At 70.0% G+C, this 56416-nt stretch carries 54 protein-coding genes and 1 pseudogene (1 of these 55 only partly in view); 35 read left to right on the top strand and 20 right to left on the bottom strand.

Annotated elements, in window-relative coordinates:
- Positions 1-617: the 5' portion of a DUF3105 domain-containing protein gene (locus TFC3_RS27290; protein ID WP_067507864.1), read on the bottom strand. It extends 181 nt beyond the left edge of the window; the window shows 617 of its 798 coding nt (coding positions 1-617); it begins with the start codon at positions 615-617; its stop codon lies beyond the left edge, outside the window.
- Positions 618-713: 96 nt separating this feature from the next.
- Between TFC3_RS27290 and argS the strand changes: the two genes are divergently transcribed.
- The 5 genes from argS (at position 714) to thrC (ending at position 6566) form a co-directional block, all read left to right on the top strand.
- Positions 714-2378, top strand: coding sequence for an arginine--tRNA ligase (argS, locus tag TFC3_RS27285; RefSeq protein ID WP_067507862.1), 1665 nt, complete (start codon positions 714-716; stop codon positions 2376-2378).
- Between the two features lie 3 nt (positions 2379-2381).
- Complete coding sequence (gene lysA / locus TFC3_RS27280; protein ID WP_067507860.1) at positions 2382-3767, top strand: diaminopimelate decarboxylase; 1386 nt, start codon at positions 2382-2384, stop codon at positions 3765-3767.
- A complete protein-coding gene (locus tag TFC3_RS27275) occupies positions 3764-5077 on the top strand; it encodes a homoserine dehydrogenase (protein WP_067507858.1) in 1314 nt (437 codons plus the stop codon). Before lysA ends, TFC3_RS27275 begins: the two co-directional genes overlap by 4 nt.
- A gap of 2 nt (positions 5078-5079) precedes the next feature.
- Positions 5080-5448 carry a VOC family protein gene (locus tag TFC3_RS27270; protein WP_067507857.1) on the top strand — a complete coding sequence of 123 codons (369 nt, stop codon included), beginning with the start codon at positions 5080-5082 and terminating at the stop codon, positions 5446-5448.
- Positions 5449-5516: 68 nt separating this feature from the next.
- Complete coding sequence (gene thrC / locus TFC3_RS27265; protein ID WP_067507855.1) at positions 5517-6566, top strand: threonine synthase; 1050 nt, start codon at positions 5517-5519, stop codon at positions 6564-6566.
- On the opposite strand, the gene TFC3_RS27260 is transcribed toward thrC, so the two are convergent.
- Entirely contained in the window at positions 6545-7039 is a 495-nt protein-coding gene (locus TFC3_RS27260) for a MarR family winged helix-turn-helix transcriptional regulator (RefSeq protein ID WP_067507852.1), read from the bottom strand. The genes thrC and TFC3_RS27260 overlap by 22 nt on opposite strands.
- A gap of 133 nt (positions 7040-7172) precedes the next feature.
- Here TFC3_RS27260 and TFC3_RS27255 point away from each other — a divergent pair, with 133 nt between their 5' ends.
- Together TFC3_RS27255 and TFC3_RS37395 are read left to right on the top strand one after the other, a co-directional pair.
- Positions 7173-10403 (top strand): efflux RND transporter permease subunit, encoded by a 3231-nt coding sequence (locus TFC3_RS27255; protein WP_067507850.1) that lies wholly within the window; start codon positions 7173-7175, stop codon positions 10401-10403.
- A 159-nt stretch (positions 10404-10562) separates the two neighbouring features.
- Positions 10563-10715: pseudogene (locus tag TFC3_RS37395) on the top strand (MFS transporter); the annotation flags it as partial.
- A 22-nt stretch (positions 10716-10737) separates the two neighbouring features.
- On the opposite strand, the gene TFC3_RS27245 reads toward TFC3_RS37395, so the two are convergent.
- Positions 10738-11085 carry a hypothetical protein gene (locus tag TFC3_RS27245; RefSeq protein WP_067507846.1) on the bottom strand — a complete coding sequence of 116 codons (348 nt, stop codon included), beginning with the start codon at positions 11083-11085 and terminating at the stop codon, positions 10738-10740.
- Positions 11086-11118: 33 nt separating this feature from the next.
- On the opposite strand from TFC3_RS27245, the gene thrB reads away from it, so the two are divergent.
- Together thrB and rho are read left to right on the top strand one after the other, a co-directional pair.
- On the top strand, positions 11119-12054 hold the full coding sequence (gene thrB / locus TFC3_RS27240; protein ID WP_067507844.1) for a homoserine kinase: 936 nt from the start codon (positions 11119-11121) through the stop codon (positions 12052-12054).
- A gap of 326 nt (positions 12055-12380) precedes the next feature.
- Positions 12381-14537 (top strand): transcription termination factor Rho, encoded by a 2157-nt coding sequence (rho, locus tag TFC3_RS27235; RefSeq protein WP_067507842.1) that lies wholly within the window; start codon positions 12381-12383, stop codon positions 14535-14537.
- A gap of 47 nt (positions 14538-14584) precedes the next feature.
- Here rho and TFC3_RS27230 read toward each other — a convergent pair whose 3' ends face one another.
- The 3 genes from TFC3_RS27230 to TFC3_RS27220 are packed head-to-tail and all read right to left on the bottom strand — an operon-like array spanning position 14585 to position 17164.
- Complete coding sequence (locus TFC3_RS27230) at positions 14585-15217, bottom strand: RNA ligase family protein (protein ID WP_067507840.1); 633 nt, start codon at positions 15215-15217, stop codon at positions 14585-14587.
- Between the two features lies 1 nt (position 15218).
- Positions 15219-16115, bottom strand: coding sequence for an AAA family ATPase (locus TFC3_RS27225; protein ID WP_067507838.1), 897 nt, complete (start codon positions 16113-16115; stop codon positions 15219-15221).
- Positions 16112-17164 (bottom strand): RNA ligase, encoded by a 1053-nt coding sequence (locus tag TFC3_RS27220; protein WP_067507836.1) that lies wholly within the window; start codon positions 17162-17164, stop codon positions 16112-16114. Before TFC3_RS27220 ends, TFC3_RS27225 begins: the two co-directional genes overlap by 4 nt.
- 196 nt (positions 17165-17360) lie before the next feature.
- On the opposite strand from TFC3_RS27220, the gene rpmE reads away from it, so the two are divergent.
- Both rpmE and prfA read left to right on the top strand, forming a co-directional pair.
- Positions 17361-17588, top strand: a complete 228-nt coding sequence (gene rpmE / locus TFC3_RS27215) for a 50S ribosomal protein L31 (protein WP_015625147.1) — start codon at positions 17361-17363, stop codon at positions 17586-17588.
- Positions 17589-17651: 63 nt separating this feature from the next.
- Complete coding sequence (gene prfA, locus TFC3_RS27210) at positions 17652-18743, top strand: peptide chain release factor 1 (RefSeq protein WP_067507834.1); 1092 nt, start codon at positions 17652-17654, stop codon at positions 18741-18743.
- On the opposite strand, the gene TFC3_RS27205 is transcribed toward prfA, so the two are convergent.
- Genes TFC3_RS27205 through TFC3_RS27190 form a run of 4 tightly spaced genes read right to left on the bottom strand, consistent with a single transcriptional unit; the run spans position 18727 to position 24260 of the window.
- A complete protein-coding gene (locus TFC3_RS27205; protein ID WP_067507832.1) occupies positions 18727-20094 on the bottom strand; it encodes a PQQ-binding-like beta-propeller repeat protein in 1368 nt (455 codons plus the stop codon). The two genes, prfA and TFC3_RS27205, sit on opposite strands and share 17 nt — an antisense overlap.
- A 10-nt stretch (positions 20095-20104) precedes the next feature.
- Entirely contained in the window at positions 20105-21436 is a 1332-nt protein-coding gene (locus tag TFC3_RS27200) for a PQQ-binding-like beta-propeller repeat protein (protein WP_067507830.1), read from the bottom strand.
- 29 nt (positions 21437-21465) lie between these two features.
- Positions 21466-22737 (bottom strand): PQQ-binding-like beta-propeller repeat protein, encoded by a 1272-nt coding sequence (locus TFC3_RS27195; protein ID WP_067507828.1) that lies wholly within the window; start codon positions 22735-22737, stop codon positions 21466-21468.
- A gap of 17 nt (positions 22738-22754) precedes the next feature.
- Positions 22755-24260 (bottom strand): diguanylate cyclase domain-containing protein, encoded by a 1506-nt coding sequence (locus TFC3_RS27190; protein WP_067507826.1) that lies wholly within the window; start codon positions 24258-24260, stop codon positions 22755-22757.
- Between the two features lie 98 nt (positions 24261-24358).
- On the opposite strand from TFC3_RS27190, the gene prmC reads away from it, so the two are divergent.
- Genes prmC through TFC3_RS39630 form a run of 4 tightly spaced genes read left to right on the top strand, consistent with a single transcriptional unit; the run spans position 24359 to position 27439 of the window.
- Positions 24359-25249, top strand: a complete 891-nt coding sequence (gene prmC / locus TFC3_RS27185) for a peptide chain release factor N(5)-glutamine methyltransferase (RefSeq protein WP_067507824.1) — start codon at positions 24359-24361, stop codon at positions 25247-25249.
- Positions 25249-25893, top strand: a complete 645-nt coding sequence (locus TFC3_RS27180; RefSeq protein ID WP_067509711.1) for an L-threonylcarbamoyladenylate synthase — start codon at positions 25249-25251, stop codon at positions 25891-25893. Before prmC ends, TFC3_RS27180 begins: the two co-directional genes overlap by 1 nt.
- The gene (locus TFC3_RS39635) at positions 25893-26519 is read left to right on the top strand and encodes a phosphotyrosine protein phosphatase (RefSeq protein ID WP_236718590.1); all 627 of its coding nucleotides are present in this window, start codon (positions 25893-25895) and stop codon (positions 26517-26519) included. Before TFC3_RS27180 ends, TFC3_RS39635 begins: the two co-directional genes overlap by 1 nt.
- On the top strand, positions 26516-27439 hold the full coding sequence (locus tag TFC3_RS39630; RefSeq protein WP_067507820.1) for an L-threonylcarbamoyladenylate synthase: 924 nt from the start codon (positions 26516-26518) through the stop codon (positions 27437-27439). Before TFC3_RS39635 ends, TFC3_RS39630 begins: the two co-directional genes overlap by 4 nt.
- Here TFC3_RS39630 and TFC3_RS27165 read toward each other — a convergent pair.
- Entirely contained in the window at positions 27363-28877 is a 1515-nt protein-coding gene (locus tag TFC3_RS27165) for an SDR family oxidoreductase (protein WP_067507818.1), read from the bottom strand. The genes TFC3_RS39630 and TFC3_RS27165 overlap by 77 nt on opposite strands.
- 77 nt (positions 28878-28954) lie before the next feature.
- On the opposite strand from TFC3_RS27165, the gene glyA reads away from it, so the two are divergent.
- The 14 genes from glyA to TFC3_RS27095 all read left to right on the top strand — a co-directional run bounded on the left by glyA (position 28955) and on the right by TFC3_RS27095 (position 40791).
- Entirely contained in the window at positions 28955-30250 is a 1296-nt protein-coding gene (gene glyA / locus TFC3_RS27160; protein WP_067507816.1) for a serine hydroxymethyltransferase, read from the top strand.
- Between the two features lie 10 nt (positions 30251-30260).
- The gene (locus tag TFC3_RS27155) at positions 30261-30650 is read left to right on the top strand and encodes a hypothetical protein (protein ID WP_067507814.1); all 390 of its coding nucleotides are present in this window, start codon (positions 30261-30263) and stop codon (positions 30648-30650) included.
- Between the two features lie 242 nt (positions 30651-30892).
- Positions 30893-31111: an AtpZ/AtpI family protein gene (locus TFC3_RS27150; protein ID WP_067507812.1), complete on the top strand. Its 219-nt coding sequence runs from the start codon at positions 30893-30895 to the stop codon at positions 31109-31111.
- 18 nt (positions 31112-31129) lie between these two features.
- Complete coding sequence (gene atpB / locus TFC3_RS27145) at positions 31130-31930, top strand: F0F1 ATP synthase subunit A (RefSeq protein WP_067507810.1); 801 nt, start codon at positions 31130-31132, stop codon at positions 31928-31930.
- A gap of 85 nt (positions 31931-32015) precedes the next feature.
- Positions 32016-32240: an ATP synthase F0 subunit C gene (gene atpE / locus TFC3_RS27140; RefSeq protein ID WP_067507808.1), complete on the top strand. Its 225-nt coding sequence runs from the start codon at positions 32016-32018 to the stop codon at positions 32238-32240.
- A gap of 54 nt (positions 32241-32294) precedes the next feature.
- Complete coding sequence (locus TFC3_RS27135) at positions 32295-32834, top strand: F0F1 ATP synthase subunit B (RefSeq protein WP_067507806.1); 540 nt, start codon at positions 32295-32297, stop codon at positions 32832-32834.
- On the top strand, positions 32831-33652 hold the full coding sequence (locus tag TFC3_RS27130; RefSeq protein WP_067507804.1) for a F0F1 ATP synthase subunit delta: 822 nt from the start codon (positions 32831-32833) through the stop codon (positions 33650-33652). The genes TFC3_RS27135 and TFC3_RS27130 overlap by 4 nt, the downstream gene beginning before the upstream one ends.
- A gap of 80 nt (positions 33653-33732) precedes the next feature.
- A complete protein-coding gene (gene atpA, locus TFC3_RS27125; RefSeq protein WP_067507801.1) occupies positions 33733-35385 on the top strand; it encodes a F0F1 ATP synthase subunit alpha in 1653 nt (550 codons plus the stop codon).
- Positions 35386-35390: 5 nt separating this feature from the next.
- Positions 35391-36320: a F0F1 ATP synthase subunit gamma gene (locus tag TFC3_RS27120; protein WP_067507799.1), complete on the top strand. Its 930-nt coding sequence runs from the start codon at positions 35391-35393 to the stop codon at positions 36318-36320.
- Positions 36320-37762 carry a F0F1 ATP synthase subunit beta gene (atpD, locus tag TFC3_RS27115; protein WP_067507797.1) on the top strand — a complete coding sequence of 481 codons (1443 nt, stop codon included), beginning with the start codon at positions 36320-36322 and terminating at the stop codon, positions 37760-37762. The genes TFC3_RS27120 and atpD overlap by 1 nt, the downstream gene beginning before the upstream one ends.
- A gap of 230 nt (positions 37763-37992) precedes the next feature.
- The gene (locus TFC3_RS27110; protein WP_067507795.1) at positions 37993-39126 is read left to right on the top strand and encodes an LCP family protein; all 1134 of its coding nucleotides are present in this window, start codon (positions 37993-37995) and stop codon (positions 39124-39126) included.
- A 111-nt stretch (positions 39127-39237) separates the two neighbouring features.
- Positions 39238-39522, top strand: coding sequence for a F0F1 ATP synthase subunit epsilon (locus TFC3_RS27105; protein ID WP_067507793.1), 285 nt, complete (start codon positions 39238-39240; stop codon positions 39520-39522).
- 9 nt (positions 39523-39531) lie between these two features.
- Positions 39532-39999 (top strand): DUF2550 domain-containing protein, encoded by a 468-nt coding sequence (locus TFC3_RS27100; RefSeq protein WP_067507791.1) that lies wholly within the window; start codon positions 39532-39534, stop codon positions 39997-39999.
- Positions 40000-40005: 6 nt separating this feature from the next.
- Positions 40006-40791: a PhzF family phenazine biosynthesis protein gene (locus TFC3_RS27095; protein WP_067507789.1), complete on the top strand. Its 786-nt coding sequence runs from the start codon at positions 40006-40008 to the stop codon at positions 40789-40791.
- Here TFC3_RS27095 and TFC3_RS27090 read toward each other — a convergent pair.
- Positions 40788-41366 carry a cob(I)yrinic acid a,c-diamide adenosyltransferase gene (locus tag TFC3_RS27090; RefSeq protein WP_067507787.1) on the bottom strand — a complete coding sequence of 193 codons (579 nt, stop codon included), beginning with the start codon at positions 41364-41366 and terminating at the stop codon, positions 40788-40790. The genes TFC3_RS27095 and TFC3_RS27090 overlap by 4 nt on opposite strands.
- 41 nt (positions 41367-41407) lie before the next feature.
- Between TFC3_RS27090 and murA the strand changes: the two genes are divergently transcribed.
- Complete coding sequence (gene murA, locus TFC3_RS27085) at positions 41408-42694, top strand: UDP-N-acetylglucosamine 1-carboxyvinyltransferase (protein WP_082772540.1); 1287 nt, start codon at positions 41408-41410, stop codon at positions 42692-42694.
- Between the two features lie 21 nt (positions 42695-42715).
- Here murA and TFC3_RS27080 read toward each other — a convergent pair whose 3' ends face one another.
- On the bottom strand, positions 42716-43066 hold the full coding sequence (locus tag TFC3_RS27080; protein WP_067507781.1) for a hypothetical protein: 351 nt from the start codon (positions 43064-43066) through the stop codon (positions 42716-42718).
- 128 nt (positions 43067-43194) lie between these two features.
- Here TFC3_RS27080 and TFC3_RS27075 point away from each other — a divergent pair, with 128 nt between their 5' ends.
- Complete coding sequence (locus TFC3_RS27075) at positions 43195-44049, top strand: 3-hydroxyacyl-CoA dehydrogenase family protein (RefSeq protein ID WP_067507778.1); 855 nt, start codon at positions 43195-43197, stop codon at positions 44047-44049.
- Between the two features lie 3 nt (positions 44050-44052).
- Here the strand turns inward: TFC3_RS27075 and TFC3_RS27070 are convergent, their stop codons facing one another.
- The 4 genes from TFC3_RS27070 to TFC3_RS27055 are packed head-to-tail and all read right to left on the bottom strand — an operon-like array spanning position 44053 to position 49473.
- The gene (locus TFC3_RS27070; protein WP_067507775.1) at positions 44053-44790 is read right to left on the bottom strand and encodes a hypothetical protein; all 738 of its coding nucleotides are present in this window, start codon (positions 44788-44790) and stop codon (positions 44053-44055) included.
- Positions 44777-47419 (bottom strand): FtsK/SpoIIIE domain-containing protein, encoded by a 2643-nt coding sequence (locus TFC3_RS27065; RefSeq protein WP_067507772.1) that lies wholly within the window; start codon positions 47417-47419, stop codon positions 44777-44779. The genes TFC3_RS27070 and TFC3_RS27065 overlap by 14 nt, the downstream gene beginning before the upstream one ends.
- A gap of 51 nt (positions 47420-47470) precedes the next feature.
- Positions 47471-48838, bottom strand: coding sequence for a hypothetical protein (locus TFC3_RS27060; RefSeq protein WP_067507769.1), 1368 nt, complete (start codon positions 48836-48838; stop codon positions 47471-47473).
- 8 nt (positions 48839-48846) lie between these two features.
- Complete coding sequence (locus TFC3_RS27055) at positions 48847-49473, bottom strand: DUF4126 domain-containing protein (protein ID WP_067507766.1); 627 nt, start codon at positions 49471-49473, stop codon at positions 48847-48849.
- Positions 49474-49543: 70 nt separating this feature from the next.
- Between TFC3_RS27055 and nucS the strand changes: the two genes are divergently transcribed.
- Positions 49544-50203, top strand: coding sequence for an endonuclease NucS (gene nucS / locus TFC3_RS27050; RefSeq protein ID WP_067507762.1), 660 nt, complete (start codon positions 49544-49546; stop codon positions 50201-50203).
- Here nucS and TFC3_RS27045 read toward each other — a convergent pair.
- Positions 50200-50997: an alpha/beta hydrolase gene (locus TFC3_RS27045; protein ID WP_067507758.1), complete on the bottom strand. Its 798-nt coding sequence runs from the start codon at positions 50995-50997 to the stop codon at positions 50200-50202. The two genes, nucS and TFC3_RS27045, sit on opposite strands and share 4 nt — an antisense overlap.
- Positions 50998-51006: 9 nt before the next feature.
- Positions 51007-51345, bottom strand: a complete 339-nt coding sequence (locus TFC3_RS27040) for a hypothetical protein (RefSeq protein ID WP_067509709.1) — start codon at positions 51343-51345, stop codon at positions 51007-51009.
- 47 nt (positions 51346-51392) lie between these two features.
- Here TFC3_RS27040 and TFC3_RS27035 point away from each other — a divergent pair, with 47 nt between their 5' ends.
- The 3 genes from TFC3_RS27035 to TFC3_RS27025 are packed head-to-tail and all read left to right on the top strand — an operon-like array spanning position 51393 to position 55007.
- Positions 51393-52880 carry an aldehyde dehydrogenase family protein gene (locus tag TFC3_RS27035; RefSeq protein WP_067507755.1) on the top strand — a complete coding sequence of 496 codons (1488 nt, stop codon included), beginning with the start codon at positions 51393-51395 and terminating at the stop codon, positions 52878-52880.
- Positions 52881-52890: 10 nt separating this feature from the next.
- Positions 52891-53535 carry an ABC transporter ATP-binding protein gene (locus TFC3_RS27030; RefSeq protein ID WP_153040502.1) on the top strand — a complete coding sequence of 215 codons (645 nt, stop codon included), beginning with the start codon at positions 52891-52893 and terminating at the stop codon, positions 53533-53535.
- Positions 53532-55007 (top strand): DUF6297 family protein, encoded by a 1476-nt coding sequence (locus TFC3_RS27025; RefSeq protein WP_067507749.1) that lies wholly within the window; start codon positions 53532-53534, stop codon positions 55005-55007. The genes TFC3_RS27030 and TFC3_RS27025 overlap by 4 nt, the downstream gene beginning before the upstream one ends.
- Position 55008: 1 nt before the next feature.
- Here the strand turns inward: TFC3_RS27025 and TFC3_RS27020 are convergent, their stop codons facing one another.
- Positions 55009-56232: an AI-2E family transporter gene (locus tag TFC3_RS27020; protein ID WP_369819720.1), complete on the bottom strand. Its 1224-nt coding sequence runs from the start codon at positions 56230-56232 to the stop codon at positions 55009-55011.
- Between the last annotated feature and the right edge of the window lie 184 nt (positions 56233-56416).

Below are 56416 nucleotides of genomic sequence, written 5' to 3'. Positions count from 1 at the left end.
ACGTTCTTGTCGAGCCCGGCGATGGGGCTCATCAGCATGTACTCCTGGCCCTGCACCTTGCTGGTCAGCTTGGCCACCTGGTCAGCGGCGAGCCCCTGCTTGTACGTCACCCACACGGCACCGTGCTCGAGGCTGTGCACGGCGTGCTCGTTGGCGATCGGCTCGGTGTACACGTCGCCCATGCAGTTCTGCCACGTCGGGTTGTGGTCGCCACCGACGGGCGGGTTGGTCACGTAGGTGAGCGCGCCGTCCTTGTGGTTGCGGGAGTCGATCGCCGCGTCCTTCTTCGCGCGGTAGTCGGTCACGCCGTCGATCGCGGTGACCTTGTCCTGCCACGAGGCGCTGCCCTTGACCGAGGCGTAGACGCCGTAGCCGATGATGCCGACGGCGATCAGCACCACCACGCCGGCCACCGCGATCGGGCCCCAGTTGCGCCCGCCGCTGACCTTGACCGGGGTGACCTTCTTGCCTTTGCCACCCTTGCCGCCGCCGGGGCGCGCACCCGCGGGACGGGCACCTCCAGCCTTCTTGGCGGCGGGCGGCTTGCCCTGGCCGGACGTCTTGTCGACCTTGACGGTGGACGGAACCCGTTCGGGCCCCGGGGTGCTCATGCTCATCGTGCCTCGTCAATTCACAGGGATGGTCGGGCCGGGCCCGCGCGCAGGCCCCGGTACGCCGCCGGGCGCCAAAGTCTACCCGGATAGCATGGCTCGGTGACTCCCGCTGACCTCGCTGCCACCGTTCTCACAGCTGCCCGTGCCGTTTTCGTCACCCGCGGCCTCGACGTCACTCTTCTTCCCGGGTCGACGACGGTGGAGCGACCCCGTAACCCCGAGCACGGCGACTACGCCTCGACGATGGCCATGCAACTGGGCAGGAAGGCCGGGGTGCCCCCGCGCGAGCTGGCCGGGGCGCTCGCCGAGGAGCTGAGCAGCCGGCCGGGCATCAAGTCGGTGGAGATCGCCGGTCCCGGCTTCCTCAACATCCGGCTCGACGCGGCCGCCGCCGGCGTGCTCGCGCGTGAGGTCATTCTCGCCGGTCAGCATTACGGACATACCGACCGGCTGGCCGGGCAGCGGATCAACCTGGAGTTCGTCTCGGCCAACCCCACCGGTCCCGTGCACATCGGCGGGGTGCGCTGGGCGGCGGTCGGTGACGCGCTGTCGCGGCTGCTGCGAGCGGCCGGCGCCGACGTGGGCACCGAGTATTACTTCAACGACGCCGGCTCGCAGATCGACCGGTTCGCGCGCTCGCTGCAGGCCGCGGCCCAGGGCGAACCGGCCCCGGAGGACGGCTACGGCGGCGCGTACATCGCCGAGATCGCCCAGGCCGTGCAGGCCGAGGCACCCGAGGTGCTGCAGCTCGACGACGCCGCGGCGCTGGAGACCTTCCGCCGCGTCGGTGTCGAGCTGATGTTCGCCGAGATCAAACAGTCGCTTGCCGACTTCGGCGTGCAGTTCGACACCTACTTCAACGAGAAGGACCTGCACGAGCGCGGCGAGCTGCAGGAGGCGCTCGACCGGCTGCGCGAGCAGGGCCACATCTACGAGGCCGACGGCGCCACCTGGCTGCGCACCAGCGAGTTCGGCGACGACAAGGACCGGGTGCTGCGCAAGAGCGACGGCGACTGGACGTACTTCGCCGCGGACTGTGCCTACTACCTCGACAAGCGCAAGCGTGGCTTCGACAAGGTCGTCATCATGCTGGGCGCCGACCACCACGGCTACATCGGCCGGATGAAGGCCATGGCTGCCTGCTTCGGTGACGACCCGGCCGTCTCCCTCGAGATCCTGATCGGCCAGCTCGTCAACCTGGTCCGCGACGGCGAGCCGGTGCGGATGAGCAAGCGCGCGGGCACGGTGGTCACGCTGGAGGACTTCGTCGACGCGCTGGGCGTGGACGCCACCCGGTACGCCCTGGCCCGCTACTCCTCCGACTCGCCGATCGACCTCGACGTGGACCTGTGGACCCGGGCGAAGAGCGACAACCCGGTCTACTACGTGCAGTACGTGGCGGCGCGCACGGCCAACGTGGCGCGGCAGGCGGCGGCGGTCGGGCTGACCCGCGGCGAGCCGGACGGTTTCCACCCCGAGCTGCTGGTCCACGAGAAGGAAAACGACCTGCTCAAGGCGCTCGGGCAGTACCCGGCGGTGGTGGCCAGTGCCGCCGAGCTGCGCGAGCCGCACCGGGTGGCCCGCTACCTGGAGGACCTGGCCGGTGACTACCACCGGTTCTACGACAAGTGCCGGGTCACGCCGATGGGCGACGAGGAGATCACCGACCTGCACCGGGCCCGCCTGTGGCTGAACGACGCCACCCGAACGGTGATTGCAAACGGTTTGGCACTGCTGGGCGTCTCCGCGCCCGAGAGGATGTAGGTCATGCGGGCACATGAGGCCGGTGCGCTGCACGGCGACATCGGCAACCGGGGACCGGCGTGGCTGCGTACCCCCGAGGACGTCAACGCCTTGGTGCCGCAGCTGTGGCCGCGCACTGTCCGGCGTACCGCAAACGGCTCTTTGGAAATCGGCGGCGTGAGCGTCGCCGCCCTGGCCGAGGAACACGGCACGCCGGCGTATTTCCTCGACGAGGATGACCTGCGGGCGCGCTGCCGGGACTTCTCGTCCGCCTTCGCCGGCGCCGACGTGTACTACGCGGGCAAGTCCTTCCTGTGCAAGGCAGTGGTCCGGGTGGTTGCCGAGGAGGGGCTCTTCCTCGACGTCTGCTCCGGCGGTGAGCTCGCAGTCGCGCTGGCCGCGGATTTCCCGGCCGAGCGCCTGGCGCTGCACGGCAACAACAAGTCGGTCTCCGAGCTGCGCCGCGCGCTGGAAGCGGGAGTGGGCCGGATCATTCTGGACTCGTTCCAGGAGATCGACCGGTTGACCGAGCTGGCCCGGGAGCTGGACAAGCGGCCGGTGGTGCTGGTGCGGGTGACCGTGGGTGTCGAGGCGCACACCCATGAGTTCATCGCGACCGCGCACGAGGACCAGAAGTTCGGGTTCTCGCTGGCCGGCGGGGCCGCGTTCGAGGCCGCCACCAAGGTGCTCGACGAGGGCGTGCTGGAGCTGCGCGGGCTGCACTCGCACATCGGCTCGCAGATCTTCGACACCGCCGGGTTCGAGGTGGCCGCGCGCCGGGTGCTCGAACTGCAGGCGCAGATCCGCGACGCGCGCGGGGTCGAACTGCCCGAGCTTGACCTGGGCGGGGGCTTCGGCATCGCCTACACCACGCAGGACGACCCGTCGCCGGCCGCCGATCTGGCCAAGCGGATCAACAAGATCATCGACGCGGAGTGCGAGAACGAGAAGCTGAGCCGGCCCAGGCTGTCGATCGAGCCGGGCCGGGCCATCGTGGGACCGGCCGTCTTCACCCTGTACGAGGTGGGCACGGTCAAGGACGTCGATGGAATCCGTACGTACGTCAGCGTCGACGGCGGCATGAGCGACAACATCCGTACCGCGTTGTACGACGCCTCCTACTCCGCGACAGTGGCCAATCGCACGTCGCAAGCACCGCCGATGCTCGCCCGCGTCGTGGGAAAGCATTGTGAGTCCGGGGACATCGTCGTGAAGGATGAATTCCTGCCCGCCGACGTGCAGCCCGGAGATCTTGTTGCCGTGCCCGGCACGGGTGCCTACTGCCGGAGCATGGCCAGCAACTACAACCATGTGCCCCGGCCTCCCGTGGTGGCCGTGCGCGACGGTGTCTCCCGGGTGATCGTGCGCCGGGAAACCGAAGATGATCTGCTCGCATTGGATGTGGGATGAGTTCTGGTAAGCCTGCGGTTCGCCTGGCCCTGCTCGGTTGCGGCACCGTCGGAAGCGAGGTCGTGCGGCTGCTGCACGAGCAAGCCGACGACCTGACCGCCCGGATCGGGGCGCCGCTGGAGCTCGCCGGCATCGCGGTGCGCCGGCCCGGACGCGAGCGTGGCGATCTGCCGGTCGACCCGGCGTTGTTCACCACTGACGCGCTGAGCCTGGTCAAACGCGACGACGTGGACGTGGTCATCGAGGTGGTGGGCGGCATCGAGCCGGCCCGCACCTGGCTGAGCGAGTCGCTTCGAGCCGGTCGCAGCGTGGTCACCGCAAACAAGGCGCTGCTCGCCGAGGACGGTGCGACGCTGCACGACGCGGCTGCCGAGGGTGGCGCCGACCTGTACTACGAGGCCGCGGTGGCCGGGGCGATCCCGCTGCTGCGCCCGTTGCGCGAGTCGTTGCACGGCGACCGGGTCACCCGGGTCACCGGCATCGTGAACGGCACCACCAACTTCATCCTGTCGTCGATGGACGCTTCCGGGGCCGGTTTCGGTGAGGCCCTGGAAGAGGCGACCGAACTGGGGTACGCCGAAGCCGACCCGACCGCCGACGTCGAGGGCTTCGACGCCGCAGCCAAGGCCGCCATCCTGGCCTCGCTGGCCTTCCACACCCGGGTCACCGCCGCCGACGTGTTCCGTGAGGGCATGACCGCGGTGACCGCCGCCGACGTGGCCAGCGCCAAGGCCATGGGCTGCACGATCAAGCTGCTCTGCCTGGCCGAGCGTGGCCCGGATTCGCGCGGCACCGAGTCGGTCAGCGTGCGGGTGCACCCGGCGATGATCCCGCTCTCGCACCCGCTGGCCAGCGTCGGCGACGCCTACAACGCGGTGTTCGTCGAGGCCGAGGCGGCCGGCCCGCTGATGTTCTACGGCCGCGGCGCCGGGGGCACGCCCACGGCCAGCGCGGTGCTCGGCGACATCGTGGCGGCCGCGCGCAACCGGCTGTCCGGCACCCGCGCGCCCAGCGAGAGCGCGTACGCCCACCTGCCGATCCGCCCGATCGGCGAGGCGGTCACCCGCTACCACATCAGCCTCGACGTGGCCGACCGTCAGGGGGTGCTGGCCACGGTGGCCGGGGTGTTCGCCAAGCACGAGGTGTCCATCGCCACGGTTCGCCAGTCCGGTCGCGACGAGGATGCCACCCTGGTCATCGTCACGCACGGCGCGCCGGACGCGAACTTGCGGGCCACAGTGGAGGACCTGCGTACCCTGCCCATCGTGCGCTCGATCGCGAGCGTGCTGCGCGTTGAGGGAGGGGCCTGAGCATGCTCGACCACGTGGGATTCCAGTGCGCGGATCTCGAGACCAGCGCGAGCTTCTACGACCGGGTGCTCGAACCGCTGGGCCTGCGCCGGCTGGCCGACTTCGCTGTCGCCATGGGCTACGGCTCGGAGCACGCGGACTTCTGGATCGGCAAACTCGACTCGGGCACCGGCTTCCGCGAGTCGCACATCGCCTTCCAGGCACCCGACCGGGCCGCGGTGGACGCCTTCTTCCGTGCGGCCGTCGAGGCGGGCGCCGAGGTGCTGCACGAGCCGGCCGTGCACCCGGAATATCACCCGGCGTACTACGGCGCCTTTGTGCGCGACCCGGACGGCAACAACGTCGAAGCGGTGTCTCACCGTCCCGAATAATGGAAGTCCGGTCTCGCTATTCGGCGGGCTGAGGCATCCTTGAGCCAGTCTGCGGAGAGGAAAAGACCATGTGGCGGGGATTGATCGAGGCATACCGTGACCGGCTCCCGGTCTCGGCGGCCACCCCGGTGGTCACGTTGCACGAGGGCAACACGCCGCTCGTGCCGGCGCCGGTGCTCTCGCAGCGCACCGGGGCCGAGGTCTACCTCAAGGTCGAGGGGGCCAACCCGACCGGCTCCTTCAAGGACCGCGGCATGACCATGGCTGTGTCCAAGGCGGTCGAAGAGGGTGCCAAGGCGATCATCTGCGCCTCCACCGGCAACACCAGCGCCTCGGCGGCCGCCTACGCCGCCCGGGCCGGGATCACCTGCGCGGTGCTGGTGCCGCAGGGCAAGATCGCGATGGGCAAGCTGGCCCAGGCGCTCGTGCACGGGGCCACGCTGCTGCAGGTGAACGGCAACTTCGACGACTGCCTCGCGCTGGCCTCGAAGCTGTCGCAGGACTTTCCGGTGTCGCTGGTCAACTCGGTGAACATCTTCCGGTTGCACGGGCAGAAGACGGCCGCCTTCGAGATTGTCGAAGCTCTCGGCGGGGCCCCGGACATCCACTGCCTGCCGGTCGGCAACGCGGGCAACATCTCCGCCTACTGGATGGGTTACCAGGAGGACCGGGAGGCGGGCAACAGCAAGATCCTGCCCAAGATGTACGGCTTCCAGGCCTCCGGTGCCGCCCCGATCGTGAACGGCAAGGTGGTCCATGAGCCCTCGACCATCGCCACCGCCATCCGCATCGGCAACCCGGCGAGCTGGACCAAGGCACTGGATGCCCGTGACCAGTCGCAGGGGCTGGTCTCGGCGGTCACCGACCGGGAGATCCTGACCGCCTACCGGCTGCTGGCGCGTGAGGTCGGCGTGTTTGTCGAGCTGGGCAGCGCGGCGAGCGTGGCCGGTCTGCTGCAGCAGGCCGAGGCCGGGCTGATCCCGGCCGGGGCCACCGTGGTGTGCACGGTGACCGGGCACGGCCTCAAGGACCCCGAGTGGGCCATCTCCACCGCGCCGTCGCCCACCACGATCAAGAACGACGTGCTAGCCGCGGCTCACGCGCTCGATCTGGCCTGAGAGAAGTCCGGCCCCGGCCGGTCCGGCCCGGAGAAGTCCTCTTCCCGGGCCACCCGGATCATCGCCCGCAACCCGCCGAGTACCGCCGTGAGCTCTTCGCCGGTGAGCTTGCCCAGCAGGCGTAGCTGCAGCTCGGTGCCGGCGTTGACGAACTTGTCGACCGTTTCGCGGCCGGTCGCGCTGAGGCTGATCCGGCGTACCCGGCGATCGTGCGGGTCCTCGGCCCGGATGACCAGGTCGTGCGCGACGAGCCGGTCCACCATGCCGCTGAGCGTGGCCAGGCTCACGCCCAGCATCCCGGCGAGTTCGCGCCCCGAGGTATCACCCAGCCGGTGCAGCAGCATCAGAATCTTGAACTGCTGCATGGTGAGCTGAGACTCGAACAAGGGATGGGTGCGGTCCCGGACGAACAGCTGCTGGAGCTGCTGTTGAGCGTCCATGATGTCCGCGATGAGGCGATCGTCCGCGGCCATCGTTCCTCCTGTGTTGCGCGCTGATGGCCGTACAGCGTCCATCTCGTGACCGGACGCTACCAGTGGCCCCGACGAAAACCATTTGTTCGCGTCAGGCAAACTATATGTCTAGTCCGAACCATCGGGGGAGCGCATGTCGTTTCTGACCAGGCTCAGTCTCGCAAACCGAGGGCTGGTTGCCCTCATAGCGGTGGTGATCACCGGCTTCGGTGTCTACGCCATCCCATCACTCAAGCAACAGCTCCTGCCCTCGCTCGAGTTCCCCGGCGCGTTCATCGGGGCGGTCCTGCCCGGCGCCAGCCCGGAAATCATGGAGGAGCAGGTCACCAAGCCCATCGAGGACGCCGTCAAGGGCGCCGAGGGCTTGGACTCGATCCAGTCGACCACCAGTGAGGGCTCGGCGACCATCCAGGTCACCTACGAGTTCGGCACCGACCTGGACAACGCGATCAACCAGCTGACCACCTCGGTCAACCGGATCCAGGCGCAGCTGCCCGACGGCGTCGAGCCGACGATCTTCGCCGGCGGCACCGACGACATTCCGGCGATCATCCTGGCCGCGTCCGGCGGCTCCGACGAGGGCGACCTGGCCACCCGGCTGGAGCAGACCGTCGTCCCCGAGATCAACGCGATCGACGGCGTACGCGACACCCAGGTCACCGGTACCCGCACCCAGCAGGTCGTGATCAAGCCGGACGTGGCCAAGCTGGCCGCGGCCGGGGCGAGCCCGCAGGACCTCACCACGCTGCTGCAGAACAACGGCATCTCGATCCCGGCCGGGGCGGTCACCGACGGCACCCGCTCGCTGAGCGTGCAGGTCGGCACCCCGATCTCCTCGGTCGAGCAGCTCAAGGGCCTCTACCTCACCGGCAGCCGCGGCCCGGTCAAGCTTGGTGACGTCGCCTCGGTGACCAGCCAGCTCGCCACCGCCACCTCGTTCACCCGCACCGACGGTGTGGACAGCCTCGGTATCGCGGTGACCGCCTCGCCCGAGGGCAACCCGGTCGCCATCTCGCACGAGGTGCGCGACAAGCTCGCCGACCTGGAGTCGGCCTCGGGCGCGAAGCTGACGGTCATCACCGACCAGGCGCCGTTCGTCGAGCGCTCGATCGAGAGCCTGACCACCGAGGGCCTGCTGGGCCTGATCATGGCGGTCATCGTGATCCTGATCTTCCTGCTGTCGCTGCGCTCCACGCTGGTGACTGCGGTGTCGATCCCGCTGTCGGTGCTGATCGCGCTCATCGCGCTGTGGGTCGGCGACTACTCGCTCAACCTGCTCACCCTGGGCGCGCTGACCATCGCCGTCGGCCGGGTGGTGGACGACTCCATCGTGGTGCTGGAGAACATCAAACGACATCTGGGCTATGGCGAGGAAAAGGTCCACGCCGTCAGGTCCGGCGTCAAGGAGGTGGCCGGGGCGGTCACCGCGTCGACGCTCACCACCGTCGCCGTCTTCGCGCCGATCGCGCTGGTCGGCGGGTTCGTCGGGCAGTTGTTCGCGCCGTTCGCCATCACCGTGACGGTGGCGCTTGTCGCTTCGCTGTTCGTCTCGCTGACCGTCGTCCCGGTGCTGGCCTACTGGTTCCTGAGCCCAGCGGCGGGCGGTTCGGAGTCCGAGGAGGTCCGCCGGGCCGCCGAGGAGAAGGAGCTGCGCAGCCCGTTGCAACGGGCGTACCTGCCGATCATCCGCTGGGTGACCCGCAGCCGCGGCACCCGCTGGGCCACCGTCGCGATCGGCGTGGTCGTGCTGCTCGGCACGCTCGGGCTGGCCAGCAAGCTGGAGACCAACTTCCTCGATGAATCCGGCCAGGACACCATCACGGTGAGCCAGGACCTGCCGGTGGGCACCAGCTTGGCCGCGACAAACGCCGCCGCCAAGAAGGTCGAGGAGGTGCTCGCGGCCGAGGACGGCATCGAGACCTACCAGGTCACGGTGGGCAGCGGCGACTTCAACCCGTTCGCCGGGTCGGGCGGGGCGAGCGGCGCCAGTTACAACGTGGCGCTCAAGTCCAACGCGGACTCCGAGGCGATCTCCGACGACTTGCGCAACAAGCTCAAGGGCTTGTCCGGCGTCGGCGAGGTCACCGTCGGCGGGGACAGCAGCACCGGGTTCAACGGCAGCCAGCTTTCGGTCGTCGTGCAGGCCAGCGACCAGAGCGCACTGCAGGCCGCGACCAAGCAGGTCCAGGACGCGATGGCGGCCACCAAGGACGTCACCGACGTGAAGTCGACGCTGGCCGCCAGCGTGCCGCGCCTCGACGTCGAGATCGACCGGCAGGCCGCCGCCCGCCGCGGGCTGACCGAGGCGGCAGTGGGCCAGGCGGTCGCCGGGGCCTTCCGGTCCGCACCGGCCGGCAAGATCAGCATCGACGGGGCCAGCCAGGACGTCGTGGTGACCTTCGGCGCGCCGCCCTCGGATGCCGCCGCACTGCGCAAGCTGCAGGTGAGCACGCCGACCGGCCAGCGGGTCGCGCTCGATACGATCGCCGACGTCAAGGAGGTCGACGGTCCGGAGGAGGTCACCCGGATCGACGGCAACCGCAGCGTCACGGTCAACGGCACGGCCACCGGGTCCAACGTGGGTGCCACCACGCAGGAGCTGACCAAGAAGCTCGACGGGTTGACGCTGCCGGCCGGGGCTTCGTACTCCATCGGCGGGGGCAGCCAGGACCAGGCGGACGCGTTCGCCGACCTGGGCCTGGCGGTGCTCGCCGCGATCGCGATCGTGTTCGTCATCATGGTGGCGACGTTCCGCAGCCTGATCCAGCCGCTGGTGCTGCTGGTGTCCATCCCGTTCGCGGCGACCGGCGCCATCGCCCTGCTGCTGGCCACGGGCACGCCGCTCGGTGTGCCGGCGCTGATCGGTGTGCTGATGCTGGTCGGCATCGTGGTCACCAACGCGATCGTGCTGCTCGACCTGATCAACCACTACCGGGCGGCCGGCCTGGGCGTGCGCGAGGCGGTCGTGGAGGGTGGCCGGCACCGGCTGCGCCCGATCCTGATGACCGCCATCGCCACCATCTTCGCGCTGATCCCGATGGCGCTGGGACTGACCGGCGAGGGTGGCTTCATCTCGCAGCCGCTGGCCGTGGTGGTCATTGGCGGTCTGGTCAGCTCGACGCTGCTGACGCTGATCCTGGTGCCGACGCTCTACACCATGGTCGAGAACACCAAGCAGAAGCGCCGGGACCGCAAGCGGGCCCGCAAGGCGGGGCTGCCCACTGCGGAGGAGTCGCCCAAGCATGCCGCCGACGATGCGGCCGTGCCGGTGCCGGACGACCTGGCGGTGCCCGACTCCAGCGGCGGCGCGCACGAGGCGCCGGTGCGCTCGCAAACCCTGCCCAACCGCACCAAGCCCGCCTAGGGTTCCCAGGCGATATCGGCCGTCCCGCACACCAGCGGGGCGGCCGGTACTGTCTGCGTACGTGGTAACTCCGCTTTCGGTCCTTACTCGCCCCGCGACCCCGGCGCCGCCCCGGTGCCCACCTGGCCGGCCCTGCTGGAGGCCATCCGCCTGGCTGCCTGGTTCTGGCTGGTAGGAGCGCTGGTTTTCGGCGCGCACTTCGCCGGCGGGACGAACTGGGTGCTGTCCAACTACGCGCTGCAGGGCGAGGTGCCCGACCGGCTGCGGGGCCGGGTCTTCGCCACCGGCCTGATGCCGGCCACCCTGGCCATGCGCCAGCTCAGCCGGGAGCAAACTAACGCCTCGTAGGGACCCCGGCCGGCGTGCGGGTCACCAGCGCGGCGAGGAGCAGACCAATGCCGATCGCGGCCAGCAGCGTGATGACCAGGTTGACCGCGAACGTGAGCAGACCGTAGCTGGTGGAGGCGTAGTCGGTAACCCGGATCAGCTGCGGCAGCGTCAGCGTCCAGATCAGGCTGAGGATCTGGCTCAGCATCAACGCGCTCAGCCCCAGATTGGCCATCAAGGTGCTGCGCTGGCCCAGCCGCTCGCGCCGCTGGCCGACCAGGACGAAACCCGCGATCAGCACGGCCAGCATCGGCAGGTGCCCGATCGCGCCGGAGAAGAGGTAACCCACGCTCATGGCAGCACCGTACTGGACCCTTAGCATGAGGCCATGGGCCTGACCTTCGTTTCCGAGCCGGTGCGGGTGCGCACGCCGGCGACCAGCGCCAACCTCGGGCCGGGGTTCGACTCCCTCGGGCTGGCCCTGAGCCTCTACGACGATCTGACCGCCCGGATCACCGGGGACCGCTTCACCGTCTCGGTGACGGGCGAAGGAGCCGCAGAGCTACCCCAGGACGAAACCCATCTGGTGGTACGGTCAATGCTCGCCACCTTCGATGAGCTGGGCGAACGCCCGGCCGGAGTGGCAGTCGAATGCGTCAACCGGATCCCCCAGGCCCGGGGTCTGGGTTCCTCCTCGGCCGCCATTGTCGGCGGCGTGCAACTGGCTCGCGGCCTGGTCAGGGAGTTGATCAGCGACGAGGATGCGCTGCGCATCGCGGCCCGGCTGGAGGGGCACCCGGACAACGTGGCGCCCTGCCTGCTGGGCGGGTTCACGATCGCCTGGACCGAACCGGGTGGTGCCCGAGCGGTGCGGCTGGAGGTCAACCGCAGCATTCAGGCAACTGTGTTCGTACCGGATGAGCGGGGTTTGACGGCGAGGGCGCGGGCGGCGCTGCCCTCCAGCGTGCCGCACGCCGACGCGGCGTTCAACAGCGCCCGCTCGGCCCTGCTCGTGCACGCCCTGCAGCATGCCCCGGAGCTGCTGCTGGCCGCGACCGAGGACCGGCTGCACCAGAGCTACCGAGCGGAATCGATGCCCGGCACCACCTCGCTGATCGCGTCGCTGCGCTCGGTCGGCGTGGCCGCGGTGGTCAGCGGAGCAGGTCCCACGGTGCTCGCATTGGGGCCTGTACCTGGGGATTTCTACCCCGGAGCGGCATGGCGCGCCGAACCGTTGGGCGTGGATGTCAGCGGAGCCCTTGCGAGAGGGAGTATGGTGGAACACGCCGAGCGGGACCCTGTTGCCGCAGGTCGCCAGAGTTGACTACGCTCAAGACCTAGCACACCCGCGAAGCAAGCGATCTCTGCGGTTCGGCGCGCACCCCCGAGACTTTTGCCGATCTGGCTCGTCTCAATTCTTTTCAAGGCACACGCCGAGCAGCGGAACCTCAGGTCGCTGCACTCGCCGAGACCTACCTGTGCGTGCCGGCCGGACCATCCTGGCCGATCGGGAAGCACAGGTCGGGAAACCGTCGAGCTGCCGTGCTGCAAAAACCCCGCGCCGCAGGTGCGAAGCGGGCTCCGAGGGCACCCGGCCACCAGGCTGCTGCAGACCCGGGTGGTCTTGGTTTTTTCGACGGAAGGAATCCATTGAGCGACACCACCGACGTGACGTCGGGTGTTTCTGACGTCGCTGATGACGGCGCCACCACCGCGGCTGTCACCAAGCGCCGCCGCGGCGGCACGGGTCTATCCGCGATGCTGCTGCCCGAGCTGCAGAGCCTCGCGGCGTCCCTGGGCATCTCCGGCACCGCCCGGATGCGCAAGGGCGAGCTGATCACCGCCATCACCGAGCGTCAGAACGGCGGCTCCGCGGCCGCCGCTCCCGCCGCCGAGAGCGCGCCGCGTTCGCGCCGCAGCACCGCTACGGCCACCGCGACCGCAGCCGCGCCGGCAGCCAGCGCGCCGGTCGCTACCGCACCACCCGCCGAGTCGGCCCCCGCGCCCGCCAGCGCGCCGGCCCCCGCGGCTGAGCAGTCCGCACCCGTGCAGGTCGAGCAGACCGCGCTGCCCGTCGACGCGGCCCCCGCCACCGAGCAGGCCGAGCCGCGGCGCAGCCGGCGCGACCGGCAGGACCGCGGCGACCGGGCCGAGCGCTCGGACCGCACCGACCGGGGCGACCGGGGCGACCGCTCCGAGCGCACCGAGCGTTCGGACCGCACCGACCGGGCCGACCGGGAGCCGCGCGAGCAGGTCGGCACCCGCACCGAGGGCGTCGAGACCGGCGAGCGGCCGGAGCGGGGCGAGCGCAACCGCGACCGCCAGCGCAACCAGCAGCGCACCGAGGGCGGCGAGCGCACCGACCGGGACCGGGGTGACCGGGACCGCGGCGAGCGCAACGACCGCACCGACCGCGACCGGGGCGAGCGCAACGACCGCGACCGCAACGACCGCAACGACCGCGACCGCAACGGCGGCGACCGCAACGACCGCGGCCCGCGCAACGACGCCCACGACGATGACGACAACGAGAACGGCGAGGGTGGCCGTCGCAGCCGCCGCAGCCGCTTCCGGGATCGCCGCCGGGGCCGCGACCGTGACGGTGAGGATCGCGGTGGCCGCGAAGGTGGCCGCGAGGGCGGCGGCCGGGAACCGCACGTCAACGAGGACGACGTGCTCGTCCCGGTGGCGGGCATCCTGGACGTGCTCGACAACTACGCGTTCGTGCGCACGACCGGCTACCTGTCCGGCCCCAACGACGTGTACGTGTCGATGTCGCAGGTCAAGAAGCACGGCCTGCGCCGGGGCGACGCGGTCACAGGGGCCGTGCGCTCCGCGCCGCGTGACGGTGGTGAGCAGCGCCGCGACAAGTACAACCCGCTCGTGCGCCTGGACACCATCAACGGGATGGAACCCGACGAGGCCCGCCGGCGGCCCGAGTTCTACAAGCTCACCCCGCTCTACCCGCAGGAGCGTCTGCGGCTGGAAACCGAGCCGCACATCCTGACCACCCGCGTCATCGACCTGGTGATGCCGCTCGGCAAGGGCCAGCGGGCCCTGATCGTCTCGCCGCCCAAGGCCGGTAAGACGATGGTGCTGCAGGCGATCGCCAACGCGATCACCCACAACAACCCCGAGTGCCACCTGATGGTCGTGCTGGTCGACGAGCGGCCCGAAGAGGTCACCGACATGCAGCGCTCGGTGAAGGGCGAGGTCATCGCGGCCACCTTCGACCGGCCGCCGCAGGACCACACCACGGTTGCCGAGCTGGCCATCGAGCGGGCCAAGCGCCTGGTCGAACTGGGCCACGACGTGGTCGTGCTGCTCGACTCGGTGACCCGCCTCGGCCGCTCGTACAACCTGGCGGCGCCCGCCTCCGGCCGCATCATGTCCGGTGGTATCGACTCCACGGCCCTCTACCCGCCGAAGCGTTTCCTCGGCGCGGCGCGCAACATCGAGAACGGCGGCTCGCTGACCATTCTCGCCACCGCGCTGGTGGAGACCGGCTCGATGATGGACACGGTCATCTTCGAGGAGTTCAAGGGCACCGGCAACGCCGAGCTCAAGCTGGACCGCAAGATCGCTGACCGGCGTACGTTCCCGGCCATCGACACGCACCCGTCCGGCACCCGTAAGGAAGAGATCCTGCTCGGCAAGGAAGAGCTGGCGATCATGCACAAGCTGCGCAAGGTGCTGAGCTCGCTGGAGTCCGGCGCCGCGCTCGACCTGCTGCTCGACCGGCTCAAGCAGACCCGCACCAACGTCGAGTTCCTCATGCAGATCGCGAAGAGCACACCCGGCGAATAAGCAGTTGTTCCAGAACGGGGCCGGCCTTTCGAGGTCGGCCCCGTTTTCTAGGCGAAACCGTTGGTGGCGAAGTCATCGCGGTGGCGCCAGGAGGCCTCGGTGCGGACATGCTGCGGACGTACCCATTTAAGGACTTTGACGCTGAACTCGTCGGCGGGAATCCGGCCGGCGCTACGCACCACAAAGCCCTCGGATGTTTCCGGCGAATGCCGCAGCGACCAGGCCGCGCGAGCCTCGCTCAAACTGCCACCCCGGTAGAGCACCGGCACTACCGGCAGCTCCAGGCGCTGCGCCCAATCCACCGTGTCGTCCCAGCCCAGCAGCGTGTTCGTCTCGTCCCAGATGCCGAAGACAATGAAAACACCGGGCAGCTCCGCGTACGCGATGCTGCGCTGCGCCCACATGGATTCCCCGCACACCCGCCAGTCGTCCGGAATCCGATAAGCCGTCATCGCCCATAATGCCTTGGCCGGCACGTCCCACGCATTCGTCCCGGAATCCAGCGAGCGGGCATACATCGCGTCGCGGGTGAAGGTCAGGTTGCCCCCGTCGAGCTTTTCCGTGACCACCAGTTCGCCGTCCAGCCAGCTCAGATCGGCCTGCACCTTGTCATCGCTGGACGCGCCGGGGGAGTCGGGCAGGTGGAAAGTACGCGGATACTTGCCCGCCTGCCCGGCCATCTCAGAAGTCCCCCTCCGCGACCTGGAACACCGTCAGCCCCAGGGCGCGCCACATCCGTACGACCTGCTGCCGGTCATCGAAGACGCCGGCCACCCGCCAGCGCTCGCGGATCTCCCGGTCGAAGATCTCCCGCTTCACGATCGCATCCTTGCGACTGTCGCCGGCCGGTCGCATGAATAGTCCTTCGTACGGCACCTTCACGTAAAGATCCAGCCAGGCCTCGGTCTCGGGGCGGCACACCTCATCGCGCCCGGAACAGAACACGATCGCGTTGCCGGCCGCGTGCATCGCCCGCACCGCCGCGATCACCGCCGGGTTGGGCGCGTCGTCACCCACCCGGCCCCAGTCGAACGGGCTGCGGTCGCGCATCAACGCCACAGTGCCGTCAATGTCGACAAGCACCACCGCAGGCAGCTCCGGATCGGGGTCGTACCCGATGCCCGGTCCTCCCGGCTCGACGTACGGCACCGGCAGCGGCAGGTTCCTACCCGCCAGGTACCGGTCGTGCATCCGCTGGATCGGGTCCGCCCCCACCCGCTCGCCGTCCGGGCGGCCGGCATCGCGGCGGATGCACTCCTCGACCGGCACATCGGTGAAGTCGTGCACCTCGAACGACGCACCGAACTTGGCGGCCAGCTCGGCCCACTCGCGTACGGTCTTGGCCCGCAGGTTGGTGTCGTCGACGATCACGCTGGCGTGCGCGCGCAGCAACGCCTCCACCGCGGCCCGTTGCGCATGCGTCACCTGCCCCTCGGCCCACTGCGTGTACAACCGCTCGCCGTGCAGCATGCGCCGCAGGTCATCGCGGTTCACGCGGACGACCTGCGGCTGCAGCTTGCGGGCGAACGTGGTCTTGCCGGAAGCGGGCAGCCCCCGGGTGATCAGCAACCTGGTCACAGCCTTCCCTCCCCGGCCGGCTTGACGAGTTGCCACAGGCCGGGCCGGTAATCCTTGTTGTCCAGGCGCGCGAACAAAGCTCCCCGGTTCGGGCTGCGCACCGCCTGGGCCGCGAACTCGCGCCGGGTCCAGCCCTCGGGCAGGCCGGCTACCAGTGCCGCGTACTCCTTCTCCACGTCCTCTGCCCTCCGGTCCACCGCTGCGATCAATTCCCCGGCGACCTTGCGAACCCACGCATGGAATTCGTCGGGCAGGGGTTCGGTCAGCGCGTCGAGGTCGCCGCCGGCCACCAGAACCTCCCACACGGTACGGTCGGTGAGCCCGGTCACCAGCCGGTGCAGCCGGACGTACCCGGCGTACTTGATCTTTACCCGCTCGTCGGTCGCCGGGAAGTGCACGACCAGCCCCTCCCGCCCCGCGCGCGGCGGAGCGGCCAGCGCTTCGGCCAGGCTCGCGTACGCGAACGACTCGACCACCGGACCGGGCCACTGCGGCACCGCCTCGGGCCCGAAGCTGCGCCCGCTGGCGATGTCCACGGCACCGAGCAGCACCAGGTCGTCCAGCCCGTCGTAGTTCACCACGATCCGGTTCTCCGGGTAGATGATCTCCACCAGCACCGTGCGGCCCTCGGGCGGCGTGAAGCCGGCGTAGCGGGTCTGCAGCAGGTGAGTGGCGTGCCGGGCCTGATCCGAGGCGAAGGAACCACGGGTCGCCACCGCCCAGGTGTCGCCATCGGGGTAGATGATGCCGAGCGACCCGTCCGCCTTGTCGGTTGTGCGTACTTCGGCAACCGGGTCGAGCTTGGGGGCCTGCGGCTGATCATGGTTGTAGAACTTCTCGTAGGGGCGAGCCAAGATCGTCCCGTCGGCGGCGGTGACGAGGCCGCGGCAAGCCAGCGTTACCGGGGTCCAGGCGCCGGCGAACTGGGCCGCCTCGGTGTAGTTGTAGATCACGTACGGCCGTGACGGGTGGCGCTGCACCCGCACGTGCCCGGCCTCGATCGCCGCAGCCAGCTCGGCCGGGTCGAGAACGTCCGCGAGCAGCGTCATGACACTTTCCTCTCCTGGTGGGGAATGCCTTGAGGGCTGCTCACGTTATCGACCAAGGACCGTCCGCTGCCTCCTGATTTCCGCGAGGAACACCCGACGTGGCAGACTGGTTCATCGGCCAGTAGAAGGTTCCGGTTCACGCTGATCAGCCGACGGCGACCCGGCGACCTGTTCATTTGAGAGGGACCGAGCACACATGAAGAACGGTATTCACCCGGAGTACACCTCGACCGAGGTCATCTGCTCCTGCGGCAGCACGTTCACGACCCGCAGCACCGCCAAGGGCGACATCCGCGTCGAGACCTGCAGCGCCTGCCACCCGTTCTACACGGGCAAGCAGCGCGTGCTGGACACCGCGGGTCGCGTCGCCAAGTTCCAGGCGAAGTACGCGAAGGTCAACGCCGGCGGCACCAAGAAGAAGTAACGGCCTCCACGGCGCCCGGTTCCCCGCAGGGGGGCCGGGCGCCGTTGGCATGTTGGGGGATTTGTGAGTAACGACCGGCTCAGCCAGCTATTGGACGAGTACGCGCAGCTTGAGAAGCAGATGGAGGACCCCTCCATCCATTCCGACCAGGCCCTGGTACGCCGGGTCGGGCGGCGCTTCGCCGAGCTCGCGCCGGTGTACGCCGCGCACACCGAGCTCGAGGCGGCGCGGGCCGACCTGACCGCTGCCCGGGAGCTGGCGGCCGAGGATCCGTCGTTCTCCGCAGAGGTGGACGCGGTCGCCGCGGTGCTGCCCGCGCTTGAGGAGAAGCTCGGCGAGATGCTGATCCCGCGCGACCCGCACGACGCCAAGGACGTGATCGTCGAGATCAAGGCCGGCGAGGGTGGGCAGGAGTCCGCATTGTTCGCCGGCGATCTGCTGCGGATGTACACCCGCTACGCCGAGCGCCGGGGCTGGGTGGTCGAGATCATCGACGCGCAGGATTCCGACTTGGGCGGCGTGAAGGACGTCTCGGTGGCGGTGAAGACCAAGGGCGTGCCCGACGGCGGCCACGGCGTCTGGTCCCGGATGAAGTGGGAGGGTGGCGTGCACCGCGTGCAGCGGGTGCCCGTCACCGAGTCGCAGGGCCGCATCCACACCTCGGCGGCCGGAGTGCTGGTGCTGCCCGAGGCCGAGGACGTCGACGTGCAGATCGATCCGGGCGACATCCGGGTGGATGTGTTCCGTTCGTCCGGTCCGGGTGGGCAGTCGGTGAACACCACCGACTCCGCCGTGCGGATCACCCACCTGCCCACCGGCATCGTGGTGAGCTGCCAGAACGAGAAGAGCCAGCTGCAGAACCGCGAGCAGGCGATGCGCATCCTGCGGGCCCGGCTGCTGGCCGCCGCGCAGGAGGAGGCCGACGCCGCCGCGTCCGACGCCCGCAAGGCGCAGGTACGCACGGTGGACCGCTCGGAGCGCATCCGCACGTACAACTTCCCGCAGAACCGAATCACCGATCACCGCATCGGCTACACCGCGTACAACCTCGACCTGGTGCTGGGCGGCGAGCTGGATGCCGTGCTGGACGCGCTGGGCGAGGCGGACCGGGCGGCGCGGCTGGCGGGGGAGTCGGAGATCAGCCGGCGGCCGTGAACCAGGCCGTCTCGGTGACGGTGAGCCGGCCGTCGGCAGTGGCGCACAGCAGCAGCGTGCCCTCGGCGTGGCAGCCGTAGTCCTGCATCTCGTCGATCAAGCCGCGCAGCCGGATCTCGCCGGAGTGCTCGTCGACCTCGCCGAGCGCGGTTCGCTGCGGCGGGCTGGTCGTGCGGATCAGCACGTACGCGGTGCTGGCGGTGTCCTGGTAGTCCCAGACGATGCCGGCGGTGCCGAGGTCGGCCAGCGTGGCGCCGGTGTGGCTGTCGAGCAGGGCATGCCGGGCGCCCTCCTGGCCGTCCTCGAGGATGAGCCGGTCCGGGCCGACCGGCACTGCCCATCCGCCGCTGGCCCGCTGCCACAGCCGCCGTCCGGTCAGCCGGTCGTAGCCGGCCACGCCGCTCGCGTCGTTGAGACACATCACCGGTCCGCAGCCGTAGAAGCCGTTGAGAGTGTCGCTGGTGAGGTGCCAGCGTTCGGTGAGCGAGGCGAGGTCGTACGCGGTGACGGTGGCTTTGCTGCCCGCCACGTTGCGCACGACGAGCTGCTGACCCTCGGTGCTGATGTCGGTGGAGCGGTCTCCCGAGGTGGCACGCCCGGCCCAGGGCAGTTTCCGGCTGGTCTGCACGCTGCCGTCGGCGAAGTCGAGCACCTGCACGAGCCCTTCGCCGGTGGCGGTGACCAGCCGGCCGAGATCCTCGCTGGTGGTCCAGCTCTGCACCGCGGCCGGGGAGTTCTGCCAGGCCGGGATGCCGTCATGCAGGCCGACCGCGCGCAAAGTCCGGACGGTACTGCCCTGCTCGTCCCATTCGGTGAGCAGTGCCAGGTCGCCGTGGCTGGCGGCGACCTCGCCGGGCAGTCGCCACAGCTGCCGGCCGGTCGCGGCGTCGATGGCGATGGTCTCGCGGTTGAACTCCCGGAAACCGACGCCACCGTTGTCGGTGTCGAATTCCACGGTGGCCCGGCCGGTGGGCAGCATGATGACCCCCGACTGCACGGTGCCGATCCAGGCGGCGTCGTCAAGCTCAGGGACGGTCCAGCGCAATTTTCCGGTACGCAGCCCGTACGCACTCAGCCGCCGGTTGCCGCCCGCCGTGCCGGTGAACACGTACACCTGGTCGTCCGCCGAGATGAAGGAGTCCTGTCCGCTCAGCAGCGGGATGCTCCACAGCTGCGCGGGCGCGAACGAGTGCGGCGGCGCCGAGGCGGTGCACAGCAGCAGGCACAACGCGGCGGCCACGGCGACCAGCACGCGCCGGATCTCGCGGGGGCTGCCCAGGCGCCGGGCGGCGGCCGGCTCGTCGACCGTCTCGTCATGATCGGTGACGAGGCCGAGCTCGATGACGCCCATGGGTCAGACCCTAAGGGACCTCGGTGACCGTGAGCCGCCCGTCGGCGGTGGCGCAGACCAGCAGGTTGTCTGAGGCGCGGCAGTTGTACTCCTTGGTCTGGGCGATGGTGCCGCGTGGCACGACCTTGCCGGTGCGCTGGTCGAACTCGCTGAGCGCGGTCCGGCCGGGCGGATCGGTCATGGCGCTCAGGATGTACGCCCGGCTGCCGGGGTTCTCGACGTCGGACACGGTGGCTGCGGCACCGAGGTCGGCCAGGGTGGCCCCGGTGCTGCTGTCGACCAGGGTGTGCTGGTTTTCGTCGGCGCCGTAGGGGACCAGGATCCGGTCGTTGCCGATCGCGGTGGCCATCCCGTTGCCCTCGCGCTGCCAGCGCCGTTGACCGGTGGCCGGGTCGTAGCCGGAGATGCCGGCGGCATCGCTGAGGCACATGACCGACCCGCACCCGTAGAAGCCGTCGAACGTTTCGCTGCTGAGATGCCAGCGTTCGGCGAGCGTGGCCGGGTCGTAGGCGGCGACGGTGGCCCGGGTGTCCACGATGGTGCGCACGAAGAGCTGCTGGTGCTCGCCGCTGATGACCGTGTAGCGCTCGGCCGAGGCAGGCTGCTTCTGCACGGGAAGTTGTTTGCTGACCAGGGTGCTGCCGTCGGCGATGTCGAGCACCTTGAGCAGCCCGTTGCGGGTGGCGGTGTAGAGCCGCCCGGTGTCCTTGGCGAGCAACCAGCCCTGTACGTCGGTGTGGGTGTGCTCCCAGGCGGTGGTGCCGTCGCGCAGGCCGGCCACGCGCAGGGTCTGGATGCTGGCGCCCGCCTGGTCCCACTGGCTGAGCACCGCGTGCTGGGAGTCGCTGGCGGCGAGCTCACCGGGCAGGTGCCACAGTTCCCGGCCGGTCTTGGCGTCGACGGCGATGGTCTCGTGGATGAAGTTGCCGTCGACGGTGTCGAGCTGCGCGGTGGCGTCGCCGGCCGGCAGGGTGACCACCCCGGCCTGGACCGCCCCGATCCAGGTGGCGCCCTTCAGGTCGGAGATGCTCGCGGCCTTCTTACCGGTACGCAGCCCGTACGCGTCCAGCCGCCGCCCCTCGACCTGCGAGCCGCTCAGCACGTACACCTGGCCGTCCGCCGCGGTGAACGAGTCATCGGCGCCGGCCATCGGGATGCTCCACAGCAGGTGCGGTCCGGCCGAACTCGGGGGTGCCGACCCGGCGACCAGCAGCAGGCTCAGCACGGCGACCGTGGCGAGCAGCCCGCGCCGGACGTCGCGGCGGCGGCTCAGCGCCCAGGCGTTCGGCCGGCGGGGCGGCTCGGCCGGATCCGTGACCACGCCGAGCTCGATGACTTCCATGGATGGCAGCGTAGGTCAACCCCGCCGGTTCAGGGAGCCCGTCCGATTTCGGTGATCGTGAGCCGTGAGCCGCCGGTGTAGCAGGCGAGCAGCCGATCGGTGCTTTGGCAGTAATCGGCGGCCGGGTCGAGGGCACCGCGCAGGTCGATGCGGCCGGTGTGCTCGTCGAGCTCGCCGATCGCGGTGCGCCCGGGCGGTTGGTGGGTCAGGGCCAGCGAGTAGACCGGGCCGGTGTCGCCGTACGAGAGCGAGCTGGTGCCCAGGTCGGCCAGCTCACGTCCGGTGCGGGCGTCGACCAGCACCCGCCGGGCGCCGATGCCGTTCTCGAGCACCAGCCGATCGCGGTGCAGGGCGGCGGCATAGCCCTCACCCGGGCGGTGCCAGAGGGGCTGGCCGGTTTTTTGATCGTACACGGAGAGGCCGTTGTCGTCGTTGAGGCAGAACACCGGTCCGCATTCGTAGAAGCTGATGATCGACCGGCTGGACAGCCGCCAGCGTTCGTGCAGGGTCTCGGTGTCGTACATGGTCATGGCGGGCTGTTCGCTGGAGGTGCCGGGCAGGAAGAAGGTGTGGCCCGCGACGCCGACGCCGGGCGGCTGGTCGGGGCTGGCGATCGCGCCGGGCCAGGGCACCCAGCCGTGCGTCACCACGCGGCCCGAGCCGAAGTCGTGCACTGTCACGTCGCCGTCCTCGGTGGCCACGACGAGCCGGTCGGCGTCGGTGTCGCCGGTGGCGATCCAGGTGCGCCGCCGCCCGGCGGTGAAGCTCCACACGGGGGTGCCGGTGTGCAGGTCGACGACGCGCAGCGAGCGGACCGCGGACATCTCCGGGTCGCCCTGGATCAGCAGCACCAGCCCGGCGTGCACGGTCAGGCTGTCGCCGGGTTGGCGCCACAGCTCGCGGCCGGTGCCGTCCTCCAGGGCGATGGTCTGCGAGGTGCTGCCGTCGCTGGTGGGCGCGAGCAGCACGCCGCCGCCGGCCGCGTCGATCCAGGAGGTGCTGTCGCGCACCATCCGGGTCCAGCGGATCTTTCCGGTACGAGGGTCGTACGCGGTCACCCGCCGCTCGCCGGTCGACGACAGCACGTACACGCCGCCCGGGTTCATGGCGAACGAGTCCTCGTTGCCGTTTATCGGGATGCGCCAGAGCGTGGTGAAGGAGTGCTGCGGGATCGGCGCGGCCCCGGTCAGCAGCCCGGCGCTGAGCAGCAGAACCAGCGCGATCAGGTAGCGCCGCAGGTCCGGGCGCACCGGTTCGGCCGGCTCGTACGGCGTCACCACCCCCAGCTCGATGACGCCCATGTCGTCCAACCTACGGCTCAGGCAGGTGTCCGGTTGCCTGCCGCGGCGGCCAGCGCGGCAGCCAGGGCGCGCCGGTCGGGTCCCACCTCGGACCAGCCGGCTGCCAGCCCGATCGGGGTGCCGGGCACCAGGACCTGCCAGTTCTCGCCGGCAGCGGCGGCGCTGATCCGGCGCGACACCTCGGCCGCCTGGGTCGGGCCGGCCCCGGGAAGCACGACCACGAACTCGTCGCCGGCGAAGCGGGCCACGAAGTCACCGCGGCGCATGACCCGGCTCAGCACGCCAGCGATGCGTTGCAGCACCAGGTCGCCGCAGTGCCGGCCATGCCGGGCGTTGACCGCGGTGAACCCGATCAGGTCGCAGACGCCGATGGCGGCCCGTTCCCCACGGGCCAGCATGGCCGAGACGTAGCGTTCGAGCTGGCGGCGGTTGGGCAGGCCGGTGAGCGGGTCGGTCAGGGTTTCGTCGCCGTAGCGCCCGGCGTCGCGGTGGGTTTCCTGGGCGTCGAGGCGGGCGGCCACCCCGTCCAGATAGCCGTCGCGCAGCCGGTCGATGCGCTGGGCGGCGAGGCGGAACGCATACCGGTCGGCCTTGTGCGCGGCCTGGTGCTCCCCGGCGACCGCGTAGCAGATGCTGCGCAACCGGGCCGGTTCGGCGGCGCCGAGGATCTCCTGCGACACCGGTACGGCGTCGAGTTTGCGCAGCGCCCGGGTGGGCTGACCGGCCGCGATGTCCAGGCACACCCCGCCGAGGTGGCGCAGGTCGCGCGAGCGCACGCTGTCGCCGCCGCCGGTGAGCAACTCGGTCACGTCGGTTTCAGGGGCCTCGCCAAGCGCGGCGCGGCGGGCCAGGGCGTAGCCGTACACCGGGCGGGCGCTGGGCCGCAGCCGCGCGTCGGCGCCGGTGGCCAGGTAGCGGGTGAGTTCAGCGTCGATGTCGCGCAGCACGCGCAGGCAGCCGTCGGTGTCACCCTGGTGATCGAGGGAGACGGCGTTGCGCAGCCGGATGCCGGGGGCGGCGAACAGCTCCGGGGCCATGCCGGCCGCCGCGCCGACCTGGCGGGCCTGCTCGATGGCGGTCAGCGCGTGACCGTGAAAGCCCAAGTAGGAGTACGCCATGGCGAGGTCGTGCCAGCCCCACGCGGTTTCGGTGTCGCCGTCGGGCACCGCAGCCAGCGCCCGGGCGGACTGCACGAGGTGGGTGACGCCGCGGTCCAGGGCGCTCTGCAGGTGCGCGCCGAGCGCCGCGAACGCGTGCATCTGCCCGCGCAGGTAGGGGTCGGAGGTCTCGTGGACGGCGTTGCTGGCGAGCGTCATGGCGGTGGCGAACTCGGCGATGCGCCCCAGGTTGATCAACGCCCCGAACCGCTGCACGAGCGCGTACGCCCGGGTCAGCGGGTCGGTGGTGACCTCGAGCACCTTGTCCAGAATGGTCAGCGCCTCGGCGGAGCGGCCGCCCTGCTGGAGCTCGCCGGCCCGGCGCAGGTCGTCGACGCAATCCGGTAGCTGATCCAACCAGGTCATGGGATCGCCACGGCCATGCAGGCCCCTCTCGCCGACGGCGTTCATCGATCGACGACCCGGCCGGTCGCCGCCGCGAAACGACGTTCCATGATTATGCCGTGACACTCGCGCACGAACACCCCTCGGCGGACCCCGATCGCGTCCGCTTGGCGCCGGCGCTGGTCGCGGCCGCGAAACAGCTTGCCGAGGCGGGCGTTGAATCGCCCCGCGTCGATGCCGAGCTGCTCGCCGCGCATGTGCTGGGCATCGGCCGCGGCCGGCTCGTCCTGGTGGACACCGTGCGCGCCGCTGAGCTGCGCCGATTCGAGAACCTCACGGCCCGGCGGGCGCAGCGGGTGCCGTTGCAGCACCTGCTGGGCACCGCCGCGTTCCGGCATCTCGAGCTGGCCGTCGGCGACGGGGTCTTCGTGCCGCGCCCGGAGACGGAACTGCTGGCCGGTTGGGGGATCGAGCACACCGCGCCGGGCGCGACGGTGGTCGATCTGTGCAGCGGCAGCGGGGCAATCGCCCTGTCGGTGGCCGATGAGGGCCGGCCGGGCCGGGTGATCGCGGTCGAGCGCTCCTCGGCGGCACTGTCATATCTGCGACGCAACGCCGAGCCGTTTCCCGTTGTGACCGTCCTGCCGGGCGATGTCACCGGCCCCGGGTTACTTGCGGAGCTGCACGGCCAGGTCGACGTGCTGCTCTGCAATCCGCCCTATGTGCCCGAGGGAACCCCGGTGCCGCCGGAGGTGGCCGATCATGACCCGGCCGAGGCGGTGTTCGGGGGAGCGGACGGGCTGAGCGTGATCCGGCCGGTGATCCGGCTCGCCGCCGAGTTGCTGCGTCCCGGTGGGGTGGTGGGCCTCGAGCACGACGACGTGCACGGTGCCGATGTCCCCGAGCTGCTGCGTGCGGATGGTCGCTTCACCGAGGTAAAAGGGCATAACGACTTTGCTGGGCGCCCTAGATTCGCCACCGCGATCAGGCAATTAGACTCGGCGTCGTGATGCTTTACGACTGCCGGACCGTGGCCGAGCGCGATCGCGGCATCGCCGCCGCCGTCGAGGCGGTTCGCAGCGGGGAACTCGTGGTCCTGCCCACCGACACGGTCTACGGCGTCGGGGCGGAGGCGTTCACTCCGCATGCGGTCAGCGCGTTGCAGACCGCTCGGGGAGTCGACCGCCGGGTGGCGCCGCCGGTGCTGGTCGGCTCGCGGCACACCCTGGACGGGCTGGTCTACTCCATCCCCAAGGCGGCCCGGGATCTGGCTGACGCGTTCTGGCCGGGCGCGCTGACGATCATCGTCGAGCACTCGCCGAGCCTGCAGTGGGATCTGGGCGAGACCGGGGGGCGGGTGGCCGTACGGATGCCGCTGCACCCGGTGGCGCTGGAGGTGCTGCGCGAGATCGGCCCGATGGCCGTGACCACTGCCAACAAGGTTGGCCAGGCCGCGCCGGTCACCGCCGAGGAGGCCCGCGACCAGCTCGAATACTCGGTGCGCATCTACCTGGAGGCCGGGGTGGCGCACGACCCGGCGCCGAGCACGGTGGTGGACGTGACCGGTGACGTGCCTCGGGTGCTACGCGAGGGCGCCCTGTCATACGACAAGCTGCATGACGTGGTCCCCGACCTGCAGCCCGCGGGATCCTGATCATGGCGTTCACCGTGCTGCACGTGTGCATGGGCAACATCTGCCGCTCGCCGATGGCCGAGCGGTTGCTGGTGCTCGCCGCGCAGCAGCGGCTCGGCAAGCTCGATCCCGACGCCGACGTGCACGAGCTGCTGGTCAGCCGGAGCGCGGGCACCGGTGGCTGGCACGACGGCGAGGAGATGAACCCGCCCGCCGGCCGGCAGATCCGGCTGCGCGGCGGCAGTGTCGACGGTTTCACCGCCCGCAAGCTCACCGGCGCCCAGCTCACCGAGGCCGATCTGATCCTGACCGCGACCGCCGACCAGAGCGACTACGTTGCCGCGCTGCTGCCCGAGGCCGTCCACCGCACGTTCGTGCTGGGCCACTTCGCCCGGCTGCTGCAGCAGTTCGAGGCCAAGGAGCTGCCCGCCGCGGGCACCGACCCCGAGACGTTCGCCGCGCGGGCACGGGCGCTGGTGGTGGCGCTGGACAAGCTGCGCGGGGACACCGAGCCGCAACCCGGCGACGACCTCGACGACCCGTGGGGCCGCGGCGACCAGACCTTCCAGCGCATCGCCGACGACATCGACGAATCGCTGTACCCCCTGGTCGAGGCGCTGCTGCCGGGGGCTGCGAGGGCCGCGTGATCATCACTGCCGACGCCGGTGGGATCCGCCGCGCCGCCGACCTGCTGCGGGCCGGGCAGGTCGTGGCGTTCCCCACCGAGACCGTGTACGGCCTGGGCGCCGACGCGTTCAGCGAGCGCGCGGTGGCCGAGATCTACCGGCTCAAGAACCGTCCGTCGTGGAACCCGCTGATCGTGCACGTCGCCGACGTCACCGCGGCCCGTGCGCTGGCCAAGCAGTGGCCCGACCTGGCCAACGAGCTGGCAGCCCAGTTCTGGCCGGGGCCGCTGACCCTGGTGGTGGAGCGGGCCGGGCACCTCGGCACGGGAACGATCGCTGTGCGCGTACCGGCGCATGATGTTGCTCTGAAGTTGCTTGATGCCTCGGGGTTGGCTCTGGCCGCGCCCAGCGCGAACCGCTCGGAAAGCATCTCGCCGACCACCGCCCAGCACGTCTTGCGCAGCCTGCCCGACGTGCCGATGGTGCTGGACGGCGGGCCGACCCGGTGGGGCATCGAGTCGACAGTGGTGGATGTGACAGTGGATCCGCCGCGGCTGCTGCGCCCAGGAGCCCTGCCGCTGCGCGACCTCCGCCAGGTGACCGGCTCGATCACGCTGCCCGACGAGGTGGCCGACGGCGCCGAGCGGTCCTCACCCGGGATGAGCAAGCGCCACTACGCACCCCGGGCCCGGCTGATCCTGACCGATGACGTGAGCTCGGTGAGCGCGCCCGAGCCGGTCGCGGTGCTCACCTACGAGACCGAGGACGTGCCCGGCGCCGAGATCCTCAGCGTCGACCCGCGCGAGTATGCCGCCGACCTCTACGCCGCCCTGCACCGCCTGGACGACCGCGGGGTCCGCACGATCATCGCGAAGAACCCGCCGCCGACTGAGGAGTGGCTGGCCGTCCGGGATCGCCTGACCCGCGCGGCGGCGTCATAGCGCCCCTGGCGATGTTGCGGGCCATGCCGCTGAAGATGATCCCGTGGAAGGGCAGGATGCTCGCCCAGTACGCGTGACCGGCCAGACCACGGGGCACGAACAGGGCCCGCTGGCGGTAGACGCTGGTGCCGTCCGGGCGCGCCTCGGCGTACATCTCCAGCCAGGCCCGGCCCGGCACCTTCATCTCGGCACGCAACCGCAGCAGCTCGCCGGGCTTGATCTCCTCGACCCGCCACCAGTCCAGCGCCTCACCCACGTACAGGTGGTCGCGGTCGCGGCGGCCGCGTCGCAGGCCCACGCCGCCGACCAGCCGGTCCAGCCAGCCGCGCACCGACCAGGCCAGCGGGAACGAGTACCAGCCGTTGTCGCCGCCCACGCCCTCGATGACCCGCCACAGCGCGGCGGCCGGGGCGTTCACCTCGCGGCAGCGCTCGTCCTTGTAGATCGTGCCGCCGGTCCAGGCCGGGTCGCTGGGCATCGGCTCGGCCGCCGCATCCGCACCCGAGGCGTTGGACCAGCGGGTCTCCACCTCGTCGTCGCGGATCTTGCCGAGCGCGAGCCGCACCGATTCGTCAAAACCGAGCGGCGGCTCACCCGGGACGTAGCCGGCGATGTCGTTCTCGTGCGCCACAGCCTCGTGGATCAGGCTGGCGACCAGAGGACGGGCAATGGCATTGGGCACCGGGGTGATGGCGCCGACCCAGTGCGCGGAAAGCCACGGGCTCAGGGGGCGCAACGGGAGAATGATCCGGCGGGGCAATCCGGCGACTCTGGCGTAGCGCTGCATCATTTCGGCGTAGGTCAGCACATCCCGGCCGCCGATGTCGAAACCGCGATTGACGTCCGGGGACAGGGTCGCGGCGCCGATCAGATAACGCAGCACATCGCGGACGGCGATCGGTTGAATGCGATTGCGGACCCAGCGGGGAGTGACCATGACCGGCAGCCGTTCGGTCAGATACCGCAACATCTCAAAGGACGCCGAGCCCGATCCGATGATGACCGGGGCCCGCAGAACTGCCGTCGGCACTCCGCTGTCCAGCAGAATGCGTCCGACTTCGGCTCGGGAACGCAGGTGGGCCGACGGGCGATCATCGGCCGGGACTTCTGGACCGCCGAGATAAACAATTCTTTTGACGCCTTTCTCGTACGCGGCCCGCGCGAAATTCGTGGCGGCTTCCCGGTCGATGCGCTCGAAATCGCGCTGACCCAGCGAGTGCACGAGGAAATAGGCGACGTCGACGCCGTCAAGGGCGTCCGCGAGCGACGCCGGATCGGACAAATCACCCTCGACTATCTCGGCTTGCGGAGCCCAGGGCACGTCCCGTAGCCGCCCCGCGCTGCGCGAGAGAGCCCGCACCTGATGACCCGCGGCGATCAACCGGGGTACCAGGCGCCCGCCGATGTAACCGGTCGCACCGGTGACCAAGCAACGCATACTTTCGTGTTCCCGCAGGCAGCGCGGCTAAGCCATATGCTTTTACCGGGCTTTCCGCCGACCTGAGGGGGCGCGCGATGGGCACGTTCTGGGGCCCGGACCTCGAGGCGCTGCGCCGCGAGGATCCCGAGATCGCCGGGGTACTGCTCGGTGAGCTGGAACGTCAGCGCAGCGGTCTGCACCTGATCGCCAGTGAGAACTTCACGTCCGCGGCGGTGCTCGCCGCGCTCGGCTCCACGCTGACGAACAAGTACGCCGAGGGCTATCCCGGGCAGCGCTACTACCGCGGCTGTGCCGAGGTCGACCGGGCCGAGAAGCTGGCGATCGAGCGGGCCAAGGCGTTGTTCGGCGCCGAGCACGTCAACGTGCAGCCGCACTCGGGGGCGTCGGCGAACATGGCGGCGTACGCGGCACTGGTGCAGCCGGGCGACACGGTGCTGGCCATGGACCTGCCGCACGGGGGTCACCTCACCCACGGCAGCAAGGTCAACTTCTCGGGCAAGTGGTTTCGGACGGTCGGCTACCACGTGCGCCCGGACACCGAGCTCATCGATTACGACGAGGTGCGCGAACTGGCCCTGGCGCACCGGCCGGCCCTGATCATCTGCGGAGCCACCTCGTACCCGCGGCTGCTGGACTTCCCGGTGTTCCGGGACATCGCCGACGAGGTGGGGGCGTACCTGATGGTCGACGCCGCGCACATCATCGGGCTGGTCGCCGGCCGGGCCGTGCCCTCACCCGTACCGTTCGCCGACGTGGTTTCGTGCACCACCCACAAGGTGTTGCGGGGTCCACGCGGCGGCATGCTGCTCTGCCGTGAGCCGCTGGGCGCACGCATCGACAAAGCGGTCTTCCCCTTCACCCAGGGCGGGCCGATGATGCACGCCATCGCGGCAAAGGCGGTGGCGCTGCGGGAGGCGTCACGCCCGGAGTTCCAGGGGTACGCCCACCAGGTCGTCCGCAACAGCCAGGCCCTCTCCGCCGGGCTCGCGGCCGAGGGCATGCGGGCGGTCGCCGGGGGCACCGACACCCACTTGGCCCTGGCCGACCTGCGCGAACTCGGGGTGTGCGGGCGCGATGCCGAGGACCGGTGCGAACAGGCCGGCATCACGCTCAACAAGAACGCCGTCCCGTTCGACCCGGAAAAGCCGACCACCGCCTCCGGTATCCGGGTCGGCACCGCGGCGGTGACGACGCAGGGGATGGGCGAGGCTCAGATGCGGGAGATCGCCGGGCTGATCGCCACCGCGGTGCGCGCCGATCCCGCAACGGCGGCGGGGGCCTCGGCTCTGCGGGAGATCGCGGTGCGGGCGGAGGAGCTGGCGCAGCGCTTCCCTGCGTACGCTTTGGGATCCTCGTACGAGCTCGCGTAACCTTTCGTGAATGCGTGAAAGGCTGCAACACCTGCCGCTCGGCTTTGCTTGTTCCGCCGTCCTGCTCGTGTTGGGGGCCGCGCTGGCCTGGATCCTGCGGGGCCCGATGGCGGCGCTCGGCGCTGCCGGCGGCGTGCTGCTGGTGCTGGTGAGCTACACGATCTCCGGCTTGGTGGTGGCGTGGGCCGACCTCTATGCCCGTCAGCTGATGATGCCTGTGGTGCTGCTCACTTATGCCCTCAAGTGCGTTCTGCTCGGGCTCGTTCTTTACCGGCTCAACGAGGCGGATTGGCCCGGCCTGTTCTCGCTGGGAGTCGCCGTCGTTGTAGCGGTATTCGTCTGGACGGGCGCTCAGTTGACGTGGAGTTGGCGGGTCAGTTCCCTGAGCCTTAAATCTTGATGTGCGTGTTCCCTGCAAGTAGCGGATTACCGCCCGGCTGAATGCGACACTTCACCCATGCCGGTCGCTTCGCGAGCTAATCACTCGTCCGAGACCGGACAGTTGCGCGCGAGCGCGTGCGCCTTCGTAGTAACGTGGCGGCCGCCGCCCAACGGCCCACAGAGATTGCGCCACCCCCGAGCCATTGCCGCACGGGGGTCGATGCGCAACGCTGATTCTGCGGCTGATATGGTCTCGGCGTCATGGCGGACGAGCAGCCACCCCAGAAGAAGCCCCAGCCCACCGGTGATCAGTCGGCGTGGGCGGCGCTCAGCACCCTGCTCAGCGGGATTGTGGTGTGGGGCGGATTAGGTTATCTGGTTGATCTCTGGCTGGATCTGCCTAATCGCCTGGGTCTTCTCGTTGGCATGATCGTTGGACTGGCCGCGTCTTTGTACCTGGTCATCAAGAGGTTTGGTTAACGCGTGGAAGGTGGACCGATGGTCGAGCAGTCGGCAATCTTGGCCGAGGGCTTCCCGCCCGGGGTCCAGGACTTCGACTTCGAGAGCTGGATTCCGTCACTCCGTGGCTCGGAATGGGGTCTGCTATTCACCAAACTTACGTTCATGGTGTGGCTGGCCGTCGCGCTTCTGATCATCTACTTCCTGGTGTCCTACCGGAAGCCGCAGCTGGTCCCGACCAAGAAGCAGTGGCTCGCCGAATCGATCTACGGCTTTGTTCGCAAGAACATCGCACAGGACGTCGTCGGTAAGGAAGGCCTGCGGTTCGCGCCGTATCTGACGGTGCTGTTCTGCTTCATCGCGCTGACGAACCTGTTCGCGATTATTCCGTTCTTCCAGATCTCGCCGAATGCGCACATCGCCTTCCCGGTGGTGCTCGGTGTCATCAGCTGGTTGCTCTTCATCTACCAGGGCATCAAGAAGCACGGCGCGGCCCACTACTTCCGCGTCAACCTGTTCATGCCGGGTATCCCGTGGCCGCTCTACATCCTGGTCACCCCGATCGAACTGATTTCGACGTTCCTCACGCGACCGGTCACCCTCGCGGTCCGGCTCTTCGCCAACATGTTCGCCGGCCACCTCATCCTGCTGGTGTTCACGCTCGGCGGCGTCGCCATGCTGGGCAGCGCCAACGTGTTCATCATGGGCCTGTCGGTGTTCTCGTTCCTGATGGCCATCGTGATGACGTTCTTCGAGGTCATGGTCATCTTCCTGCAGGCCTACGTCTTCGTCATGCTGACCGCCAACTACCTCGAAGGCGCGCTCGCCGAAGACCACTGAGTTCCGCTCGAGTTTCACGCGGTTCCTGACCGCACCTTGTCGCCACGCGTGACAGTCACGCGCGAATTCCAGGAGGAAATAGCAAATGCTGCTTCAAGCTGCAGTGGATGGCCAGCTCGGCACCATCGGCTACGGCCTTGCCGCCATCGGTCCCGGCATCGGTATCGGCATCCTGTTCGCCGCCTACATCCAGGCCAGCGCCCGTCAGCCCGAGTCGGCCGGCTTCAACCGCACCTGGCTGATCTTCGGCTTCGCGGTCGTCGAGGCGCTCGCCCTCTTCGGCCTCGTCCTCGCGTTCGCCCTTCAGTAAGCCCAAGCTGATGCCCGTCAGCACCACGGCGCGACCGGACAGGAGGTGCGCACAATGAAGATCCTTGCTGCGGAGGAGGAGGGTGGCGGCAACGTCATCCTGCCTCACGTCCCCGAGATCATCGTCGGGATTATCGCCTTCGCGATCCTCTGCTTCGTCCTGATGAAGTTCGTCTTCCCCCGCATGGAGGAGACGTTCAGGGCCCGGGTCGACGAGATCGAGGGCGGCATCAAGCGGGCCGAGGCCGCGCAGGCCGAGGCCAACGGGCTGCTCGAGCAGTACCGCGCGCAGCTGGCCGAGGCTCGCACCGAGGCCGCCCGCATCCGCGACGAAGCCCGGGCCGACGCCGAGGGCATCCGCCAGGACGTTCTGGCCAAGGCCCGCGAAGAGTCCGACCGCATCATCGCGGCCGGCCGCGAGCAGCTCGCCGCCCAGCGCGAGAGCATCGTTCGTGAGCTGCGCTCCGAGGTCGGCACGCTCGCCGTGGACCTGGCCGGTCGCATCGTCGGCGAGTCGCTCGCTGACGAGGCCCGCACCCGGGGCACCGTCGACCGGTTCATCAACGAGCTCGGCGCCGGCGCGGGCAGCCGCTGATGGCCGCCGTCAACCGGGAGTCGTACGCCGCGGCCGCGGACAAGCTGGCCGCGGGCTCGACGTCGGTCACCGCCGCGCAGCTCGCCACCATCGCCGATGAGATCCTGGCGGTGGCCCGGCTGCTGCGCGGCGAGCCGCGGCTGCGACGCGCGCTGACCGACCCGTCGCGGTCGGCCGACGAGCGGGCCGGGCTGTTCCAGTCGCTGGTCTCCGGCAAGCTCAGCGTCATCACGGTCGACACCCTGGCCACCCTGGTGGCCGGTCGCTGGTCCGCCCCGGCGGAACTGCTCGACGCGACCGAGCGGCTCGGCACCGACACGGTGCTCACCGCCGCCGACCGCGACGGCAAGCTCGCCGATGTCGAGGACGAGCTGTTCCGTTTCGGCCAGGTCGTGTCCGGCAACGGCCGGCTGGCCGTCACGCTCAGTGACCCGAGCGCATCGGCCGACCAGCGGGCTAAGCTCGTTGAGGACCTGCTGAAAGGCAAGGTCCAGACGGCGACGCTCCAGCTTGTCAAGATCGCTCTCGAGGGTTTCGGTGGCCGGAGCTTCGAGTCCTCGCTCAGCAAGCTCGTCGAGCTGACCGCCGCGAAGCGCGACCGCGAACTCGCGTACGTGACCGCGGCCAAGGTTCTCGACGATGCGGAGGAGCAGCGGCTCGCCGCCAAGTTGTCCGACATCTACGGTCGGCAGGTTTCGCTGAAGGTCGAAGTCGACCCGAGCATCATCGGTGGCCTCAGCGTGCGTGTCGGCTCCGACCTCTACGACGGCACGATCCTGCGGCGACTCAACGAAGCCCGCCAGGCGTTCGCTAAATAGTTCTTTCCCCTCGGCGGCGGCGACGCTACCGAAAGCCCTCGGGCGCGGCGACGCCCCGAGCCGACTAGAGAAGGCAGAGGATGGCCGAGCTGACCATCTCCTCGGACGAGATCCGGGGGGCGCTAGAGCGCTACGTCTCGTCCTATTCGCCCGAGGTCTCCCGCGAGGAGGTCGGCATCGTCTCCGATGCGGGCGACGGGATCGCGCACGTCGAGGGTCTGCCCTCGACCCAGGCGAACGAACTCCTCGAGTTCGAGGACGGCACCCTGGGTGTCGCGCTGAACCTCGAGGTTCGCGAGATCGGTGTCGTCGTCCTGGGCGACTACACCAACATCGAAGAGGGGCAGCGGGTCAAGCGGACCGGCCGCGTGCTCTCCGTGCCCGTCGGTGACGCCTACCTCGGCCGCGTGGTCGACGCCCTGGGCAACCCGATCGACGACCGTGGCGAGATCGCCAGCGAGGGCTTCCGCGAGCTTGAGCTGCAGGCGCCCAACGTCATGGCCCGCCAGCCGGTGAAGCAGCCGCTGCAGACCGGCATCAAGGCCATCGACGCCATGACGCCGATCGGCCGCGGCCAGCGCCAGCTCATCATCGGCGACCGCAAGACCGGCAAGACCACGGTTGCGCTCGACACGATCATCAACCAGCGCGCCAACTGGGAGTCCGGCGACCCGGACAAGCAGGTCCGCTGCATCTACGTCGCAATCGGTCAGAAGGCGTCCACCATCGCCAGCATCCGCGGGACGCTGGAGGCGCAGGGCGCGCTGGAGTACACGACCATCGTGGCCTCCCCGGCGTCCGACCCGGCCGGCTTCAAGTACATCGCGCCGTACACCGGTTCCTCGATCGGTCAGCACTGGATGTACGCCGGCAAGCACGTCCTGATCGTCTTCGACGACCTGACCAAGCAGGCCGAGGCGTACCGCGCCGTGTCGCTGCTGCTGCGCCGCCCGCCGGGCCGTGAGGCGTACCCGGGCGACGTCTTCTACCTGCACAGCCGCCTGCTCGAGCGTTGCGCCAAGCTCTCCGACGAGCTCGGTGGCGGCTCGATGACCGGTCTGCCGCTGATCGAGACCAAGGCCGGCGACATCTCGGCCTACATCCCGACCAACGTCATCTCGATCACCGACGGCCAGATCTTCCTCGAGGGTGACCTGTTCGCCTCCGGTGTGCGCCCGGCCATCAACGTCGGCACCTCGGTGTCGCGAGTCGGTGGCTCCGCGCAGGTCGGCGGCATGCGCCAGGTCTCCGGCCGCCTGCGCCTCGACCTCGCCCAGTTCCGTGAGCTGGAGGCGTTCTCCGCCTTCGCCTCCGACCTGGACAAGGCGTCGCGCGCCCAGCTCGAGAAGGGCGTCCGTCTGGTCGAGCTGCTCAAGCAGCCGCAGTACTCGCCGCTGTCCTCGGGCGAGCAGATCGTCGTGATCTGGGCCGGCACCACCGGCCAGCTCGACGACGTCGCGGTCGGTGACGTGCGCCGCTTCGAGGGCGAGTTCCTCGAATGGTTCAAGCGCAACCGCAGCGACGCGTTCGCCACCATCTCGGCCGGCGGCAAGCTTTCCGACGAGACCGTTGACCTGCTGCAGAAGGCCGTGCAGGAGTTCAAGCAGGGCTTCAAGGCGGGCGACGCCGGCACCGGTGCAGGCACCGAGGCCGCTGCCGAGCCGCTTGCCGACGGTCAGCAGTCGCGCGAGACCGTGACCCGCGAGGTCCGCCCCGCGTCGGACGAGGCCTGAGTTAGATGGCCGGTCAGGTACAGGCCCTCCGGCGGCGCATCCGCACCGTCCGGTCGACCAAGAAGATCGCCAAGGCGCAGGAGCTGGTTGCGACCAGCCGCATCGCCAAGGCACAGGAGCGGGTCGCCGCCTCGCAGCCGTACGCGGAGGCGATCACGCAGGTGCTGACCGCACTCGCGTCGAACGCGTCGGTCGACAACCCCCTGCTGCAGCCGCGCTCGCGGGTGCGGCGGGCGGGTGTCCTGCTGGTCACCAGTGACCGCGGCCTGGCCGGCGCCTACAACGCCAACGCGATCCGCACGTGCGAGCAGCTCATCGCTCGCCTGCGGGCCGACGGCAAGGACGTGGCGCTGTACATCGTCGGCCGCAAGGGCGTCGGTTACTACAAGTTCCGCAACCGGCCGATCGAGACCAGCTGGACCGGGTTCTCCGAGCGGCCGACGTTCGAGGACGCCCGCAAGATCGGTGACTCGCTGCTGGACGCGTTCGTGGCCGGTGCCGATGACACCGACACCAGCCACGGCCCGGACGGCATCCAGGGCGTGGACGAGCTGCACATCGTCAGCACCCAGTTCAAGTCGCTCATGACCCAGAGCCCGCAGGCGCGCTTCCTGGCGCCGATGCAGGTCGAGGACAAGGAGCGCGAGCCCGGACTGCGCCCGGCGTACGAGTTCGAGCCCGAGGCCGAGGAACTGCTCGACGCGCTGCTGCCCAAGTACCTCAACACGCGGATCTACGCCGCGCTGCTGGAGTCGGCGGCAAGCGAGTCGGCGTCGCGGCGCCGGGCGATGAAGAGCGCGTCGGACAACGCGGACGACCTGCTCAAGCGGTACACGCGCGAGATGAACTCCGCGCGGCAGGCTGCGATCACCCAGGAAATCAGTGAAATCGTCGGCGGCGTCGAGGCGCTGTCCTCGGCGGGAAGTGATGTGTGATGACTGCTGTAGCTGAGCCCACCAAGACGGAGACCGCCGTCGGCCGCGTCGTGCGGGTCATCGGCCCGGTCGTCGACGCCGAGTTCCCCCGCGACGCCATGCCGGCGATCTTCAACGCGTTGCACGTCGACGTGACCCTCTCCGAGGGCACCAAGACGCTGACGCTCGAGATCGCCCAGCACCTCGGCGACAACGTGGTCCGCGCGATCTCGATGCAGCCGACCGACGGCCTCACCCGGGGTGCCGAGGTCCGCGACACCGGTGCGCCGATCTCGGTGCCCGTCGGTGACGTGACCAAGGGCCACGTGTTCAACGCCCTCGGCGAGGTGCTCAACGCCGACCCGAAGACGCTGCAGGTCACCGAGCGCTGGCCGATCCACCGCAAGCCCCCGGCGTTCGCCGACCTCGAGCCGAAGACCGAGATGCTGGAGACCGGCATCAAGGTGCTCGACCTGCTCGCGCCGTATGTGCGTGGTGGCAAGATCGGCCTGTTCGGCGGCGCGGGCGTGGGCAAGACGGTGCTCATCCAGGAGATGATCATCCGTGTGGCCCGCAACTTCGGTGGTACGTCGGTGTTCGCCGGCGTGGGTGAGCGCACCCGCGAGGGCAACGACCTCATCCTGGAAATGGACGAGGGTGGCGTGCTCGACAAGACCGCGCTGGTCTTCGGCCAGATGGACGAGCCGCCGGGCACCCGCCTGCGGGTCGCCCTGACCGCGCTCACCATGGCGGAGTACTTCCGGGACGTGCAGAACCAGGAGGTGCTGCTCTTCATCGACAACATCTTCCGGTTCACCCAGGCCGGTTCCGAGGTCTCCACCCTGCTCGGCCGCATGCCCTCGGCCGTGGGTTACCAGCCCACCCTGGCCGACGAGATGGGCGAGCTCCAGGAGCGGATCACCTCGGTCCGCGGCAAGGCGATCACCTCGCTGCAGGCGATCTACGTGCCCGCCGACGACTACACCGACCCGGCGCCGGCCACCACCTTCGCCCACCTGGACGCGACCACGAACCTTGAGCGGTCGATCTCCGACAAGGGCATCTACCCGGCCGTGGACCCGCTGGCCTCCAGCTCGCGGATCCTGGCGCCCGAGTTCGTCGGGGCCGAGCACTACGCGGTCGCCCGCGAGGTGCAGCGAATCCTGCAGAAGTACAAGGACCTGCAGGACATCATCGCGATCCTCGGCATGGACGAGCTTTCCGAGGAGGACAAGGTCACGGTGCAGCGGGCTCGCCGCATCGAGCGCTTCCTCTCGCAGAACACCTACGCCGCGGAGCAGTTCACCGGCGTTCCCGGCTCGACGGTCCCGCTCAAGGAGACCATCGAGGCGTTCAAGAAGATCAGCGAGGGCGAGTACGACTCGTTCCCGGAGCAGGCCTTCTTCATGTGCGGTGGCCTCGAGGACCTCGAGAAGAACGCCCACGAGCTCATGAAGGGCTGACCAGCCGAGCTGTGTGTTACCGAAGGCCGCGTCGACTCTGTCGTCGCGGCCTTCGCGCTTCTGGGGGCCGGGCCGCGTGTCCTCCATACCGTTATGTCCGTTTGTTCTCGCAGTGATGGGTTGTCCGGATGCGAAGAAATCTTTGATCGTTCGGATATCCTTGGCGGCCGTGCGGCGGAGTCTCGCGATCATGGTTTCTTTGGTCGCATAGCCCGAGAGTTGGGGAGCAAGTGGCGAAGAGCGGCAAAGCCAAGGCCAAGTGGCGATCACCGTTATGGGCGCGGTTGTGCGCGATCGTCGGCTGCGTGCTGATGGTGCTCGGCGGCGGGGCCCTGGTGACCACCCAGGTGCTGGTCGCCCGGTATGCGGGCGCGGTGGAGACCAAGGACCTGTTCGGCGATGCCGCCGCGGGCGCCACCAAGACCCCGGTCAGCGAGATCAAGGGCCCGCTCAACATCCTGCTGGTCGGCATCGACCCGCGCGACGAGGCCACCGCGCCGCTGTCCGACTCGATCATCGTGGTGCACATCCCCGAGGGCCTGCACCAAGCGCAGCTCTTCTCGATCCCGCGTGACCTGCGCGTCGAGATCCCGCCCTTCGCCAAGACCGGGTTCCAGGGCGGCACTTCGAAGATCAATGCCGCAATGTCGTACGGCAGCAGCATCGGCAACGGCAAGCATGACGTCGCCCAGGGCTTCGACCTGCTCGCCAAGACCGTCGGCCAGCTCACCGGCATCAAGAAGTTCGACGCCGGCGCGATCATCAACTTCAACGGGTTCAAGGACATCGTCGAGGCCATGGGCGGCGTCACGATGACGATCGACCAGAACGTCAAGTCCGAGCACTTGCAGCCCAACGGCAAGCCGCGCCCGCGCCGGCCCGAGTGCGCCGACAACAGCTGCGACCACCCGTACATCGGGCCGCAGAAGACGTACAAGAAGGGCACCTATCACCTGCAGGCGTGGGAGGCGCTGGACTACGTACGCCAGCGCTACGGCCTGCCCCGCAGTGACTACGACCGTCAGCGCCACCAGCAGCAGTTCATCCAGGCGATGGCCAAGCAGGCGCTCAGCAAGGACGTGGTGACCAACCCCGTCAAGCTCGACCAGGTGCTGCGCGCGGCCGGCGACGCGCTGATCTTCGACGGCAACGGCCACAACGTTGTCGACTGGGGTCTGGCCCTGCGCGGGGTCGGCTCGCAGGACATGACGCTGGTGAAGCTGCCCGGCAAGAGCCTGTTCGACGGTCAGCAGTACATCGGTGAGGGCCTCGACCCGTCCGCCGAGGATTTCTTCAAGGCGGTCAGCAACGACTCCATCTCCTCCTTCCTCATCGACCACCCGGAATTCATGCAAGAGATGTGACAAGCCACCGCGAAAGTGGCGGTCGCCACCCGGGGCACCGGCGTGTCACCCGGGCGTTTAGAATTCAGGCAGTTCACCAGCACTGTTACAGCGAGCTTGACAGGAGAGAGCGTGGCCAAGCAGCTGCACGTCCAGGTCGTCGCCGTCGAGGAGCGCATCTGGTCCGGCGACGCCGAGATGCTCGTCGCGCGGACCACCGAGGGCGAGATCGGCATCCTGCCCGGTCACGCGCCGCTCCTGGGCCTGCTCAAGGAGCCCTCCCAGGTACGCGTCAAGCTCAACGGCAGCGACCAGCTCACCTACGATGTGACCGGCGGCTTCCTCTCCGTCGACGCCAATGGCGTGACCGTCCTCGCCGAGAGCGCGACTCCGGCCTCCACCGCCGACGCGCACTGACGTCACGCGATGCGGATTCTGGAGATCGTCGGAATCTGCCTCGCCGCGCTGCTCGTCGTCTTCTTCGCGCTCTTCCTCCGCACCCGCCTGCTGATGGTGGGCAGTGGCACGATCCGCCTGCAGGTCCGGACCAGCACCATGGTCCCAGGCCGCGGCTGGTCCGCCGGAGTGGGCCGTTTTGTCGGCGACGAGCTGCGCGTCCACCGCATGTTCAGCTTCGCCTTCCGCCCCAAACGCATTCTCGATCGCCGCGTGCTGGCCATCCGCAGCCGTCGCCTCCCCGAGGGCCCCGAGCGGCTCAGCATGCCGGGGCATTGGGTAGTTCTGCTCTGCCAGCAGGCCGGCGCCGAGATCGAGATCGCCATGGCCGAGTCGACGGTGACCGGGTTCCTGTCCTGGCTCGAAGCCGGCCCCCCGGGACAGCCCGGCAGCGTGGCCCCGCGGCCGACCATCACGCCCCGCCCGGCCGAGAACTAAGCCCGCGTGCGCGCCCCGATCTATCAGCTCGACGCCTTCGCCACCCGCCGCTTCACCGGCAACCCGGCCGCTGTGGTGGTGCTGGAGCAGTTCCTCGATGACGTCGTGCTGCAGGCCATAGCCGCGGAGAACAACCTGTCCGAGACGGCGTTCGTGGTGCCCGGCGATGGCGGTTACCGGCTGCGTTGGTTCACCCCGGCCGTCGAGGTGCCCTTGTGCGGGCACGCGACGCTCGCAGCGTCCGCCGTTGTCCTCGAACGGCTGGAATCAGGCCGGAGCAGCGTCATCTTCGACACCGCGAGCGGGCCGCTGACGGTCACCCGCGAGGCCGCCGGCTATCGGATGGACCTGCCGGTCCGCACGGTGCGGGCCGTGGAGCCGCAGCCTGCGGTGGCCGCCGCGCTCGGCGTCACCCCGCTGGAGACCGCTGTGGACGGGGGCAACTACCTGGCCCTGCTGCCCGACGCCGCCACTGTTCGCGCCCTGACCCCCGACCTTGCCGCGATCGCCCGCCTCGACCGGACCGGGGTGGTGGTGACCGCCGCCGGGGACGGACCCTACGACTTCGTCAGCCGGTATTTCGCCCCGGCCAAGGGCGTCCCGGAGGACCCGGTGACCGGGGGTGCGCACTGCGGGCTCACGCCGTTCTGGGCCGCCCGGACCGGCAAGGACACGTTCTTGGCTTACCAGGCGTCGCAGCGCGGCGGTGAGCTGACCTGCCGCCTCGCCGGGGACCGGGTGCAATTGCTCGGCTCGTGCGTGTTCTACCTGGAAGGCTCCATCGAAATTTAAGACGCCTTGCCGCCCGGCACCCACTTCACGTCGCCGGCCGAGCCGTTCGCGGTTCGGGCCAGGATGAAGAGCAGATCCGAGAGGCGGTTGAGGTACTTGGCCGGCAGTGCGGGCGTACGGTCGCCGTCGTCTTCGATCAGCGACCAGGCTGAGCGTTCCGCCCGCCGGGCCACCGTCCGTGCCACGTGCAGGAGCGCCGCTCCCGGCGTGCCTCCCGGCAGGACGAAGGAGTCGAGCGCAGGCAACTGCTCGTTGTACTCGTCGCACCATTCTTCGAGCCGCGTCACGTACGACTCCTGGATCCGCAGCGGCGGGTAGGGCGGGTCCTCCGAGAGCGGGTTGCACAGGTCCGCGCCCACGTCGAACAGGTCGTTCTGCACGGCCGTGAGGATGCTGCGGATGTCCGGCGCGAGGTGACCCAGGGCCAGCGCCACGCCGAGGGCTGCGTTGCATTCGTCGACGTCGGCGTACGCCACGATGCGGTTGTCGGTCTTCGCGGCTACCTCGTTGTTGCCCAGGCGGGTCGAGCCGGCGTCGCCGGTGCGGGTGTAGATGCGAGTGAGATGCACGGCCATGCACCCCACCCTACGGAGGTCCGCTGGACGCGCCCCATACGATTGCCCCCGTGGATGTGATCAGGGTCAAGGGCGGCGCGCGTCTCTCCGGGGATGTCAGCGTTGGCGGCGCGAAGAACTCCGCACTGAAGCTCATGGCGGTCGCGTTGCTCGCCGAGGGGCGCAGCGTGGTTGCCAATGTGCCGCGCATCACCGACATCGCCATCATGGGCGAGGTGCTGCGCCGGCTGGGCTGCGAAGTTCATTTCGACGGCGGCGAGGCGATCATCGATGTGCCCGCCGAGCCGGGGGCCGAGGCCGACTACGACCTGGTCCGCCGGCTGCGCGCCTCCATCTGCGTGCTCGGGCCGCTGCTGGCCCGCCGCGGCTACACCCGGGTGGCGCTGCCGGGCGGCGACATGATCGGCTCGCGTGGGCTCGACATGCACGTCTCCGGGCTGGCCCGGCTGGGCGCCGAGATCTCCAACGAGCACGGCTTCGTGATCGCCTCCGCGCCCAGCGGTCTGCGTGGCAGCAAGATCTGGCTGGATTTCCCCAGCGTCGGCGCCACCGAGAACATCCTGATGGCCGCGGTCCTGGCCAAGGGTGTCACCGAGATCGACAACGCGGCCCGCGAGCCGGAGATCGTCGACATCTGCCAGATGCTCACCGACATGGGCGCCCGCATCGACGGGGCGGGCACGTCGACGCTGACCATCGAGGGCGTGGACGCGCTCAAGCCGGTGCGGCACACCACGGTGGGGGACCGCATCGTCGGCGGCACCTGGGCCTATGCGGCGGCGATGACCCGTGGGGACGTCACCGTGCACGGGGTCCGGCCCGAATACCTGGAGATCGCGCTGGACAAGCTGGTCTCGGCCGGCGGAGTGGTCGAGCCGGGTGACAACCAGTTCCGGGTACGGATGGAAGACCGCCCCAAGGCCGTCGACATCGTTACGTTGCCCTACCCGGGGTTCGCGACCGACCTGCTGCCGATGGCGCTCGGCCTCGCCGCGGTCAGCCAGGGCTCCTCGCTGATCACCGAGAACATCTTCGACGGGCGGTTCATGTTCGTCAACGAGATGGTCCGCCTCGGCGCCGACATCCGCACCGACGGCCACCACGCGGTCACCAATGGCCGGGAGCGGCTTTCGGGCGCCCCGGTTCGCGCCACCGACATCCGCGCCGGTGCCGGGCTGGTCATCGCGGGCCTGTGCGCTGACGGGGTGACCGAGGTGGGCGAGGTGCACCACATCGACCGCGGCTACCCCGACTTCGTCTCCGACCTGGCCAACCTGGGTGTCGAGGTGGAGCGGGTGGACGTGCCGGAGCCGACCTACGACTTCTGAGGCTGCGACCCGGGGCCGGGGTCAGGTATCCGAGCCGACCAGGCGCCGGGCCTCCTCGGCGGTTTCCGGGAACACCAGGACGAACAAACGCCCGTCTGGACGTACCGCTGACGTGCATTTGATGTTTGCGGCCGTGAGCAGATCGCGGATTTCCTGGGCCTCGTCGGGGTTGTCGGTTACCGCTGCCGGGCAGAGCAGGCCGTAGTCGTCCCCGTAGCGGAAGTCCTGGAAGATGCCGAGACCGTCGAAGAGATCGGGTTCCGGCTCGTCGCGCCAGTGCAGGCCCATCCGCCAGAAGATGGAGCCCAGGAAGGCTACGAGGGCGACGGCGATGAACGGGCCGAGCAGGTACCAGCCGTCGCTTGGTGGCATGGGCACAGTCTGGCATCGTGGGCGCGCGCTTTCTGGGGAATTGCCTCGAATGAGTGCCTGAGGGTTCGTTAAGCGCGGCGGTTAGGCTGAGACCGGCACCACAACCGGCGGACGAAGGAGTGGCACACATGGCGGGTCGGCTCGCGGTCATCGGCTCGGGTCTGATGGGATCCGGCATTGCGCAGGTAGCGGCGCAGGCCGGGTGGCAGGTCACCATGCGCGACCTCGATGAGGCATCGCTGGCGCGGGGGCTGGGGGCGATCAAGGACTCGCTGGGCCGCTTCGTGACCAAGCAGAAGATCTCCCAGGAGGACGCGGACGCGACGATCGGGCGGATCACCACCACCACCGAGCTGGAGGCGGCCGCCGACGCCGACGTGGTCGTCGAGGCGATCTTCGAGAAGGTCGAGGCCAAGCACGAGGTGTTCCGCGCGCTGGACAAGATCTGCAAGCCCGGCGCGGTGCTCGGCACCAACACCTCGGCCATCCCGATCACCCAGATCGCCACGGTCACCGCCCGGCCCGAGTCGGTGGTCGGCATCCACTTCTTCTCCCCGGTGCCGATGATGAAGCTGGTCGAGCTGGTGCGCGGCTACCAGACCTCGGACGAGACGCTGCGAAGCGCCCGGACCTTCGCCGAGGAGGTCGGCAAAACCTGCGTCGAGGTCAACCGGGACGTGGCCGGGTTCGTGTCCAACCGGCTGTTCTCCGCGCTGCTGGTCGAGGCGATCAAGCTGGTCGAGTCGGGCGTGGTCTCCGCGGCCGATCTGGACACCGTCATGAAGCTGGGCTTCGGGCACACCATGGGTCCGCTGGCCACTGTCGACCTCACCGGGCTGGACGTGATGCTCAACGCGGCCGGCAACATCTACCGCGACACCGCCGACGAGAAGTTCTTCCCGCCGGAGCTGCTGCAGCGCATGGTCACCGCCGGCGATCTGGGGCGTAAGACCGGCAAGGGCTTCTACACGTACGACAAATAAGCCCTACCGCGACGCCGCGAAGGTCACCGACAGCACGGTGGCGGCCACCATCCCGCCCATCAACGTCAGCCCGATGCCGCCGATGTCCAGGCGCGCCCGCAGCCGGCGATGGGCGAACACGGCCGCCACCGGCACCCCGGCCGACGGCGCCACCAGGAAACCGAGCCAGCCCAGCCCGCGCACCACCGCCGCGCCGGCGTCCAGCGAGTCACCCATCGTGACCAGCCCGGCCGCCACCAGCCCGGTGAGCCCGGCGACCAGCGCCCCCAGCAGCGGCAGCAGCGGCAACGCCCAGCGCGGCAGGGACCGGCGCTGGGCCGGCCGCACAGTCACGTCGATGCGTTCCGCCGCGCGGGCCAGCAACGTCCGCGCCGACTGCCGCGGGGCCGGCACCAGCGCACCCGAGTCCGGCGAGCGTTCCAGGGCCACCCGCGGCAGCGCCTCCACCGGCGCGGGCTCGGGCAGCTCACCCAGCGCCCGCACCCGTACGCCCGGGGCCCGCCGCAACTGATCCCACAGCCGTTCGGCTTCCCGGTCCACGTCCAGCATCTGCGACGCCGCCGCGCCCGCCCACCGGTCCGCGGCCGCCGCGTCCCCCTCGGCCCGGGCCAGCTCGCCGGCCGCCTGCGCCGCGCTCGTCTGGTACGCCTGGTCGGCGTTCTCCAGTTCGGAGCTGCTGCGCCGGGCCACCTCGGCCAGCGCGTTCATCATCGTCTGGTAGTCGCGGTCACGTGTGGTCACTGTTCACCTCGTACGGGATGATCACTTCCGGGGTCCGGTGCACCGAGCGGTCGAAGAACAGGGCCCGGCGCCGGCGCGGGTACCACACCGGGCCGCCGGGTTGCGGGGACAGCGGGCTGAGCTCGGGTCCCTGCACGTCGAGGGCGACCCAGGCGCCGATGGTGTCGAGGCGGGCGCCGATCCCGCCGAGGTCATCGCGCAGCCGGGGCACCGAGCGCCACCAGCCGAGCACGTGCAGCCGCCGCTCCGGGCCGTCGGTCAGCAGGGCCCGCAGCCGGTCCCGGTACGCCGGCCCGGCCGCGTCCAGCGCGTAACCCAGCACGTAGTGCGGGACGCCCTCGGGCACCAGCGTGGTGAACATGTCATCGAGGTCGGCACGCGAGTACCAGTCGGCGTGCGGGAGCTCGGCCATCAGCCGGGCGGTGGCCCGCTCGGCCCCGGGGTCGAGGCACGCGATGCTGAACCGGGCCGGCCCCTGCGCGGCCAGCGACAGCGCGGCGGCGGCGAGCACGTCGCAGGCCTCGTCCGTGCGGGTACCCAGCACCGCGAGGTTGCGCCCGGGCATCCGGCCCAGTCGCAGCCGGGCGGGCCGGGCGGCCACGTCGATGCGCTCGCCGAGCACGGCACCGGGGGAGGACCCGATGTCGGCCGAGTTGTCCGGCACCCGCCCCGAGGGCCGGTACTGCTCCGGCAGCCGCGGCACCGCGTCGCCATCGAACAGCCGGGGCGGCTCACAGGTGCGTGAGCGCCGGGCCCAGAGCTTGCGTTGCAGGGCGCGCCAGGCCGACCGGTCGCTGGCGTCGGGCAGCCGGACCACGGTGTTGCTGCCGGTGACCCCGGAGTCGGCGTTCACCACCGCGTGGAAGCGCGGGATGACCCCGGCGGCCAGGTTGTTCTCGGCCAGGATGCGCCGGGCCTTGGGCAGTGCGATGCGCAGCGTGAACTGCGAGATCAGCCCGGAGCGCCCCCACAGCGCCTCGATGCCGGAGACGTCCTGCGAGGCCAGCACCAGGTGGATGCCCTGCGACCGCCCGCGCCGGGCCAGGTCCTCCAGCAGCGTCACGGCTTCCTCGGCCAGCGCGTCCCGCCCGGCCAGCAGCACCTGGAACTCGTCGATCACGGCCACGATGCGCGGCCAGTCACCGGCCGGGTCCTCGGCGCGCAGTTCCGACAGCTTGGTGGCCTCGTAGCGCTTGGCCGCCTGGGCCCGGGTGCGCAGTTCCTCGCCGAGGTGGCGTAGCAGCGCGATGCCGAACTCGCGGTCACCGTTGACGTTGATGCCGGCCAGGCGCACCTGCGGGAGCCAGCTGGAGTCGCGTGGCCCCGGGGCGAACCGCGCGAACGACACGCCCTCCTTGAAGTCGAGCAGGTAGAGGGCCAGCTCCTCGGGGCCGTAGCGGGCGGCCAGCGAGCCGATCCAGGCGTAGATGAGGTTGGTCTTGCCCGAGCCGGAGGGGCCGCCGATCAGCGCGTGCGGCGGGTCGTCGCCGAGCCGCACCGGCACCAGCGAACCGCCGGTGCTGTCCCCGATCGGGGCGGTCAGCCCGTGGGCGGAGGACAAGGCCCAGATCTTCTCGGGTTCCAGGTCGCTGAAGCGGGCCGGTGGCGGTCCCTCGCGCAGCCGCTCGGCGGTGGCCCGGCAGAGCCCGGCGATCCGGTCGGCCGGGGGCGGGGTGTCGAGCCGCACCTCCAAAGCGCCGGTGGTGTCGCAGGCCGCGGTGCCGTTGCACGCGGTGATGCGCTCCACCGTGGGGTGCGGGGCCAGTTCCAGACCCCGGACCATCAGGTGTACGCCGCAAGCGACCCCGGTCCGTACGATCCGCGACAACTGCGCCTGCTGGGCCTCACTCAGGTTCGTGGTGCGCGGATCGAGCAGCAGCACCACCACGTGCCACGGCTCCGGACGCGGCCCGGGTGTGGCGGCGGTCAGCTCGCTCAGCGATCCGTACTCGCCGGCCAGTACGCTCTCGTTGACCCGGCAGATGTGCTCGACCAGGTCGTCCAGCGCCGCGCCGAGCCCGCCGGGGCTGATGAACTGCAGCAACCCGGCGTTGCCGAGCGGGGCGAAGCCGGCCAGCGTGCCGCCGAGCTGCTCGGGGTCGTAGATGCTCAGCCGCACGTCGCCGGGCCGGGTGGTCCCCAGCGCCCGCAGCAGCAGCCCGGAGATCACCCCGTCAGCGTCGCCCGGGTCGCCGAGCACATTGAGGTGTGCGTGGTCCAGGAACGGCACCAGCGCGGGCAGCTTGGTGCGCTCCTCGCCGGCCTCGTACGCCACCGTGCCGATGCGCAGCAGCCCTGGGCGGCCCACCCGGTCCGGCTCGGTCGGCGTCCAGTAGCGCCACGACGTTCCCGCGGCACCGGGCGCTGACAGCGCGGCCAGCGACTCCACGTTGCGGGTCAGCGTGGTCGCCTCGGCGTGCGTACGGCGCAGGATGTCCTGCTTGGCGGCATCGCGCGCCTCGGCCAGCTGGGCCAGGCAGGTTGCGTACGCCTCCCGGATCAGCTTCTTGCGGCGCTGGGCCTCGGTGCGGGCGGACTCGGCCGCGGCCAGCACGGCCCGGGCGGTCCCGCGAGCCTCGGCCAGCTCTTGCCGGACCACGGCGACCAGTGCGTTGCGGTGGCTACCCACTCACACACCCCCCGGGAGACACGTTGGGGGATTTTAACCAGTTTCGGACAGTTACCGGCTGTTTGTACCGCGTGTCGCTTCTACCGGACCGTCCGAGCGGGTGAGCCAGCGCGGGTCGGTGCGTAACAAATCACGCCACATCCGGCTGGCCACCTGCTCGGCGGCCTGCGTGGTCCACAGCTCCAACGCCTCGCGGCGCACATAGCGCCGGATCCAGTCCAGGATGCGCCGGGCGTCGCGGTCCAGCCCGTCCAACTGGGGAGCCCGGTCGTACGGCCGCAGCCCCAGCACGCAGCAATAGTGCAGCGCGTTGTAGAACCGCCACTCCTCGGACGTGTCCGGCGGCCCGCCCGGCTTGAGTCGTTCCACCTGCTCGACCAGCACCGCCCGCAGCTCGGCGACCCGGGCCAGCGGCTGCTCGGCCAGCCCGGCTCCCCGCGCGTGCAGCCGGCGGTCCACCGCGGGCAGCTCGGCCAGCGGATTGCGCAGCATCCGGCCGCCGTCGCCGAAACCGTCGAGCGCCCGCCGGACCAGCCGCCGGAACTCCGCCTCGTCCAGCCCGATCATCCGGTGCCGCTCACGCCGCCGGGTCAGCGCCTCCGCGGCCAGCAGCAGCGCGGAGCGGTCCCGGCGCAGCCGCTCGTCGTGCAGGAACGCCAGCCGGTCCAGCCCGGCGCGCACCGGCACGGCCAGCCCCACCGCGCTCATCACCACCCCGACCAGCACGAACTGCAGCACGGTGACGGTAGCGCGCCCCGGCACGGCGAGCATGGTGATCGCCGCCGGTCCGCCGCACAGCAGCAGGGCGGCCCCGGCGAACACCAGCGAGCGGCGCAGGTCGGGCAGCAGCCGCTCACCGGTGTCCACCGCGTCGAACGCCGCCACCAGAAAGCCGCACAGCAGCAGGTCCAGCCCGATCGTGGCAATGACCAGCTCGGGGGCGCCGAAGGTGAGGGGCGCGAGGACGACGATCAGCCCCGCGACATACAGGGCGGCTGCGATCGTCAAGGCCGGGGGGAGTTGCTGTGGACGTACCCGATGGCGGTATCTCAGCAGTAACACCAGCCCACCGGCGAGCGGAGCCAATGCGACCAGCTTGCCCACCGATGGCAGCAGCAGTGTGGGAACCAGGAACACCAGCGCGGCAATCGGCCAGCCGCGATTGACCAGCGTGCGTTCGGGCACATCGGAGGGCAGCAGCGCGGTCGCTACTCCCGCCCAGAACAGCGCGGGCAGGCAGAGCAAGGTCTGGGCGGCGAAGGATCCAGGAGCGACGGTCCAGGCCACAACACCTGTGCCGTACGTCCACAGCCCCCCGGCCGCCCGCCACAACGTCGTGCTCGTCGCGTCCCGTCCCACCAGGTAAGCGCCCAGCCACCAGGTCAGGGCGAACGCGGCAACGGCGAGCGGGGCGGGCACCGGAAGAGTCAACCAAACAGGCGCTCGGTCTCGACACCCCGTAACTCGCTGCGTTCCCTCTTGCGCCGCTGACGCCGCCTGATCACCCACCAGCCGGCCGCCACGAGCAGCAGCAGCCCGAGCAGCACCAGCACCGGCAACAGGATCGCCAGCACCGACAGCACCACGCTGGTGATGTCCTCGGCCGTGCTGGCCACCGGCGCGCCCAGCCCCGCCGTCGAGGCGTTCACCACCGGCCGTGACGCCGCCTTGACGCCGTGCACGCACAACGCGATGAGCACGCCGGCCGCCACCGGAACCCACTGGTGCGAGCCGAAGAACGACCCCGGATCGGACACGGTCACCGTCTCCGACGACGAGCCGGCCCCGAACGCCAGGCCACCCGCGGTCGGGCGGACCACCGTCTGCACCACGTCGTTCACGTGATCCACCACCGGGACCTTGTCGGCCACGACTTCGACGGCCAGCAGCACCGTCAGGATGACCAGCACCCACCCGTTGGACAACCACTGCCACCCGTGCGGCAGGTCGATCGTGTCGGTGAACCGGGCCAGCAGACCCATCGTGAGCAGGGGAATGTACGCATTCAGCCCGGCCGATGCCGCCAGGCCACTACCGGTGAGCGCTTCGAGCACAGTCTCAGCATGGCACCCCCGCGCTCGCCCGGCCCGGCGAGACCGCGGGACCATTGGCTACCCTCGTGCGGTGCGTCTGGTCATCGCGAAGTGCTCCGTGGACTATGTCGGCCGCCTTTCCGCCCACCTGCCCCCGGCGACGAGGCTGCTCATGGTCAAGGCCGACGGGTCGGTGTCCATCCACGCCGACGACCGCGCCTACAAGCCGCTGAACTGGATGAGCCCGCCCTGCAAGCTGCAGGAGGCGCCAGGGGTGTGGAAGGTGGTCAACAAGGCCGGTGAGGAGCTGCGGATCACCCTCGAGGAGATCTTCCAGGACACCTCGTACGAGCTGGGAGTGGACCCGGGGCTGGTCAAGGACGGGGTCGAGGCCCACCTGCAGGAGCTGCTGGCCGCCCACCCGGAAACCTTCGGCGAGGGCTGGGTGCTGGTGCGCCGCGAGTTCATGACCGCGATCGGCCCGGTCGACCTGCTGTGCCGCGACGCCTCCGGAGCCGCGGTGGCAGTGGAGATCAAACGGCGCGGCGAGATCGACGGCGTGGAGCAGCTGACCCGCTACCTCGAACTGATGAACCGCGACCCGCTGCTCACCCCGGTGTCCGGCGTGTTCGCCGCCCAGGAGATCAAGCCGCAGGCCCGGGTGCTGGCCGAGGACCGCGGCATCCGCTGCGTGGTCGTGGACTACAACAAGCTGCGCGGCATGGAACGCGACGAGCTGACCCTGTTCTAATCCTCCAGGGCCTTGGGCACCGGGACGTCGGCGAACGCGGCCACGGTGCGGTCGGCGTACGAACTCATGTCCCCGGACTCCATCGGGCCGTCCCAGTCGCGGGGCAGCGGCACCGGCACCTCCGGAGCCACTCGCCGGACCACCTCGTCGAGCACCGTCTCGGCGTCGCCCACCCACAGGTGCTTGGCCCCCGGCACGCCGACCACCTCGGCCTGCGGGATCGCGGCGAAGCGCTCCGTGGCCTCCGCCGGGCGCAGGTAGTCGTCGAACTCGGGCACGAGCGCGGTCAGCGGCTTACCTCCGGCCGCCCAGGTCGCGAGGTGCGCCGGCTGGGAGAAGCGCAGCGGCGGGGACAGCAGGATCGCGCCCGTGATCGCCGGGTCGAACCCGTGCATCAGGGTCAGGTCGGTGCCGAACGACCAGCCGAGCAGCCAGATGGCCGGCAGGTCGGCGAACTCCGCATACTCGATCGCGGCGGCCACGTCGTACTTCTCGTCGACACCGGCGGAGAAAGCGCCCTCGCTGGTGCCGCGCACGCTGGAGGTGCCCCGGGTGTTGAAGCGCAGCACCGCGATCCCGGCCAGCGCGGGCAGCCGCCAGGCCGCCTTGCGGAACACGTGGCTGTCCATCATGCCGCCGTGGGTGGGCAGCGGGTGCAGGCAGATCAGCGTGGCTACCGGCTCGCGGTCGGCGGGCACGGCCAGCTCGCCCACCAGGGCCAGGCCGTCGGCGGTGTGCAGCTGGATGTCCGTCCGCTTGGCGGGCAGGACCGAGTTGGCGCGAATCAGGGGCACGGTGGAAACCTACCCGTAGCGCGGGGCGTTCCTGCTTCGCTCCACCGTCGGGCTGCGCCGGTCGCGGGCCCGCCAGCACCCGGTGTGCCAGTGCCGCCGGTCGCTCTCATCGCCGCGGTCGTCGGCCGGCCAGGCCACAAGGTGCGCCACGCCCGGGCGAATTTCCTGCATACACCCCGGGCACCGGTACGTCTTGAGCGCCGCGCCACCGAAGATGGACCGGACCATCCACTCGCCGTCCTGGTATTGCTGCACACCGCCGATGCCCCGGCGCACACGCTCGTCCTCGGGCTCGGCGGGCACCGCGGGCCGCTGCGACGACCGGGGGCGGTTGCGACGAGGGCTCACACCGTAAGCGTACGTGTTCAAGGGCACGCGAATTAGAATCACGTTCCATGACGGCTACCCGCACGCCCGGCCTGCCCGTTGTCGAGGATGGCTCGCTGATCTCGACCAACCCCACGACCGGCGCCGAAGCCGGCCGCGTGCCCGTGTCCTCGGCCGATGACGTCGGCAACGCGGTCGAGCGGGCGCGCACTGCCGCCGCGTGGTGGGCGTCGCTGGGCTTCGACGGGCGGCGCGCGCGGCTGCTGCGGTGGCGCACCCTGATCCTGGAACGCATCGAGGAACTGGCCGCGCTGGCGTACGCCGAGAGCGGCAAGCCGCACGCCGACGCGATCGTGGAGACCAGCGCCGCGATCGAGCACCTGGACTGGGCCGCCCGCAACGCCAAGCGCGTGCTCGGGCCGCGTCGGATGCGCACCCGCCTGGTGCTGGCCGAGCACTCGGGGCACCTGGAGTACCAGCCGTACGGGGTGGTCGGGGTGATCGGACCGTGGAACTATCCGATCCTCACGCCGCTCGGGCCCATCTCCGGCGCGCTGGCCGCTGGCAACGCCGTCGTGTTCAAGCCCAGCGAGTACACCCCGGTGGTCGGGCAGTGGCTGGCTGACACGTTCGCCGAAGTCGTCCCCGAGCAGCCGGTGCTGCAGGCGGTGCACGGGTTCGGCGAGGCCGGGGCCGCGCTGTGCCGCTCCCGGGTAGGCAAGATCACCTTCACCGGGTCCACCGCCACGGCCAAGAAGGTGATGGCCGCCTGCGCGGAGAACCTGACCCCGGTGATCATCGAGGCGGGCGGCAAGGACGCGATGATCGTGGACGCCGACGCGGATGTGCGCGCGGCGGCCGAGGCGGCGGTCTGGGGTGCGCTGACCAACGCCGGGCAGACCTGCATCGGCATCGAGCGGGTGTACGCGGTGGCCCCGGTCTACGACGCGTTCGTGGCCGCGGTGGTGGAGAAGGCCGGCAAACTCAAGCTTGGCGAGGACATCGGCCCGATGACGACGCCGGCCCAGACCGACGTGGTGCGCCGGCACATCGACGACGCGCTGGCCGGCGGTGGGCGGGCCGTGCTGGGCGGTGCCGACGCGGTGCAGGGGTCGCTGATCGCGCCTACTGTGCTTGTGGACGTACCGGAAGACTCCTCTGCCGTTCGGGAAGAGACCTTCGGCCCGACGTTGACCATCACCAAGGTCTCCGACGCCGACGAGGCGATCAGCAAGGCCAACGCGCTGCCGTACGGCCTGGGCGGCTCGGTCTTCGGCAAGAAGAACGCCATCCGGATCGCCCGCCGGCTGCGCTCGGGCATGGTCGCGGTGAACTCCACGCTCACTTTCGTCGGCATGGGCAACCTGCCGTTCGGCGGAGTCGGCGACTCCGGGTTCGGCCGCATCCACGGCGAGGACGGGCTGCGCGAGTTCGGCGTGGCCAAGGCGATCACCGTACGGCGGGGGCCCTCGCTGCTGCCCGCCATGACCTTCGAACGCACTCCCCAGCAGGTGCAACGCATCGTCAAGGCCTTGAAGGTTCTGTACAGGAACTAACATCGGGGTCGTGGACAGAACAGCGGTCGAGGTCCGGAGCCTGACGGTTTCCTATGGCTCCACGCCGGTGCTGGTGGAGGTGGACCTCACCGTGCCGCTGGGCGCCGGGGTCTGCATCACCGGCGAGAACGGCATCGGCAAGTCCACGCTGCTGCGGTGCATCTCCAGCCTGCAGCGCCCCGACTCCGGCGAGATCGAGGTCTTCGGCGGCCCGCCCGGCTCCACACCGGAGTTCTGGCGGGCCGTGGCCACCACCGTGGAACCGCCGACCTGGTATCCCGGGCTGACCTGCCGCGAACATGCCGAGCTGGTCTGTCGCGCGCATGGCCTCGACCCGGACGACGCCGGGGTGGACGAAGCCCTGGAACGCTTCGGGCTGAGCGGGCACGCCGACGCGATCCCGCCGTCCATGTCGTCGGGTCAGAAGCAGCGGCTCACCCTCGCCCTGGTCCTGCTGCGCCCCAGCCGGCTGCTCATCCTCGACGAACCCGAGCAGCGCCTCGACCCCGAGGGCCGGGCCACCGTGGCCGCCATGCTCGCCGGCTACCACGCCGGCGGCGGCAGCATCCTGATGGCCAGCCACGATGACACGTTTGCGACCGCCGCCGGCACCAGCCTCATCGGCATGGCCGAGCTGCACACCTTACCGGCATGACCGCCGTTTCGGTCCTCCAGGTCCGCCGCTGGGTGCGCCGCAGCCAGGCCGCCCACAAGGAACGCGGCGAGACGCTCGGCAACTTCTACTTCGCGCTGCTGTTCGTCGCGATCGTCGGCGGCATGGTGCACCGCCAGATCGCCGCCGTGGTGTGGCCCGGGCACCCCACCGCCGCGCCGCTGGCCGGGGTGTCCTTCGCCGTCGCCCTGGCCGGTGCCCTGTACCTGCTGCTGCGCCGCGCCGGTCCGCTCGCGCTGAGCCGTCCCGCATCATCGTGGCTGCTCACCGCACCGGTCAGCCGCCGTTCCCTGCTGCTGCCCTCGCTCGGCGTAGCGGTCCTGGTCGCCGCTGTCGCAGGTGCGGTGGGCGCGCTGGGCATCATGGGCCATGTCATGGTCCACCCGGTGGCCGAGTTGCCGCTGCTGGGCGCGCTCGGCGCCATCGTCGTGCTGTTCGTCGCGCTGGCCGCGCAGGCCGGCCAGTGGTGGACCGAGCTGTCCGACAACGCCGCCTACCTGCTGATCGCCGCCGGTCTGGCCGGCCTGGTCGTGAACTCGGCCGCCGACCTCCACTGGAGCTTCGACGCGCGCTCCTGGGTGGTCCCGGCGATTGGCGCGCTTGCGCTGATCGCGGCGGCCGGTCTGGCTTATTCGGTACGAACACTGGCACGCACCCCCAACGACCGCATCCTCGAAGCGGCCACCACCGCGGGCACCCTCGCCGACGCGGCCTTCGGCGTGGAACCGTCCTTCGTCACCGACATGATCGAACGGCGCTACTGGGCTCGGCGCAAGCTGCGCTCGAAGCGGCTGTGGGCGCGGCTGCCCGTGCTGACCGCGCAGGATCTGTTGCTGCTGCGCCGGCGTCCGCGGCGGTTGCTGTGGCTGCTCGGCGGGGTGGCGCTGCCCGCGCTGTTCTCCTCGGCGCCCGCGTGGGTGCTGGCCATTGCCGTGCTGATCGGCGGGCTGGTCGCGGGCGGGGTCACCACGGCGAACGTGCGGACCGACACCGGCAACCCGTGGATGCTGCGGATGATTGGGCTCAGCTCGCGGGAGGCGGTACTGCAGCGTAGCTGTGTGCCCATGATCCTGGCCGGCTTCTGGTCCGCCGCCGCGCTTACGATGCTGAACTTGCTCGGCACGCTACCGGCCGGGCCGTGGTGGCTGCTGGGTTTGGCGCTAGGCCCGGTCGGCGGCGTCGCGGCGGTTCGCAAGGCTCGCACCGGGTTCGTCGACAACGGGCTGATGCCGCTGGACACGCCGATGGGTTCGTTCGCCATCGGCCCGCTGATCGCCGCGTTCGCCGGGGTGGATGTGCTGCTGCTGGGCGTGCCGTCAATTGTCCTTATCGGTCAGGGCGGCCCGCTGAGCTGGAACGGCGTGCTCGTGCAGGCGGCGGTCGCGGCGCTGGCCGTGCGTGCCTATCTGGCCGGGACCACCGCCACGGACCGCGTCGAACTCACCAGCCACTAGCCTATTTGCGTTCCATGCTCGGATTCACCACTTCACGGACAATGAGCTGAATGGCCGCCACCATCGGAATCGCCACCAGCGCACCGATCACGCCGAAAAGCGCCACCCCGAGCAGTGCAGCGGTAACGGCGGCAACGTCGCTGACCTTCACCGAACGCTTCATCACATTCGGGTAGATCAGATAGTTCTCGATCTGCTGGTAGATAATGAAGAACACAATGCAGATGATCCCGGTGGTCAGCGAATCAGCCAGCCCGATCAAGCTGACAATAACCGCTCCCAGCGTCGCCCCGATCTGCGGAATCAGGTCACAAACCGCAACCACAACGGCGAGGGCGAAGGGGTACGCCAACCCGACCACCACAGCGAACACCCACGTCGAGAGCCCCGCCAGCACGGCAATAGCCAGCGCCCCGACCATGTAGGCGCCCACCTTGGCCAGGATCTCATCGGTCAGCAACTGCACCCGCGTGCGCCGCGAAGCCGGGACCAGTGCGTACCCGGCCCGCTTGATCCGCTCAAAGGCCGCCATGAAATAGATGGTAAGAACGATAACCGTAAGCACATTGAAGATCGTGCCGAACAACAGTTTCGCCCCGCCCACCACGCCGCCCAGTGCATTGGTGACGGTTCCGGCGTTGATAGCTCCTTGCACTTTGGACATCACGTCGTACCGGGTGATCAGCTCGTTGACGGTCTTGCTGCGCTGCAAACTGGTAATGAAGTCAGGAACGTTCTCAACAAGCTGCCCCGTTTGCGTAACCACCGGCGGGATGAGCGCCACAACGCCACCGCACAACAGGGCCACAACGGTCAACGCCATCGTCGTAACGGCCAGCCAGCGCGGCAGCCCCCAACTCTGCATCCGGGTGATCGCCGGATTCAACCCGATAGCCAGGAACAGGGCGATGAAGATGAGCACGAGAATGGAGGCAGCATTACGAAGCCCAAGAAAGATGCCGTACGCCACAATGACACCGAGCCCGCCGGTCAGCCCGATCAAGAACGGATTCCGCCGGCTGAGCGGCGGCCCGGGCAGACCGAAGTGGCCGCTGACGTGGGCCTTTGCTGCCGCATCCGCGTCGGTGTCTTCGGGGAGGTCGCCGGTTTGGTGCCGAGCTTGGGCTATGGCGGCGTTCTTGTCGGTTTCGGAGGCCTCGGCCGTGCCGGTGAGGGCGGGGTCTGGGGTTGCGGCTGCGGCTGCGGCTGGGACCGGGTCGTCCACGGGCGGGATGACTTCGGGCCAGGTGTCGTGTGCCGCTGCTGCGCTGCCTTGGGTGGGCTGCTGGGCGGCGTCGTGCTGGCCGGGCTGCGCGTCGGCGTCGTCTTGGCTCGGCTGCGCGGTGGCGTTGCTGGAGCCGGGCTGCGAGGCGGGGGTATGGCGGTGGCGCTGGTCGGCGAGGTGGGGG

The organism is Actinoplanes sp. TFC3 (assembly GCF_001553785.1).
Lineage (GTDB): Bacteria > Actinomycetota > Actinomycetes > Mycobacteriales > Micromonosporaceae > Actinoplanes.
Note: the sequence above shows the minus strand (reverse complement) of the source record. Positions and strands in the feature narration are given on the sequence as shown.

Coding starts and splice junctions, on each gene's coding strand:
- lysA (WP_067507860.1), top strand. CDS start 2,382: ATGCGGGCACATGAGGCCGGTGCGCTGCACGGCGACATCGGCAACCGG.
- TFC3_RS27275 (WP_067507858.1), top strand. CDS start 3,764: ATGAGTTCTGGTAAGCCTGCGGTTCGCCTGGCCCTGCTCGGTTGCGGC.
- TFC3_RS27270 (WP_067507857.1), top strand. CDS start 5,080: ATGCTCGACCACGTGGGATTCCAGTGCGCGGATCTCGAGACCAGCGCG.
- thrC (WP_067507855.1), top strand. CDS start 5,517: ATGTGGCGGGGATTGATCGAGGCATACCGTGACCGGCTCCCGGTCTCG.
- TFC3_RS27260 (WP_067507852.1), bottom strand. CDS start 7,039: ATGGCCGCGGACGATCGCCTCATCGCGGACATCATGGACGCTCAACAG.
- TFC3_RS27255 (WP_067507850.1), top strand. CDS start 7,173: ATGTCGTTTCTGACCAGGCTCAGTCTCGCAAACCGAGGGCTGGTTGCC.
- TFC3_RS27245 (WP_067507846.1), bottom strand. CDS start 11,085: ATGAGCGTGGGTTACCTCTTCTCCGGCGCGATCGGGCACCTGCCGATG.
- thrB (WP_067507844.1), top strand. CDS start 11,119: ATGGGCCTGACCTTCGTTTCCGAGCCGGTGCGGGTGCGCACGCCGGCG.
- TFC3_RS27230 (WP_067507840.1), bottom strand. CDS start 15,217: ATGGCCGGGCAGGCGGGCAAGTATCCGCGTACTTTCCACCTGCCCGAC.
- TFC3_RS27220 (WP_067507836.1), bottom strand. CDS start 17,164: ATGACGCTGCTCGCGGACGTTCTCGACCCGGCCGAGCTGGCTGCGGCG.
- rpmE (WP_015625147.1), top strand. CDS start 17,361: ATGAAGAACGGTATTCACCCGGAGTACACCTCGACCGAGGTCATCTGC.
- TFC3_RS27205 (WP_067507832.1), bottom strand. CDS start 20,094: ATGGGCGTCATCGAGCTCGGCCTCGTCACCGATCATGACGAGACGGTC.
- TFC3_RS27200 (WP_067507830.1), bottom strand. CDS start 21,436: ATGGAAGTCATCGAGCTCGGCGTGGTCACGGATCCGGCCGAGCCGCCC.
- TFC3_RS27195 (WP_067507828.1), bottom strand. CDS start 22,737: ATGGGCGTCATCGAGCTGGGGGTGGTGACGCCGTACGAGCCGGCCGAA.
- TFC3_RS27190 (WP_067507826.1), bottom strand. CDS start 24,260: ATGACCTGGTTGGATCAGCTACCGGATTGCGTCGACGACCTGCGCCGG.
- TFC3_RS27180 (WP_067509711.1), top strand. CDS start 25,249: ATGCTTTACGACTGCCGGACCGTGGCCGAGCGCGATCGCGGCATCGCC.
- TFC3_RS27165 (WP_067507818.1), bottom strand. CDS start 28,877: ATGCGTTGCTTGGTCACCGGTGCGACCGGTTACATCGGCGGGCGCCTG.
- glyA (WP_067507816.1), top strand. CDS start 28,955: ATGGGCACGTTCTGGGGCCCGGACCTCGAGGCGCTGCGCCGCGAGGAT.
- TFC3_RS27155 (WP_067507814.1), top strand. CDS start 30,261: ATGCGTGAAAGGCTGCAACACCTGCCGCTCGGCTTTGCTTGTTCCGCC.
- TFC3_RS27150 (WP_067507812.1), top strand. CDS start 30,893: ATGGCGGACGAGCAGCCACCCCAGAAGAAGCCCCAGCCCACCGGTGAT.
- atpB (WP_067507810.1), top strand. CDS start 31,130: ATGGTCGAGCAGTCGGCAATCTTGGCCGAGGGCTTCCCGCCCGGGGTC.
- atpE (WP_067507808.1), top strand. CDS start 32,016: ATGCTGCTTCAAGCTGCAGTGGATGGCCAGCTCGGCACCATCGGCTAC.
- TFC3_RS27135 (WP_067507806.1), top strand. CDS start 32,295: ATGAAGATCCTTGCTGCGGAGGAGGAGGGTGGCGGCAACGTCATCCTG.
- atpA (WP_067507801.1), top strand. CDS start 33,733: ATGGCCGAGCTGACCATCTCCTCGGACGAGATCCGGGGGGCGCTAGAG.
- TFC3_RS27120 (WP_067507799.1), top strand. CDS start 35,391: ATGGCCGGTCAGGTACAGGCCCTCCGGCGGCGCATCCGCACCGTCCGG.
- atpD (WP_067507797.1), top strand. CDS start 36,320: ATGACTGCTGTAGCTGAGCCCACCAAGACGGAGACCGCCGTCGGCCGC.
- TFC3_RS27100 (WP_067507791.1), top strand. CDS start 39,532: ATGCGGATTCTGGAGATCGTCGGAATCTGCCTCGCCGCGCTGCTCGTC.
- TFC3_RS27090 (WP_067507787.1), bottom strand. CDS start 41,366: ATGGCCGTGCATCTCACTCGCATCTACACCCGCACCGGCGACGCCGGC.
- TFC3_RS27080 (WP_067507781.1), bottom strand. CDS start 43,066: ATGCCACCAAGCGACGGCTGGTACCTGCTCGGCCCGTTCATCGCCGTC.
- TFC3_RS27075 (WP_067507778.1), top strand. CDS start 43,195: ATGGCGGGTCGGCTCGCGGTCATCGGCTCGGGTCTGATGGGATCCGGC.
- TFC3_RS27035 (WP_067507755.1), top strand. CDS start 51,393: ATGACGGCTACCCGCACGCCCGGCCTGCCCGTTGTCGAGGATGGCTCG.
- TFC3_RS27025 (WP_067507749.1), top strand. CDS start 53,532: ATGACCGCCGTTTCGGTCCTCCAGGTCCGCCGCTGGGTGCGCCGCAGC.